General features: G+C 41.8%; 62 protein-coding genes and 1 riboswitch (2 of these 63 cut by a window edge). Of the genes, 13 read left to right on the top strand and 49 right to left on the bottom strand.

The window, feature by feature from the left end:
- The 21 genes from C6Y07_RS11275 to C6Y07_RS11180 all read right to left on the bottom strand — a co-directional run.
- Nucleotides 1–898, bottom strand: partial view of a type I restriction endonuclease subunit R gene (locus tag C6Y07_RS11275; protein ID WP_106156687.1) — the beginning only. It extends 2,159 nt beyond the left edge of the window; only the first 898 of its 3,057 coding nucleotides appear in the window; the start codon lies at nt 896–898; its stop codon lies beyond the left edge, outside the window.
- A gap of 4 nt (nt 899–902) precedes the next feature.
- On the bottom strand, nt 903–1,481 hold the full coding sequence (locus tag C6Y07_RS11270) for a restriction endonuclease subunit S (RefSeq protein WP_106156686.1): 579 nt from the start codon (nt 1,479–1,481) through the stop codon (nt 903–905).
- Nucleotides 1,482–1,912: 431 nt separating this feature from the next.
- Nucleotides 1,913–3,310, bottom strand: coding sequence for a Fe-S cluster assembly protein SufB (gene sufB / locus C6Y07_RS11265; protein ID WP_034659904.1), 1,398 nt, complete (start codon nt 3,308–3,310; stop codon nt 1,913–1,915).
- Between the two features lie 17 nt (nt 3,311–3,327).
- On the bottom strand, nt 3,328–3,774 hold the full coding sequence (gene sufU, locus C6Y07_RS11260) for a Fe-S cluster assembly sulfur transfer protein SufU (protein ID WP_008347017.1): 447 nt from the start codon (nt 3,772–3,774) through the stop codon (nt 3,328–3,330).
- A complete protein-coding gene (locus C6Y07_RS11255; RefSeq protein ID WP_034659905.1) occupies nt 3,764–4,984 on the bottom strand; it encodes a cysteine desulfurase in 1,221 nt (406 codons plus the stop codon). Before C6Y07_RS11255 ends, sufU begins: the two co-directional genes overlap by 11 nt.
- The gene (gene sufD / locus C6Y07_RS11250) at nt 4,984–6,297 is read right to left on the bottom strand and encodes a Fe-S cluster assembly protein SufD (protein WP_106156684.1); all 1,314 of its coding nucleotides are present in this window, start codon (nt 6,295–6,297) and stop codon (nt 4,984–4,986) included. Before sufD ends, C6Y07_RS11255 begins: the two co-directional genes overlap by 1 nt.
- Before the next feature lie 18 nt (nt 6,298–6,315).
- Complete coding sequence (gene sufC / locus C6Y07_RS11245) at nt 6,316–7,101, bottom strand: Fe-S cluster assembly ATPase SufC (protein ID WP_003213654.1); 786 nt, start codon at nt 7,099–7,101, stop codon at nt 6,316–6,318.
- Between the two features lie 211 nt (nt 7,102–7,312).
- Nucleotides 7,313–7,450 carry a YuzK family famiily protein gene (locus tag C6Y07_RS18940; RefSeq protein ID WP_162839378.1) on the bottom strand — a complete coding sequence of 46 codons (138 nt, stop codon included), beginning with the start codon at nt 7,448–7,450 and terminating at the stop codon, nt 7,313–7,315.
- A gap of 215 nt (nt 7,451–7,665) precedes the next feature.
- The gene (locus C6Y07_RS11240; protein ID WP_003212803.1) at nt 7,666–8,034 is read right to left on the bottom strand and encodes a carboxymuconolactone decarboxylase family protein; all 369 of its coding nucleotides are present in this window, start codon (nt 8,032–8,034) and stop codon (nt 7,666–7,668) included.
- A 103-nt stretch (nt 8,035–8,137) separates the two neighbouring features.
- Complete coding sequence (metQ, locus tag C6Y07_RS11235; RefSeq protein ID WP_066030430.1) at nt 8,138–8,959, bottom strand: methionine ABC transporter substrate-binding lipoprotein MetQ; 822 nt, start codon at nt 8,957–8,959, stop codon at nt 8,138–8,140.
- Between the two features lie 14 nt (nt 8,960–8,973).
- A complete protein-coding gene (locus C6Y07_RS11230) occupies nt 8,974–9,642 on the bottom strand; it encodes a methionine ABC transporter permease (RefSeq protein WP_003213651.1) in 669 nt (222 codons plus the stop codon).
- On the bottom strand, nt 9,635–10,660 hold the full coding sequence (locus C6Y07_RS11225; protein WP_003213439.1) for a methionine ABC transporter ATP-binding protein: 1,026 nt from the start codon (nt 10,658–10,660) through the stop codon (nt 9,635–9,637). The genes C6Y07_RS11230 and C6Y07_RS11225 overlap by 8 nt, the downstream gene beginning before the upstream one ends.
- Before the next feature lie 155 nt (nt 10,661–10,815).
- Nucleotides 10,816–10,924, bottom strand: a riboswitch (SAM riboswitch).
- A gap of 102 nt (nt 10,925–11,026) precedes the next feature.
- A complete protein-coding gene (locus C6Y07_RS11220) occupies nt 11,027–11,368 on the bottom strand; it encodes an SCP2 sterol-binding domain-containing protein (RefSeq protein WP_003212918.1) in 342 nt (113 codons plus the stop codon).
- A 120-nt stretch (nt 11,369–11,488) separates the two neighbouring features.
- Entirely contained in the window at nt 11,489–11,791 is a 303-nt protein-coding gene (locus tag C6Y07_RS11215; RefSeq protein ID WP_003213095.1) for a thioredoxin family protein, read from the bottom strand.
- Nucleotides 11,792–11,803: 12 nt separating this feature from the next.
- A complete protein-coding gene (locus C6Y07_RS11210) occupies nt 11,804–12,148 on the bottom strand; it encodes a toprim domain-containing protein (protein ID WP_003213068.1) in 345 nt (114 codons plus the stop codon).
- 128 nt (nt 12,149–12,276) lie between these two features.
- On the bottom strand, nt 12,277–12,513 hold the full coding sequence (locus tag C6Y07_RS11205; protein ID WP_003212882.1) for a YusG family protein: 237 nt from the start codon (nt 12,511–12,513) through the stop codon (nt 12,277–12,279).
- Nucleotides 12,514–12,558: 45 nt separating this feature from the next.
- Entirely contained in the window at nt 12,559–12,942 is a 384-nt protein-coding gene (gene gcvH, locus C6Y07_RS11200) for a glycine cleavage system protein GcvH (RefSeq protein WP_003213614.1), read from the bottom strand.
- Between the two features lie 66 nt (nt 12,943–13,008).
- Nucleotides 13,009–13,365 carry an arsenate reductase family protein gene (locus tag C6Y07_RS11195; protein WP_003213086.1) on the bottom strand — a complete coding sequence of 119 codons (357 nt, stop codon included), beginning with the start codon at nt 13,363–13,365 and terminating at the stop codon, nt 13,009–13,011.
- Nucleotides 13,366–13,475: 110 nt separating this feature from the next.
- Nucleotides 13,476–15,257 (bottom strand): acyl-CoA dehydrogenase family protein, encoded by a 1,782-nt coding sequence (locus C6Y07_RS11190; protein ID WP_106156682.1) that lies wholly within the window; start codon nt 15,255–15,257, stop codon nt 13,476–13,478.
- A 14-nt stretch (nt 15,258–15,271) separates the two neighbouring features.
- Nucleotides 15,272–16,447 (bottom strand): acetyl-CoA C-acetyltransferase, encoded by a 1,176-nt coding sequence (locus C6Y07_RS11185; RefSeq protein WP_003213349.1) that lies wholly within the window; start codon nt 16,445–16,447, stop codon nt 15,272–15,274.
- A 12-nt stretch (nt 16,448–16,459) separates the two neighbouring features.
- On the bottom strand, nt 16,460–18,847 hold the full coding sequence (locus tag C6Y07_RS11180; protein ID WP_106156681.1) for a 3-hydroxyacyl-CoA dehydrogenase/enoyl-CoA hydratase family protein: 2,388 nt from the start codon (nt 18,845–18,847) through the stop codon (nt 16,460–16,462).
- 199 nt (nt 18,848–19,046) lie between these two features.
- Between C6Y07_RS11180 and C6Y07_RS11175 the strand changes: the two genes are divergently transcribed.
- From C6Y07_RS11175 to C6Y07_RS11160, 4 genes are all read left to right on the top strand, one after another.
- Nucleotides 19,047–19,184 (top strand): YuzL family protein, encoded by a 138-nt coding sequence (locus C6Y07_RS11175; protein ID WP_003212904.1) that lies wholly within the window; start codon nt 19,047–19,049, stop codon nt 19,182–19,184.
- Nucleotides 19,185–19,228: 44 nt separating this feature from the next.
- Nucleotides 19,229–19,462 carry a hypothetical protein gene (locus C6Y07_RS11170; RefSeq protein WP_223250686.1) on the top strand — a complete coding sequence of 78 codons (234 nt, stop codon included), beginning with the start codon at nt 19,229–19,231 and terminating at the stop codon, nt 19,460–19,462.
- Between the two features lie 12 nt (nt 19,463–19,474).
- Nucleotides 19,475–19,822, top strand: coding sequence for a spore coat protein (locus C6Y07_RS11165; RefSeq protein ID WP_060597266.1), 348 nt, complete (start codon nt 19,475–19,477; stop codon nt 19,820–19,822).
- A gap of 206 nt (nt 19,823–20,028) precedes the next feature.
- A complete protein-coding gene (locus C6Y07_RS11160) occupies nt 20,029–20,892 on the top strand; it encodes a DUF6973 domain-containing protein (protein ID WP_106036530.1) in 864 nt (287 codons plus the stop codon).
- Nucleotides 20,893–21,218: 326 nt separating this feature from the next.
- Here the strand turns inward: C6Y07_RS11160 and C6Y07_RS11150 are convergent, their stop codons facing one another.
- The 3 genes from C6Y07_RS11150 to C6Y07_RS11140 form a co-directional block, all read right to left on the bottom strand.
- Nucleotides 21,219–21,473: a YusU family protein gene (locus C6Y07_RS11150; RefSeq protein WP_106036529.1), complete on the bottom strand. Its 255-nt coding sequence runs from the start codon at nt 21,471–21,473 to the stop codon at nt 21,219–21,221.
- A gap of 71 nt (nt 21,474–21,544) precedes the next feature.
- Entirely contained in the window at nt 21,545–22,375 is an 831-nt protein-coding gene (locus C6Y07_RS11145; RefSeq protein ID WP_008347057.1) for an ABC transporter ATP-binding protein, read from the bottom strand.
- 147 nt (nt 22,376–22,522) lie between these two features.
- The gene (locus C6Y07_RS11140) at nt 22,523–22,969 is read right to left on the bottom strand and encodes a YusW family protein (RefSeq protein ID WP_189282639.1); all 447 of its coding nucleotides are present in this window, start codon (nt 22,967–22,969) and stop codon (nt 22,523–22,525) included.
- Nucleotides 22,970–23,080: 111 nt separating this feature from the next.
- Between C6Y07_RS11140 and C6Y07_RS11135 the strand changes: the two genes are divergently transcribed.
- Complete coding sequence (locus C6Y07_RS11135) at nt 23,081–23,926, top strand: oxidoreductase (RefSeq protein WP_223254143.1); 846 nt, start codon at nt 23,081–23,083, stop codon at nt 23,924–23,926.
- 45 nt (nt 23,927–23,971) lie between these two features.
- On the opposite strand, the gene C6Y07_RS11130 is transcribed toward C6Y07_RS11135, so the two are convergent.
- A complete protein-coding gene (locus C6Y07_RS11130) occupies nt 23,972–25,342 on the bottom strand; it encodes a S1C family serine protease (RefSeq protein ID WP_003213179.1) in 1,371 nt (456 codons plus the stop codon).
- Between the two features lie 336 nt (nt 25,343–25,678).
- Between C6Y07_RS11130 and C6Y07_RS11125 the strand changes: the two genes are divergently transcribed.
- Together C6Y07_RS11125 and C6Y07_RS11120 are read left to right on the top strand one after the other, a co-directional pair.
- Complete coding sequence (locus C6Y07_RS11125) at nt 25,679–26,356, top strand: response regulator transcription factor (protein ID WP_003212732.1); 678 nt, start codon at nt 25,679–25,681, stop codon at nt 26,354–26,356.
- Nucleotides 26,353–27,684: a sensor histidine kinase gene (locus C6Y07_RS11120; protein WP_106032222.1), complete on the top strand. Its 1,332-nt coding sequence runs from the start codon at nt 26,353–26,355 to the stop codon at nt 27,682–27,684. The genes C6Y07_RS11125 and C6Y07_RS11120 overlap by 4 nt, the downstream gene beginning before the upstream one ends.
- A gap of 20 nt (nt 27,685–27,704) precedes the next feature.
- Here C6Y07_RS11120 and spxO read toward each other — a convergent pair whose 3' ends face one another.
- Entirely contained in the window at nt 27,705–27,869 is a 165-nt protein-coding gene (gene spxO, locus C6Y07_RS18935) for an anti-adapter protein SpxO (RefSeq protein WP_003212782.1), read from the bottom strand.
- Between the two features lie 192 nt (nt 27,870–28,061).
- On the opposite strand from spxO, the gene C6Y07_RS11115 reads away from it, so the two are divergent.
- The gene (locus C6Y07_RS11115) at nt 28,062–28,940 is read left to right on the top strand and encodes a TetR/AcrR family transcriptional regulator (RefSeq protein WP_050944099.1); all 879 of its coding nucleotides are present in this window, start codon (nt 28,062–28,064) and stop codon (nt 28,938–28,940) included.
- Nucleotides 28,941–29,019: 79 nt separating this feature from the next.
- On the opposite strand, the gene fumC is transcribed toward C6Y07_RS11115, so the two are convergent.
- Both fumC and C6Y07_RS11105 read right to left on the bottom strand, forming a co-directional pair.
- On the bottom strand, nt 29,020–30,414 hold the full coding sequence (gene fumC, locus C6Y07_RS11110; protein WP_034659931.1) for a class II fumarate hydratase: 1,395 nt from the start codon (nt 30,412–30,414) through the stop codon (nt 29,020–29,022).
- An 89-nt stretch (nt 30,415–30,503) separates the two neighbouring features.
- Nucleotides 30,504–30,671, bottom strand: coding sequence for a YvzF family protein (locus tag C6Y07_RS11105; protein ID WP_003213147.1), 168 nt, complete (start codon nt 30,669–30,671; stop codon nt 30,504–30,506).
- Between the two features lie 113 nt (nt 30,672–30,784).
- Here C6Y07_RS11105 and C6Y07_RS11100 point away from each other — a divergent pair, with 113 nt between their 5' ends.
- The 4 genes from C6Y07_RS11100 to C6Y07_RS11085 are packed head-to-tail and all read left to right on the top strand — an operon-like array spanning nt 30,785 to nt 34,814.
- Complete coding sequence (locus C6Y07_RS11100) at nt 30,785–32,209, top strand: spore germination protein (protein ID WP_060597274.1); 1,425 nt, start codon at nt 30,785–30,787, stop codon at nt 32,207–32,209.
- Nucleotides 32,196–33,290 carry a GerAB/ArcD/ProY family transporter gene (locus tag C6Y07_RS11095; RefSeq protein WP_106156679.1) on the top strand — a complete coding sequence of 365 codons (1,095 nt, stop codon included), beginning with the start codon at nt 32,196–32,198 and terminating at the stop codon, nt 33,288–33,290. The genes C6Y07_RS11100 and C6Y07_RS11095 overlap by 14 nt, the downstream gene beginning before the upstream one ends.
- Nucleotides 33,287–34,405 (top strand): Ger(x)C family spore germination protein, encoded by a 1,119-nt coding sequence (locus C6Y07_RS11090; protein ID WP_060597276.1) that lies wholly within the window; start codon nt 33,287–33,289, stop codon nt 34,403–34,405. The genes C6Y07_RS11095 and C6Y07_RS11090 overlap by 4 nt, the downstream gene beginning before the upstream one ends.
- A gap of 40 nt (nt 34,406–34,445) precedes the next feature.
- Nucleotides 34,446–34,814: a hypothetical protein gene (locus C6Y07_RS11085; RefSeq protein WP_034659936.1), complete on the top strand. Its 369-nt coding sequence runs from the start codon at nt 34,446–34,448 to the stop codon at nt 34,812–34,814.
- Nucleotides 34,815–34,861: 47 nt separating this feature from the next.
- On the opposite strand, the gene liaR is transcribed toward C6Y07_RS11085, so the two are convergent.
- From liaR to C6Y07_RS10985, 20 genes are all read right to left on the bottom strand, one after another.
- A complete protein-coding gene (gene liaR, locus C6Y07_RS11080) occupies nt 34,862–35,497 on the bottom strand; it encodes a two-component system response regulator LiaR (protein WP_034659937.1) in 636 nt (211 codons plus the stop codon).
- On the bottom strand, nt 35,494–36,558 hold the full coding sequence (gene liaS / locus C6Y07_RS11075) for a two-component system sensor histidine kinase LiaS (protein ID WP_034659938.1): 1,065 nt from the start codon (nt 36,556–36,558) through the stop codon (nt 35,494–35,496). Before liaS ends, liaR begins: the two co-directional genes overlap by 4 nt.
- Nucleotides 36,555–37,346 carry a cell wall-active antibiotics response protein LiaF gene (gene liaF, locus C6Y07_RS11070; RefSeq protein ID WP_181185435.1) on the bottom strand — a complete coding sequence of 264 codons (792 nt, stop codon included), beginning with the start codon at nt 37,344–37,346 and terminating at the stop codon, nt 36,555–36,557. The genes liaS and liaF overlap by 4 nt, the downstream gene beginning before the upstream one ends.
- A 3-nt stretch (nt 37,347–37,349) precedes the next feature.
- Nucleotides 37,350–38,219 carry a LiaG family protein gene (gene liaG, locus C6Y07_RS11065; RefSeq protein ID WP_060597277.1) on the bottom strand — a complete coding sequence of 290 codons (870 nt, stop codon included), beginning with the start codon at nt 38,217–38,219 and terminating at the stop codon, nt 37,350–37,352.
- A 111-nt stretch (nt 38,220–38,330) separates the two neighbouring features.
- Nucleotides 38,331–38,993: a stress responsive protein LiaH gene (gene liaH / locus C6Y07_RS11060; protein WP_060597278.1), complete on the bottom strand. Its 663-nt coding sequence runs from the start codon at nt 38,991–38,993 to the stop codon at nt 38,331–38,333.
- A 15-nt stretch (nt 38,994–39,008) separates the two neighbouring features.
- Nucleotides 39,009–39,401: a membrane protein gene (locus C6Y07_RS11055; RefSeq protein ID WP_034659942.1), complete on the bottom strand. Its 393-nt coding sequence runs from the start codon at nt 39,399–39,401 to the stop codon at nt 39,009–39,011.
- A gap of 216 nt (nt 39,402–39,617) precedes the next feature.
- The gene (locus C6Y07_RS11050; protein ID WP_060597279.1) at nt 39,618–40,190 is read right to left on the bottom strand and encodes a cob(I)yrinic acid a,c-diamide adenosyltransferase; all 573 of its coding nucleotides are present in this window, start codon (nt 40,188–40,190) and stop codon (nt 39,618–39,620) included.
- Between the two features lie 123 nt (nt 40,191–40,313).
- Nucleotides 40,314–41,600 carry a heme ABC transporter ATP-binding protein gene (locus C6Y07_RS11045; protein WP_106036527.1) on the bottom strand — a complete coding sequence of 429 codons (1,287 nt, stop codon included), beginning with the start codon at nt 41,598–41,600 and terminating at the stop codon, nt 40,314–40,316.
- Entirely contained in the window at nt 41,597–42,655 is a 1,059-nt protein-coding gene (locus tag C6Y07_RS11040; protein WP_060597281.1) for a FecCD family ABC transporter permease, read from the bottom strand. Before C6Y07_RS11040 ends, C6Y07_RS11045 begins: the two co-directional genes overlap by 4 nt.
- Entirely contained in the window at nt 42,621–43,571 is a 951-nt protein-coding gene (locus tag C6Y07_RS11035) for an ABC transporter substrate-binding protein (RefSeq protein ID WP_060597282.1), read from the bottom strand. The genes C6Y07_RS11040 and C6Y07_RS11035 overlap by 35 nt, the downstream gene beginning before the upstream one ends.
- 176 nt (nt 43,572–43,747) lie before the next feature.
- Complete coding sequence (locus C6Y07_RS11030; RefSeq protein ID WP_060597283.1) at nt 43,748–45,136, bottom strand: glycoside hydrolase family 28 protein; 1,389 nt, start codon at nt 45,134–45,136, stop codon at nt 43,748–43,750.
- A 20-nt stretch (nt 45,137–45,156) separates the two neighbouring features.
- The gene (locus C6Y07_RS11025; RefSeq protein WP_060597284.1) at nt 45,157–46,650 is read right to left on the bottom strand and encodes a UxaA family hydrolase; all 1,494 of its coding nucleotides are present in this window, start codon (nt 46,648–46,650) and stop codon (nt 45,157–45,159) included.
- Nucleotides 46,647–48,104 (bottom strand): tagaturonate reductase, encoded by a 1,458-nt coding sequence (locus C6Y07_RS11020; protein ID WP_060597285.1) that lies wholly within the window; start codon nt 48,102–48,104, stop codon nt 46,647–46,649. Before C6Y07_RS11020 ends, C6Y07_RS11025 begins: the two co-directional genes overlap by 4 nt.
- 59 nt (nt 48,105–48,163) lie before the next feature.
- A complete protein-coding gene (locus C6Y07_RS11015) occupies nt 48,164–49,174 on the bottom strand; it encodes a LacI family DNA-binding transcriptional regulator (protein WP_060597286.1) in 1,011 nt (336 codons plus the stop codon).
- A 68-nt stretch (nt 49,175–49,242) separates the two neighbouring features.
- Entirely contained in the window at nt 49,243–50,679 is a 1,437-nt protein-coding gene (gene uxaC / locus C6Y07_RS11010; RefSeq protein ID WP_060597287.1) for a glucuronate isomerase, read from the bottom strand.
- Between the two features lie 137 nt (nt 50,680–50,816).
- Nucleotides 50,817–52,571 carry a HAMP domain-containing sensor histidine kinase gene (locus C6Y07_RS11005; protein ID WP_066030418.1) on the bottom strand — a complete coding sequence of 585 codons (1,755 nt, stop codon included), beginning with the start codon at nt 52,569–52,571 and terminating at the stop codon, nt 50,817–50,819.
- Between the two features lie 3 nt (nt 52,572–52,574).
- Nucleotides 52,575–53,297 carry a response regulator transcription factor gene (locus tag C6Y07_RS11000; RefSeq protein ID WP_034659958.1) on the bottom strand — a complete coding sequence of 241 codons (723 nt, stop codon included), beginning with the start codon at nt 53,295–53,297 and terminating at the stop codon, nt 52,575–52,577.
- 176 nt (nt 53,298–53,473) lie between these two features.
- The gene (locus C6Y07_RS10995; protein WP_060597288.1) at nt 53,474–54,289 is read right to left on the bottom strand and encodes an ABC transporter ATP-binding protein; all 816 of its coding nucleotides are present in this window, start codon (nt 54,287–54,289) and stop codon (nt 53,474–53,476) included.
- A gap of 19 nt (nt 54,290–54,308) precedes the next feature.
- Nucleotides 54,309–55,331, bottom strand: a complete 1,023-nt coding sequence (locus C6Y07_RS10990; protein ID WP_034659961.1) for a FecCD family ABC transporter permease — start codon at nt 55,329–55,331, stop codon at nt 54,309–54,311.
- Nucleotides 55,332–56,384 carry a FecCD family ABC transporter permease gene (locus C6Y07_RS10985; protein ID WP_060597289.1) on the bottom strand — a complete coding sequence of 351 codons (1,053 nt, stop codon included), beginning with the start codon at nt 56,382–56,384 and terminating at the stop codon, nt 55,332–55,334. It lies immediately after the preceding gene.
- A 259-nt stretch (nt 56,385–56,643) separates the two neighbouring features.
- On the opposite strand from C6Y07_RS10985, the gene C6Y07_RS10980 reads away from it, so the two are divergent.
- A complete protein-coding gene (locus C6Y07_RS10980) occupies nt 56,644–57,582 on the top strand; it encodes an iron-hydroxamate ABC transporter substrate-binding protein (RefSeq protein ID WP_060597290.1) in 939 nt (312 codons plus the stop codon).
- Nucleotides 57,583–57,618: 36 nt separating this feature from the next.
- Here the strand turns inward: C6Y07_RS10980 and C6Y07_RS10975 are convergent, their stop codons facing one another.
- Nucleotides 57,619–57,671 carry the end of an amino acid permease gene (locus tag C6Y07_RS10975; protein ID WP_060597291.1) on the bottom strand. 1,354 nt of this gene lie beyond the right edge of the window, so only the last 53 of its 1,407 coding nucleotides appear in the window; the start codon falls outside the window, past its right edge — the gene reads right to left on this strand; the stop codon is at nt 57,619–57,621.

The following is a 57,671-nucleotide window of genomic DNA, read 5'->3' as shown; positions in this document are numbered from 1 at the left end:
TACCTGAGCCTGTTGTGTGCCAAATGTATCCTAATTTACCACCATCATATTTAAAGTCAAACTTTCTAACTTTATCAAGTACACGCTTTGTGGCATAGACTTGATACGGACGCATGACTTTGATACTTTCTTTGTTTTTTGTACCATCTAGTACCATGTAACGTGTTGCCAAATCATGAGCCATTGGAATGGACAACACTTTATCCGCAAACGTCTTCCATGATCGAATAGGGCGAGCATCATCTTCGTTTTGCCAGTTGAAAGCAAAAGCTCGGTTAAAGTTTTCGAGTGGGGTATTTGCCATATAACGAATATCAAACGGTGTCATCGCGATTAAAATCTGCAAAGTTGAAAAGATACCGCTGAATTGTTTTTCAGCTATATACTGTTCCATCTGATTTAAAGATTCCGTAGCGCTATGAAGTGCTTTCTTTAATTCAATTTGAATAATCGGCAAACCATTAATGAGCAAGGTCACATCAAACCTACGAGTCGTTTTACCATCAACAACTTTTGGCCGTTTAATTTGATTCACTACTTGATAAACGGTATTCCCGCCACCGACTTGGGCTTGGTCGAATACTGTCAAGAACACATGCCTACCATTATCAAGATCAACTTCAATTTCAGAAACACCATTAACACCATACAAAAACTGTCCTGCCTGGTAAGGTGATTCAATACTCGTGATGATTTTCTTTACCTGATTAAATTCAGTAACAGACAAGGGTTCATCTAATCGAGCGCTATTGTTTTGTTCTAAGATTATTTTAAAGTTATCCCAAAGTTGTTCAGTTGTTTTAATGTTTTTTTTGTATTCCCATTGTTTTACTCCACCGATTTTGGTCAAATAATCGATAACTTCATTTTCAAATGCTAATTCCGATTGACTCTTCATTTCATTACTCCCCCTTTAATGTTTCTTCTATTACCGAGCTCGTAAACTGCCCTATCAAGTCTGCGTATTGGCTTAACTTATTTTGTAGCTTCATTGTTTCTACGTATATAGTGCCTATTTTCTTCTGTTCCTCGATCGGAACAACTGGAACGATCATTTCCCCAAGGGCACGAAGCGGAATTCTTAGAATAGGGCCACTCCCCTGTGACCCCCTTTCTTTTTGCTGCCTCACATCTTTATGAGCATTAAACAAGTAAAGAAAATACCTCTTATCAAGTTGTTCGCTATCAAACTCTATTTTCGTAAAGTTGAGGGACAACACTTTACCAACATTATTTTCACCGACAATTGTGGCTAGCTGCAATGAGTTACTGATAACAACATCACCTTCATTTAACGATAGGTTACTCTGAAATAAAGGTTTAGCCTTCTCTTCAACAGCTACGGCCTCACGATGATAATCAGCTTCAAAAGACGCTTGGTCATAATACTTTATTTCTTGAGTTTCAAATTGCTTTTGTGTTCTTGTTGGATTAATACCGGGAACGAACGTTACGAATTTATTTAATTTACTTTTCTCCAATTAAATCGCCCCTAATCACATATATGATTTTTTGAAATATCACCATATTACAAATTAAAACACATCCAGATTGTTTCGTCAACGATAATATGAAATATTTCTATATTACATATTATCGTTTTTGAAAAAACATCTTGAAAGCAGACCATAAGCAATTTTAACATTTCTATAATTTTCTATTTTTATCATATGTTTGTGACTGGTGTGCTTAAGGAATCACCTCCAGACAGAGTAATATATACAAATATAAAGTCACACATGATTTAACCTACACATGCGCAATACTGCTTCTTTAATGAGGTTGTGGGGCATAAATCGATTAAAACAACAGAGGACATTTATCTAGATATTACTGAAAAATAAAAGAAGACGAACTTCAAAAGTTCGCCTTCTACACTATTCAAACCCTTGTAAATAAAGGTTTTTAAATTTTAACCAATCGAACCTTCCATTTCAAACTTAATCAAACGGTTCATTTCAACGGCGTATTCCATTGGCAGTTCTTTTGTGAATGGTTCGATGAAGCCCATGACGATCATTTCCGTTGCTTCTTCTTCAGAAATTCCGCGGCTCATCAAGTAGAATAGCTGTTCTTCTGATACTTTTGATACCTTCGCTTCGTGCTCTAATGAAATGTTGTCGTTTAAGATTTCATTGTAAGGGATTGTATCAGATGTTGATTTGTTATCCATGATGAGTGTGTCACACTCGATGTTTGAGCGTGCACCCTCTGCTTTGCGTCCGAAGTGAACGATTCCGCGGTATGTGACTTTACCGCCTTGTTTCGAAATCGATTTCGATACGATCGTTGAAGATGTGTTTGGTGCAAGGTGAATCATTTTTGCACCTGCATCTTGGTGCTGACCTTTACCTGCTAGGGCAATACTTAATGTCATACCACGAGCGCCTTCACCTTTTAGGATGACTGCTGGGTATTTCATTGTCAGCTTAGAACCGATGTTTCCATCAATCCATTCCATAGTTGCATTTTCTTCACATACTGTACGTTTCGTCACAAGGTTGAAAACGTTGTTTGCCCAGTTTTGAATCGTTGTATAACGGCAGTAGCCGCCTTTTTTGACGACGATTTCAACAACCGCACTATGAAGTGAGTTTGTTGTGTAAACTGGTGCTGTACAGCCTTCTACGTAATGCACATGTGCGCCTTCATCAACGATGATGAGTGTACGCTCGAACTGACCCATGTTCTCAGAGTTGATACGGAAGTATGCTTGAAGTGGTGTATCTACTTTGACGCCCTTTGGTACGTAGATAAATGAACCACCAGACCATACAGCCGAGTTAAGCGCAGCAAATTTGTTGTCAGTCGGAGGAATGACTTTTGCCCAGTGCTCACGGAAGATGTCTTCGTTCTCTTTTAATGCGCTGTCTGTATCTTTAAACACAATGCCTAGATCTTCAAGGTCTTGCTTCATGTTGTGATACACAACCTCAGATTCATACTGAGCAGATACACCTGCTAAGTACTTTTGCTCTGCTTCTGGGATACCAAGCTTATCAAAGGTTTGTTTGATTTCTTCTGGTACTTCATCCCAAGAACGCTCAGAGCGCTCAGATGGCTTTACGTAGTACGTAATTTCATCAAAGTTTAATGCATTTAAATCTCCGCCCCATTGTGGCATCGGCATGTTGTAAAAGTGCTCAAGAGATTTCAAACGGAAGTCGAGCATCCACTGAGGCTCTTCTTTCATACGAGAAATTTCTTCAACGATCTCTTTTGTCAGTCCGCGCTCTGAACGGAAAATGGAAACGTCTTTATCAGAAAAGCCGTATTTATATTCACCAACATCTGGCATTTTTTTAGCCATCCATTTTCACTCCAATCTTATGATTTGCCGTTATCTTCGGCAGATGCGCCTTTTTCAAGCGCCTTCCAGGATAATGTTGCACATTTGATGCGGGCTGGGAATTTTGCCACTCCCTGCAGCGCCTCAATGTCACCAAGATCAATGGAATCGTCGTATTCTTTTCCTAGCATCATATCGGAGAAAATCTGAGACATTTTCAAAGCTGTTTCAATATCTTTCCCTTTAATCGCCTGCGTCATCATAGAGGCAGATGCCATCGAAATAGAGCATCCTTCTCCTTCAAATTTCGCATCAATGACTTTTTCGTCTTCGATTTTCATCGTGAGACGAATGCGGTCACCACACGTTGGGTTGTTCATATCGACGACAATGCTGTCGTTTAACACACCTTTGTTTCTCGGATTTTTATAATGATCCATAATCACTTGTCTGTACAGTGTGTCTAAGTTTACATTAAAAGACATTCGTAAAATACTCCTTTGTCTTACGGAGCGCTGCGATGAGCTCGTCAATCTCTTCTTCTGTATTGTACAGATAGAAGCTTGCTCTTGCAGTTGCTGATACACCAAGCCATTTCATGAGCGGCTGTGCACAGTGGTGTCCAGCACGAATGGCGACACCTTCCGTATCCAGAACAGTTGACGCATCATGTGGATGGACGTCGTCTAAGTTAAACGTCACAAGTCCAGCTCGGTGCTGCGGTCCATAAACTGTCGCACCGTCAAGCTCCTTAAAGCGCTCAAGCGCATAAGTGGCAAGCTGATGCTCGTAACGGCTGACTTCTTCCATACCAATGTCATTTAAGAAATCAATCGCTTTTCCTAGTCCAACTGCTCCGGCAATAATCGGTGTTCCCGCTTCAAATTTCCACGGCAGCTCTTTCCAAGTAGAATCATACAGATCCACAAAGTCGATCATTTCACCGCCAAACTCAGCAGGCTCCATATTATTCAAAAGGTCCTTCTTCCCGTAAAGTACACCGATGCCAGTCGGTCCACACATTTTATGCCCAGAGAATGCGAAAAAGTCACAATCTAGATCCTGAACATCAATTTGCATGTGCGGCGTGCTTTGCGCACCATCGACGACAATGATTGCCCCATGATCATGGGCAATTTTAGCGATCTCTTTAATCGGGTTGATGGTTCCTAATACGTTTGAGACATGTGTGACAGCGACGATTTTCGTTTGATGTGTGACCGTTTGCTTCACATCTTCAAGCGATAGCGTGCCGTCTTCCTGTAACGGAATGTATTTCAATGTGGCGCCAGTTGCTTTTGCTGCTTGCTGCCAAGGGATGATATTCGCATGATGCTCCATGTGCGTAATGACAATCTCATCGCCTTCTTTGAGGTTTGCTCTTGCATAGCTGATCGCCACTGTGTTTAGTGCAGTTGTTGTGCCTCTAGTAAAAATAATCTCCTGGACAGATGAAGCACGGATGAATGCACGAACTTTCTCTCTCGCACCCTCGTATGCGTCCGTTGCTTTTGTGCCAAGGGTATGAACACCCCTGTGGACGTTCGAGTTGTAAGACCGGTAATACTCATTCATTGCATCAATGACCACTCTTGGTTTTTGAGAAGTCGCTGCACTGTCCAAATACACCAAATCATGTCCGTTCACTTGCTGATGAAGGATTGGAAACTGCTCACGAACGTCTTTGATATTCATTATTTTACTTTCCTTTCAATCACAGAAACGAGCTGCTTTTTAACTCCTTCAATCGGCAGTTCTTTGACGACTGGATTTAAGAAGCCATAAATCACAAGTCTTTCTGCATCTTCTTTGGATATCCCGCGGCTCATGAGGTAATACAATTGAATTGGATCGACACGTCCAACAGAAGCAGCATGCCCTGCTGTGACATCATCTTCATCAATTAATAGAATTGGGTTTGCGTCACCGCGTGCTTTCTCACTCAGCATGAGAACTCGTGATTCCTGCTCTGCATTTGACTTCGTTGCGCCATGCTCGATTTTACCAATTCCGTTAAAGATAGAGGATGCTTGATCCTTCATCACACCATGCTTCAAGATATACCCTTCAGAGTTTTTACCGAAGTGGATGATGCTTGTTGTAAAGTTTTCTGTTTGATTGCCCCGGCCGACAACAACTGATTTTGTATCACCGAATGTACCGTCGCCCATGAGCTTTGTGATGTTTTCAGACACGACGTCTCCATCATTCATCAGGCCAAGCGCCCATTCGATTTTACTGTCACGGCCATTTGCCATACCGCGTCTGTTCACATAGACTGTGACACCTTCTGCAAGGTTATCTACTGCACCGTAAGTGACGCGGGCATTAGCTCCTGTAAACACTTCAGACACGATATTGAAGATCGCTTCTTCCGGCTTTGCCGTACTGATGTAGTTTTCTACATATGTCAAAGCACTATGGTCGTCTGCTACGACGATGACATGGTTGAACAAAGTCGTGTCGTCATTTTCATGCAGGTAGACGGCTTGAATTGGTGCTTCAAGTTCTACATTTTTCGGTACATAGAGGAAAGCTCCACCATTGACTAAAGCAGCATGTAAAGCTGTTAGTTTATGCTCATCTACTTTTACTGCATCAGTCATGAAGTATTTCTGCACTAGATCTCCATGTTCGCGGATCGCTGTATGAAGGTCAGTGAAGATCACGCCTTTGTCTTTCGCTTCCGTTGAAAGAGACAAGTATGCTGGCGTTTGATCACGCTGAATGTAGACTGTCTTATCCGTGTCCTCTAAATCAATGAGAGATTTCACTTCTTCAGGAAGCTCTTCTAATGATCCAAATGGCGCACTTTCGACTGTATGCTGTTTGAAATTGGTTAAATTCCATTTAGAAATATTCGTTTTGTCAGGCTTTGGCATTGGAAGGTCTTCTGCTTTTTCAAGAGCCTGTAAGCGAAGGGAGCTCATCCATGCCGGTTCCTGATGCTTCTCGGAGAAGCTTTTGACATAATCTTGATCTACTGATAATTTCGTTTCTAATGTCATCAATAATCCTCCTAACGCTTACGCTTCTTGACCAACAGTTTCGTCTTCAATTCCTAACTCTTTTTTAATCCAGTCATAGCCTTCTGCTTCTAAACGCTGCGCGAGCTCTGGTCCGCCAGATTTCACGATACGTCCTTGCATCATGACATGAACATGATCTGGTGTGATGTAGTTCAGTAGACGCTGATAGTGAGTGATCATTAAGCAGCCGAAGCTTTCGCCGCGCATTCTGTTAATTCCTTTAGAAACCACTTTCAAAGCATCGATATCAAGTCCAGAATCGATTTCGTCAAGAATCGCAATCTTTGGTTCAATCATCATTAATTGAAGAATTTCATTGCGTTTTTTCTCCCCGCCTGAGAAACCTTCGTTTAGGTAGCGCTGCGCCATGTCTGGGTCCATTTCAAGGAACTCCATGTTTTCGTCCATTTTGCGGATGAATTTCATCAGAGAGATTTCATCGCCTTCTTCTCTGCGAGCGTTAATAGCAGAACGAAGGAAGTCCGCATTTGTGACACCACTAATTTCAGATGGGTATTGCATCGCAAGGAAAAGACCTGCTTGAGCGCGCTCATCTACTTCCATTTCAAGTACATCTTCGCCATCTAGCAAAATGCTGCCTTTTGTTACTTCATATTTAGGGTGTCCCATAATTGCAGCAGATAAAGTTGATTTACCTGTACCGTTTGGTCCCATTACTGCGTGGAATTCTCCACCTTTTATCTCGAGGTTTACACCCTTTAAGATTTCTTTCCCTTCAATCTCAACGTGCAAGTCCTTAATTGTTAATGTCGAAGCAGTCATATATCGATACCTCCAAAATAATCATTATTCTCAATTTATTCTCATTCTAATTTTATAACAAATTAAAAGTGAATACAACACATTCACGATATACGTGAGAGGATGCTCTCAAAATTCTAACAAAAAAAGCCGGTAGATAAAAGGATTTATGTCGAAAAGACTGTTTTCATAAAGAAAGGACGGGAAACTGTTCTCCCCGTCCCTGAGCTATTTAATAGCCTCGTATATTCATTTTTGCGAGCTGTCTTTTCTCATCTCGATAGGACTGCTCTCGTTTATATTCCACTTTCATCCGTAAGTCATGGTCTCTTTCGTACTCTGCATAGCTCATGCCATGAGCTTTATGCATGGCCTTTTCCATCTCGGCGGTATAATCCAATCCCAGTGTACTATGGTCCGAACAAATAATAAACCATTCCCTTCTTTGAGTGTAGCTTTATTATATCAAAGACATGCGGCTTCACTCAAAAGGGATATGACGTTCTATGCTGGCATATTTTCTCACACAATCGGCTGAGAACGACTCAACTCCCTGATATGGAAAAATACCGTCTTATCCTTCCCTTAATGCGTCTGTCCTCCAAATTCATCAATACATTGCTGAACGACAGTAATCCCTTGACTCAGTGCTGCCCCGCCGCCAAATGCTGCCGCCACGCTGACAACCTCCAGCAAATTCTCTTCTGTCGCGCCTTGATCGAGCGCTCCCTTTGTATGATAAATCATGCAGTATTCATCCTGTGCATGAATACTGATGCCAAGGGCAATCATTTGCTTTTCCTTTTGCGTTAATGAATCGCTTTGAAAGCATTGCTCCGTAAATTCATTGAATTTCTTCCCAAACACCGGCATCTTCTTCTGAAATTCACCCATTGCCGTTTTATAATCCGTCAGTGATTGCTGCATAGATCCGCTCATATGCTGTTCATTCATCTTTATTCCATCCCTTCAGGTCATTTGTTCGTTTTTATTATGAGCGAGATTTGAAAAAATACACAAAAAACCTCGCTTTGATGAAAGCGAGGTTGAATCGTTGTTATTCAGATACCGGTAGAACTGCACCGTCGTATTTTTTGTCGATGAATTCTTTAATTTTATCAGAGTGAAGAACTTCCATTAATGTCTTGATCTTCTCTGATTTTTCTTCACCTTTGCGAACAGCCACGATGTTTGCATACGGGTTGTTCTTTGTTTGCTCAAGTTCGATTGAATCGTTTTTCGGATTCAATTTATTTTGGATCGCATAGTTGACGTTGATAAACACAGCATCGCCTTCACTGTTTTCATAAGCTTTCGCTGTTAGTTCAGGAGCGATTTTTTTGAACTTTAGGTTCTTTGGGTTTTCTTTGATGTTCTTTACCGTTGAGTTGATTGTATCAACCTTTGGATCAAGCTTAATGACACCGGCATTTTGTAATAGAGCAAGCATACGTCCTTGCTCAGCTACGTTGTTTGTCATGATGATGGTGCCGCCATTTGGAATATCTTTTACTGATTTGTATTTCTTAGAGTAGATACCGAAAGGCTCAAGGTGAACCGCACCAGCACTTACTAGGTTATAATCTTTGTTTGATTTGTTCTCTTCGTTCAAGTAAGGGATATGTTGGAAAAAGTTTGCATCCACTTCTTTTTCAGCTAACGCTTTGTTGTACATTTTATAATCACTAAGTACTTTCACTTTGAGATCGTAGCCTTTTTCTTTTAGAAGTGGTTTTGCTTCTTCAAGAATCTCGGCATGTGGTGTTTTTGAAGCCGCAACCGTAATGGTTTTGCTATCACTTGCGTTATTAGATGAACCGCATGCAGCTAAGATGCCTGCTAATGCTAGAAATAGTGCACTTAAAATCAATTTCTTCATGAATAAATCCTCCCTTAACGTTTATCAATTTTATTTGTAATCAAATCACCGATTATTTGAATAATAAAGACGATGATGAGAATAAACACAGTAGCTACAAGTGTGACATCTGTATTACCAGATTGGTATCCTTCCACATAAGCAAGGTCACCAAGTCCGCCTGCTCCAATTGCACCTGCAATCGCAGTTGAGCCAATTAAAGCAATCGCTGTTACGGTAATACCTGAAATGAGGGCTGGCAATGATTCTGGCAGCAATACTTTGAAAATGATGGTCGACGTTTTCGCTCCCATTGACCGTGCTGCTTCAATGACTCCTTTGTCTACCTCACGCAGTGCAATTTCGACAAGACGTGCATAGAATGGAGCTGACCCAATGACAAGGGCAGGGAGTGCTGCATTTGGACCTAGAATTGTATGCATTAAGAATTTCGTGAACCCTAATAAAAGAATAATTAAGATGATAAAAGGAATCGATCTGAAAATGTTGACGACTGCACCGATGACAGCATTGATCGGTTTATTTTCCCAAAGACCGCCTTTTCCTGTAAGGAAGAGCAGGAGTCCTAGGATAATCCCGATTGCAAAAGCAAATGCCAATGAAATGAGTGTCATGTACACCGTTTCACCCGTTGCATTCCAAATCACATCTAGGTCAACGTTCGGAAACCATTTCTCAAACATGTGTCATCACCTCAATTTCAACCTGTTTACTTTGGATATAGGCGATGGCTTTTTCAACCTCGGTCTCTTCTCCATTAATATGGATAAAGAGTGTTCCAAACGCGCCTTCCTGCGTTTGAGAAATCTTTCCTTGAAGGATGTTTACATCGACCTTGAAGGATCGAATGATTTCAGTGATGAGCGGTTGCTCGGCAGAATCGCCAATAAAGGACAACCGTACGACCTGACCTTCTTTTACTCGCTCTAAGACGTGTTCGATTGTTTCTTTCGCTTCCTCTGGTTCAGCAAGCTGCTGTACAAATCGCTTCGTCATCTCTTCCTTCGGCTGTCTGAAGACGCGTAATACTTCGCCTTCTTCGACAATGCGTCCATTTTCCATGACCGCGACGCGATGACAAATTTTGCGAATGACGTGCATTTCGTGTGTGATGAGCACAATTGTCAGCCCTAAACGTTTATTGATATCCGCTAAAAGATCAAGGATAGAATCCGTTGTTTGCGGATCAAGCGCTGATGTTGCTTCGTCACAAAGAAGAACCTTTGGATCATTTGCTAATGCTCTCGCAATCCCCACACGCTGCTTTTGTCCGCCGCTAAGCTGAGACGGATACGCATTTTCTTTTCCTTCTAAACCGACTAATTTAATCAGTTCATTCGCACGCTCTCTCCGTTTCGATGTAGGTACACCTGCGATCTCAAGCGGGAACATAATATTTTGTCTCACTGTTCTTGACCAAAGTAGGTTAAAGTGCTGGAAAATCATGCTGATTTCTTGTCTTGCTTTCCGAAGTTTCGCATTCGATACTTCATTGATCCGGTTGCCTGCCACTTCAACAATTCCTTCTGTTGGCAGCTCCAGACCGTTTAATAGGCGAATAAGCGAGCTTTTTCCGGCACCGCTATACCCGATAATTCCGAATATTTCACCTTTATCAATATCTAAGTTGACGTCTTTTACTGCGTCAACATTTCCACTTTTTGAGTAGTACGTTTTTGATACATTCTGTAAATGGATCACAGTCTGCTCACCTGCTTTCTTGCTGAATCTATAGGTTGCCATCACATACGTTCATTTATTCTTCGTGCTGTCATGACTCTAGCCTGTTGCCAGATCAGTAAAAAAGACCTAACTGCAACGCAAGCAGAAAGGCCTTTTATTTCAAATACGCCTTTCTCTCATCTTTCAAAGCGTTGCGACTTTGAGTGAATTGGCACCAATTTCAGCTATGCTGACGGTTGCCGGGTTTCATAGGGCACGTCCCTCCACCTCTCTTAATAAGAGAAAATATGTTGTTTTATGTGATGTTCATGTTTTTACTAACGTAGAATATCATGCCACCCGAGATATGTCAACGCTGTAAATCGCTAATTTCCAAGTAAACGACTAAGTTATCATTTTTCGAAAAAAACCGTTCGTCAGCCAAAGTACCGCCTCTAGTCTTAGGAGCGCACGGAATGACCCTTTTACTTTCACTTGTCCCCTGCTAATTAACTGCTGTAAGGACATATCTCCATCTAATAATTGAAGTATTTCTTTTCTCTCACCATAAAAGATGAGATCCGATAACTCAATTGCAGGTAGTTTCTTCACTTCACCACGCTCATCCACAATCAATGTACAAGAGTCAGTTTCCGCCTCAAATGTAATCTTCAAGGATGATGATGAGAGCAGCGGTTTTAGCAATAATCGCTGCCCTGTGTTTCCATGGGTTTTCACTTTTTCCACATGTATAACCTCCCTGTCATTTGGTTATACATAACATTTCTCTACAAACATTCGCTTGTCCTTTATAAATAACTCGACAAATTTTCAGATGAATTGCTTGAAATATGACAAAAAACCGCTTTATTTAGCGGTTTCAATCATTTCATGAAGATATGGTACGGAGTGAAAGGCATAGCCTTTTTGCACCAGCTCACCTTTTTTAAACAGTAGAAAGCAAGGAACGCTTTCGATCTCAAAAGCCTTCGCAAAGCCTGGTGAGTAGTTTAAGTTATTTTCATAAAAAGGTACATCCGGCTGCATGGTGTCTACGACAGCCAGCATTTTCTTTGCCAGCTGACATGTTCCGCAAAACGGTGTATATAAGTATAAAAGAAATAAATCGTCCTTTATCTCCTTGAATTCGTGTTCTTCAATCTCTTTCATATACGTCCACCCTCATAAATATTTCGAATGAACATCAATGTTTGCAGCTAATAGGATAGATGCAATGTGGGCTGACGGTGAAGCGGCCACTTCGCGGTACGTTCTGTCGACAAAAAGATGAAATGCTTCAGGGAATTCTTTTCGAAATTGCTTCCGCAGTTTGTCGCCTGCATCGTCACTGTCTGCTAATATGTAAACGTCTTTCCCCAATAATTCGTCTACGAGCTGATCCAGCTTCGATGTACTGATCGTGCCATTGGTGCAAATGATGGTAACAGGTTCACTTATGACTTCTTTTAGCTTTTGTTTGTCTGTTTTACCTTCTACAATGATGACCTTTTCTACCTCTACATTCATCACGATCACCCGGCCCTTTTGACGTTGTTCACTTCTCCCTTAGATTACAATTTTTCATTCAGGTTGTAAAGATTGGGCGCTTGCACTAAAAAGACTGCAGCTTATGCTCACTGCAGCCTCATCTGTGATTAGCACCAGCCATTTTCATCATCACAGTCTACATATTTTTCTGTTCCGTGGGTCAATGTATCCGTCAGACGATAAAAACGATTTTGCTCATAGGAATAACCTGATTTTAACTCATATTGGTTTTCACTAATCATCGTGCCAATCTCTTCATTTTGATGATACAGCACCATGCCGCTTTCTTTGAATCGTCCAGTGACATGATCTGTTATATCCACATGTTCTTTTTGAAAAGACAAATTGGACACCCCCCCATAAAGGTAGAGTGTCCAATTTCACGTGAATTAGTCTTCTTTTGTCATTTCTTCATATTGCTCAGCAGTCATCAAGTTCTCAATTTCAGATGTATCAGCTGGCTCTACCACGATCATCCATGCTTTTTCGTATGGAGAGTCGTTGACGAATTCAGGGCTGTCATCCAGCTCATCGTTCACTTCGACGATTGTACCGTTGATCGGTGCGTAAAGCTCAGAAACTGTTTTCACTGATTCTACACTTCCGAAAGGCTCGTCCGCTGTAATTTTGTCTCCTACTTCAGGAAGCTCAACGAACACGATATCGCCTAGCTCAGATTGAGCAAAATGCGTAATACCGATACGCACCTTATCTCCTTCTACTTTGACCCATTCATGTTCTTCTGAATAACGTAAATCTTTTGGTGTGCTCATTCAATACCCCTCCAGTCTTTTCTTTCAATCTATATTGAAGATACCACAATCTGAATGAAAGTTACATCATTTCCAGACGCTTTTAAATGTATCTTCATTAAATCCAACTGTGACTCGTTTACCGTCTGTTGTAATCGGGCGCTTGATCAGCATTCCGTTAGATGCGAGTAATTCTAGCTGCTCGCCTTCTGACATTGCAGGAAGTTGATCTTTCAGCTGTAGCTCTCGGTATTTCTGTCCGCTTGTATTAAAGAACTTCTTCAGCTCTAAGCCACTTTTTTCGTAAAGCGCTTTTAATGTTTCTTTATCAGGCGTCTCTTCGACGATATGTATGCTGTTGATATCTTTATTGTGTTCTTCCAGCCATTTTTTTGCTTTTCGGCATGTACCGCAAGATGGGTATTCATAAAAATCTAAAGCCACTATTTTCACCTCCTGCAAGTAGTGAGAACATTTTATCACAAAATATTTTAAAAACCTAAATGTATGCTTACAAAAAGGTGCGGAGTGATACCCGCACCTTTTCAGCCGTCTTATACGATATATTTCTCTGCTTCAAAGATTCGTTTCGCCACTTCGCGCTTTTTGGCGATGACATTGATCGGGGTGAATCTTGTCAGTTTGCGAAGAGCTGACAGACTCATGCGGAGTGCATCTCCTTCTTCCATCGCGATCAAGGATTCTTTTGCATGAGCTTCAATTTTTAAGAAGGCTTCCTGCGTGAAAATTTGTGTGTAAGCAAGCTTTTGAGTATTCTTATCTAGCCCTGATGCAGCGATTGCCTTTTCAGTACGCAGAATCGCCGATTCAGCAGCAAAAATTTCATTGAAGATATCCGCTATGTTCACAAGAATCTCTTGCTCTTTGTCTAATGCTTTTCCATACTTCATCGCCGCCATTCCAGATACCATTAAGGCGATCTTTTTCGCATGGGCGAGCAAGTATTTTTCTTGATCGAGCGGCTGATCACCTGGCTCTTCCGGCATCATCATCATGAGCTCTTCCTGTAAGGTTTGCGCCTTTTGAAGCAGCGGAAGCTCTCCCTTCATCGCTTTCTTCAAGAATGTGCCTGGTACAAGCAGACGGTTGATTTCGTTAGTCCCTTCAAAAATACGGTTAATCCGCGAGTCACGATAGGCTCTTTCGACCTCGTATTCTTGCATGAATCCATATCCGCCGTGAATCTGCACGCCCTCATCCGCTATATAGTCTAAAGTTTCAGAGCCAAGTACTTTACAAAGAGAGCATTCAATCGCATATTCTGCAATGGACTGGGCAATTTGTTTGCCATCCTTTTGCTCTTCTTCACTTAATAGACCCATGCGCTGTTCAAATAATCCGACTGTGCGGTAAACAGCACTTTCCATCGCATAGAGCTTTGCCGACATGTTGGCTACTTTTTCACCAATTAAGCTAAATCGAGAAATTGGCGTTTGGAATTGCTTACGTTGGTTTGCATATTCTGCCGATAATTGAATGACACGTTTTGACGCACCAACTGTTCCGACAGCCAGCTTGTAGCGTCCGATATTCAAAATGTTAAAGGCAATGACATGACCTCTGCCAGCCTCACCTAGTAAATTCTCCTTCGGCACTTGAGCATCTTCGAGAATTAACGTTCTTGTCGATGAACCTTTAATGCCCATCTTTTTCTCTTCAGGTCCCGTTTTGACACCTGGAAAATCCTTTTCTACGATAAAAGCAGAGAAGTGTTCACCATCAATTTTCGCATATACGACAAAGACGTCGGCAAATGCGGAGTTTGTGATCCACTGTTTTTCCCCATTCAGCACATAATGAGTTCCGGCTTCATTTAAGACCGCAGTTGTCTTTGCTCCAAGGGCGTCAGAGCCTGATCCTGGCTCAGTGAGGGCGTACGCTGCAATTGTTTCTCCAGAAGCGAGTCCAGGAAGATATGTTTCCTTTTGCGCTTGATTTCCAAACAGCACGATTGGCAGAGACCCAATGCCGACATGGGCGCCATAGGAAAGCGAGAAGCTCCCTGCTCTGGAAAATTTCTCGGTAATAATGGCTGAACTGATTTTATCTAATCCGAGCCCGCCGAATTCTTCAGGCACGTCAGCTCCTAGCAGCCCAAGCTCTCCAGCCTTTTTGAGAAGCCTGACAGAATGCTCAAATTCATGGTTTTCAATTTGATCTATATATGGAACAACGTCTTGTAAAATATAATCCTCTGTTGTCTTTCCAATCATTTGATGCTCATCAGAGAAATCCTCTGGTGTAAAGATATGCTCATAATTCGTCTCATCAATTAAGAAGCTTCCACCCTTTTTTACCTCTTCCATTGCTTTCATTCTGTTTTCCCCCTTTAGATCAATTCAAAAATTCCTGCTGCTCCCATGCCCCCGCCGATACACATTGTGACGATGCCAAATTGCTCGTTTCGCCGCTTCATTTCATGAATGAGTGACAGTGTCAGTTTTGTTCCTGTACAGCCGAGCGGATGTCCTAGCGCGATTGCCCCGCCATTGACATTCACTTTCTCTTCATCAATCCCTAAATGACGAATAACTTGAATGGCCTGAGAGGCAAACGCTTCGTTTAATTCAAACAGCCCGATATCCTTCAGCTCAAGTCCAGCGATTTTCAGCGCACGCGGAATGGCTTCAATTGGACCGATTCCCATCACCTCAGGCGGTACACCGCCAACAGCAAACGCCCGAAACTTGGCGAGCGGCTGAAGGGAAAGTGAGGATGCTTTCTCACGATCCATCATCATCACACACGCAGCACCGTCACTTGTTTGTGAAGAGTTTCCTGCGGTCACCGTGCCTTTTGTCGAGAAAGCCGGACGCAAAGTAGAAAGAATCTCTTCCGTTGTCCCTGCTCTCACGCCTTCATCCTGTGAAAACTTAAATTGATGTTCTTCTAATTGATATTGCTCCCCTACCCGCCGCTCTGTTACATCAACGGAGACAATTTCATCTGAAAATTTTCCTTCCTGTAATGCTTTGGCTGCCTTTTGATGACTTCTTACCGCAAAGGCGTCCTGATCTTGACGTGTGACCTGATACTTTTGCGCCACCTGCTCTGCCGTGTGCCCCATGCTCATATAGTATTCAGGCGCTTGTTCTGCCAATTGAGCATTCGGACGAATGGAATGACCCATCATCGGCACCTGTGACATCGATTCGACTCCTCCAGCTAAGATCGTTTCTGCCTGACCGAGCATAATCCGCTCACCTGCATAAGCGATTGACTGAAGACCAGATGAGCAGTAGCGGTTGATGGTGATGGCAGGTACTGTATACGGAAGTCCTGCTAACGCCCCAATATTCCGAGCCACATTTAACCCCTGCTCTGCTTCTGGTGTTGCACATCCGATGATCAAATCATCTATCTGTCCGTCGTAATCACCAGCACGCTTTAATGTTTCTTTTACACACAACGCGCCCATATCATCAGGTCGAACATGTTTTAACGATCCTTTTTTCGCCTTCCCTACTGGTGTTCTCGCGCCAGCGACAATGACTGCTTCTCTCATTTTGACTCCCCCTTAGTTACGTAAAGGTTTTCCTTTGACGAGCATGTGCTGCATGCGTGCTTGTGATTTCACTTCTCCTACAAGACTTAAAAAGGCTTCCCTTTCAAGCTCTAATAAGTATTGCTCCTCTACCTCTGTTCCAAATGGCAGTTTCCCGCCGGAAATAACATGAGCTAATTTTTTAACTATGGTCATGTCATGCTCTGAAATGTATCCAGACAGTCTCATATTTTCAGCAGCCAATATCATCGCTGCATAGCCTGTTTCTCCCATGACGGGCACCTTTTGCGTAAGCGGCGCACGATAACCCGATTCATCAAGAGAGAGCACGAGTTGTTTCGCATCATAGATCAGGTGGTCTCCGTTCATGCTGATTCGGTCACTCGCGCGCAGCATGTTCATATCCCGCGCTTCCTCTGCCGAAGTGGATACTTTCGCCATTGCAATTGTTTCAAATGTTTTCATCGTGGCGTCTTGTATAGCGGTCTGCGATGGCTTCGCTGATCCTTGCAGATGGCGAAGGTATAATTCTTTGTTTCCACCGCCGCCTGGAATCAGTCCAACTCCCGCTTCGACAAGACCCATGTATGCTTCACTCGACGCCTGAATAGCTGCTGCCGGCAGACAAACCTCTGTTCCGCCTCCAAGTGTCATACCAAACGGAGCAGCAACGACTGGACGGTCGCTATATTTCACCTTCATCATTGCCTGCTGGAAGCGGCGGATCACAAAGTCAATTTCAAAGAAATTATCGTCCTGAGCCTCCATTAAAATGAGAGCAAGGTTGGCACCAACACAGAAGTTCTTCCCTTGGTTTCCGATGACAAGCCCTCTATAATTCTGTTCCACCTCATCGACAGCGCGATTGATCATGTCAATGACATCTAGTCCAATGGCATTGCTTTTGGAGTGAAATTCGAGCAAGGCGACATCATCACCGATATCAATCAAGCTCGCACCAGCATTTTTGAAAATCACGCCGTTCTTCTTTTTCAATTTCGCTAAGGAAATATTCTTGTCGTTTCCTTTTTCCTGTTCGTAAGCCCCATTGTGATAAAACGCACGCTCTCCATCAGCATTTTCTTGATAGAATGTGTCGTGTCCTTCTGACAGCATGTCTTGCACCCACTGCGGGATGCTGTGACCTTCTGCTTCCATGCGCTCGACTGCTTTTTTCACACCGATTGCATCCCAGAGCTCAAATGGACCGTGCTGCCAGCCAAATCCCCATTTCATTGCGTTATCGACGGACTGAATATCATCCGCAATTTCGCCTTTTAACTGAGCTGAGTAAAGGAGCACAGGTGCCGTCATGTTCCAGAGCAATTGTCCTGCACGACCATCTTGATAAATAAGCGCTTTCAATTTCGCTTTCGTTCCCTTTTGCTGCTTCGCCATCTCAATGCCTGGATCTTTCAGCTTCGTTCGTTCTCCATACGTGAGCGTCACAGGATCAAGTTCTAAAATGGCCTTTCCATTTTTTTGATAAAACCCTTGCCCTGCCTTGCTTCCAATCCATCCTTTTTCAAGCATTCTTTCAATAAACTCAGGCAGCTGGAAAATATCTTTTTCCTTACCTTCGACTTGGTCATATACGTTGCGGGCTACATGGAAAAACGTGTCGAGTCCTACGACATCAAGTGTACGGAACGTCGCACTTTTCGGTCTTCCAATGAGAGGTCCTGTGACCGAATCCACCTCTCCAATGGTGTATTTGTTTTCAAGCATTTCACGCACTGTCACAAGGAGTCCATAAGTACCAATACGATTGGCAATAAAGTTCGGCGTATCTTTCGCTTCAACGACGCCTTTCCCAAGTACATCCTCGCCAAACGTTTTCATAAATTGAAGTACTTCTGGATCTGTTTCTTGAATAGGAATAATTTCTAAAAGCTTTAAATAACGAGCTGGGTTAAAAAAATGTGTGCCTAAGAAGTGGCGTTTAAAATCCTCTGATCGGCCTTCTGCCATTTTTTCAACCGAAATTCCGGATGTATTACTTGATACGATACTGCCTTCTTTGCGGTGTTCGTCGATGAGAGAGAATACGTGTTGTTTGATGCTGAGTTTTTCAGTGACGACTTCAATGATCCAGTCAGCATCATGTAATAAGGAAAGGTGATCTGTGAGATTTCCCGGTGTGATGTATGATAGGTTTTTTGCTGATGTAAGAGGTGCTGGCTTTTGCTTTAATAATTTTTTCATCGCTTCTTGACTTAATCTATTCCGAACACTAGGGTGATCAAGCGTTCGCTTTTTTGCCGTTTCTTCCTTTGTCAGTTCGTTTGGCACAATATCTAGCAATGTGACTGGTATCCCGATATTGGCTAGATGCGCAGCAATGCCTGAGCCCATGACACCTGAACCAATGACAGCTGCCTTGCGAATATGTTTGCCCATAAATATCCCCCTAAACATTTTGAATGAACAGTCATTCATTTTTTGTGCAAAAAAAAGCAATGCCTCTTTCTTTATCTTAAAAGATTTTCCGAAACAGTTCAAGAGCGGATTTCAAAATTTTACACATTCTCATGTGCCTTATTTTACGGCGTATGAATTAAAGAGGAGAGGGCATTGTAAGAATGGAGGTGATGTCCACATGTCTCGTTTGAAGAAAAATCCATCGAAAGCAGGCGTAAGTGCTGCAAGTGTAAAAGGAAACGCAGGTCCATCACAGGAAGCAGACCTAGGCGGAAAAAAGACCAGTCAAAATCAGCAATATAAAAAGAATCAGTAAGGAAACAAAATTGTAAGGAGGAACACACCTTGAACAATCAGCAAATGAATATGCCCCCGCAAGTCATTTCAGTAAAGGATTCCTTGTACTTAGAGGATATGCTGAATTGGAACTTGATCGCTATGAAAAAGGCTCACTTTATGGCCGAGCATTGCCAGGACCAAACATTGAAACAAGAATTAAACCAAGTGGGCCAAATGCACCATCAGCATTACACACAAATTCTTCAGCATTTAGGCAGCTCAGGGCAAGGCCAGTCTACTGGCTTTATGCAATAGGAGGAAAAAAACATGGAACAACAAAACCAACAAAAAATCGGGAATCCTCAAACTCCGGTTCCCACGACAACAAACATGAATGATCGTGATTTTATCACAGATCTGCTGTCGACTGAGAAATATATGACAAGTGGATATAACACAGCGCTCAATGAATTCAGTCATGAATCTCTTTACCAAGATATTCAGCGAATTGCGCTTGAAACACAGAAAACACAAAGACATTTATATGATGTCATGTTCAGATATGGCTGGTATTCTGTTGAAGCGGCTGACCAGCAAAAACTCCAGCAGGCACACCAGAAATTCCAGCAAACACTGACAGATCAATCTCCATACGGTTCATCACCAATGTCATAAGAAAAAACTTCCAGTAAATGAAGATGGATATTCATAAAATAATGGATCCGATTTTATCCGGATCCATTATTTTGAAATGACAATTTATACATAATAAGATTAAATATTCCTGAATTTTTATATAATACTAGAAATTAAACTATCTATTCCACCTAATATATTCTATAATATAGAACATATTATAGAAAAAAGGAGTTTAGGAATAAATGTACAAAAAAAGCTTGTTAATAATATTTTTTTCTTTGGTTTTATCAACATTATTTATTAAGGAAAATATTGCAGTTGCAGAAGTAAATTCTTTAGATAATAAAAAAGTAATTTCTTCACTAAACAAAACTGCACAATCAAGGGCATCTACAAAATTTTTCTATGAAAGTATTAGAAATAACATAATGACATATTTTGATATGTTCGAAAACAGAGAGATCAACGAAAAAGAATTAGAAAAATTAATTAAAGAAAACATTTCCCCAGCCTTAAAAAATTCTGACGATCAAGTTGCTCTTGAATTAAGTGAAGAAAAATCAAAAATAAATACAATATCTATAAAAAGCTCCTATGTTGAATATTCATTAGGTAAATTAGGTGCTAATGCTAAAGAAATTAATCTTTTTGCAAAACACCCTCATAATGCTGCCAAAACTAAAAACATTGCAGATGTCGCTTCAAGAGAAGCTGCAAAACGATATTCTAAGTATACGCTATGGCAAGGGAATGGGGACGCTTATAGACACGCTTTATGGAATGCCATAATGACTAAAAATATCAGTAGGAATTGGGCTTACCAAGTAGGTTATGCACACGAAAATTTAAAACCCGGTGAAAAGGCTCCTGATTTGGATACAAAAATGGATATCACGAACAATTATAGAGGTAGACTTGATGGAACTACATATAAAGACTATAATGATGTTCAGTTAACTCAAATTGTTGCTGATACAGTATCTAAAGGAAAAAAAGTTCGCATACGAACTTACACTTCAGGTAAAGCAGATAGAATTTTAGATGGTGTTAAAACAAAGTATGTAAATAAATTTGTTGAAACAACTTCAGGTGGAAGAAAAAGATAGTGAAAAGATGTGACCTATATGAAGAAAATCCTTATAGCTATCACTTTATTACTAGGTAGTTTAATTTATTTAATATTTAGAATAACAAAACCCAAATTATACTTAAATGATTTTTCATACGAAGTAGATAATCCGATTAGCATCAAATGGAATTACATCCTCATAGACACTGGGTTTGTAAAAGATAATCCAAACTCAGTTTATGAAATTTGGATTACACCTATTTACATTATAATTATATTATCTCTTCTCCTTTTGTTTTTTGGCATTAAAAAAAAGTAATTTCACCAAACTACCTCTTCGTGTGGGGTAGTTTTTTATTTATCTTAAAATTTACCTTTATTGGCGCGGTGAGCTTCGTTCAACTGTTTGATTCGTTGAATCGTGTGTTTGATTTCTTCTTTTGCTTCTGGATACGTTTCATTAAAGTGCTTTGCTAGAGGCGGCATGCTTTTTGCGATATGAGAGTAGATCACCCATTGTTTCACATCTTGTTTCAGTGCGTCTGTTGATTCGCCAAGGAGTAGCTCAGTATATTTCTCAAGCAAGCCTTCCAGCTTTTCATCTAGTTCATTTCCCATTGATCTTCCGCTCCTTTTTCAGAAAAAAGCCTGACTCTGTACGTAACAGATGTCAGGCTTTTGACATACGATTATCTTGCAGCAAGAAATGTCTCGGCTTGTGCCTGCTGTACAATACAACGTCCTCTGCCGTGCGGAATACATAATGGTGTTCCGAATAAAGGATCTGTTGTCACTTGGCAGTTCATATCAAAGACATTTTTCACGAGATCACAGTTAATGACGGTTTCCGGTCTTCCTTCTGCATAAATCGACTTGTCTTTAATGGCAACAAGGTGATGCGCATATCTGCATGCGAGATTCAGGTCATGAAGAACCATGACAATCGTGCGCTGCTCTTTTTCATTTAAGTCAAACAGAAGGTCGAGAATTTCAATTTGATGCGTCATGTCTAAATACGTCGTCGGCTCATCTAACAAAATGATATCCGTCTCCTGCGCTAACGTCATCGCAATCCATGCACGCTGCCTTTGTCCACCTGATAATGAATCGACCGTTCGATCAGCGAGGTCTTCCATCTTTGTTGACTTCAGTGCACGATTCACTGCTTCTTCGTCTTGCTTCGACCACTGCTTCAGCCAATTTTGATAAGGATATCTACCTTGCTTCACTAGCTGATGCACGGTTAATCCTTCTGGCGCTTCTGGTCCTTGTGGAAGAATGGCGAGCTGTTTCGCTACTTCCTTTGTTGGTAATTTGGCAATGGAATGACCTTCAAGCAGGACAGAACCACCCATTGGCTTCATAAGACGGGCCAAAGAGCGAAGTAGCGTGGATTTACCGCATCCATTGCTGCCAATAAATACTGTGATTTCACCCTTAGGGATTGATACATTTAGTTCATCTATGATCATTGTTTCTCCGTAGCCTAAGCTTAAACCTTCAGTAGAAATGGCACTCATTCCGCTCAAACGCTCCTTTTCTCATCCAAATTTTTATATTGAATATCGTCTATATATAGACGCAAAAGATCACTTATCTCAATTTAGTGTATCAGATTTAAGTGATTTTGAAAATCATTTTCAATTAAAAAATGAGAAAGTTCCGTTTTACTTCTTCTTTTGGAATGTACGTTTGGTCCCATCTTCAAGCTTCATATCGACCTGAATTCGCTGATAATCATCGTCTAAATTAAAAGCAGCTAATAGCTCATTGACATACGTTTCATTGATCTTCGCACTAGGAATCGACATATCATTTAGCTTCATCTTCATCTCGCGTAAAGCTTCTTCACCTTCATAGCGGACACCGTTCATATGATCACGAATCAGTGCTTCTTCTTTTCCTTTCGCCTGACGATAGGTGGCTTCGTATAATTCGCTTTTCTGCCCGTATTGAACATGCAGGTGGAGATGCTCAAATGGAAGTTCCTTCATTTGAATCGCTGAGAGACTCTCTGCTTCTGCTTCCTTTGTTTGCTGGAGCGGCTCAATCGATTGGCAGCCAGACAGCATAAAAAGCAGCACTCCTATTTGTCCCGCCTTCTTCCAACACATCATGCGCTTCCTCCTATTTCTTATCATCGCTTTTTATTCTTCTCCATCCTTCTTTTCGTTATTCAATAAAAGAGCGGTCTATGGTAAATTGAAACAAAAAGGAGGTACGAGATGATGAAAAGGACAGCCATTGTAACTGGTGCCAATAGCGGCTTTGGCAAGCTCATCACGACTGGTCTCGCCAAGCAAGGCTATACAGTGATTGCAGGTGTCAGGCAGGAAGCCAATGCGAAAAAGCTTGCTGAAGAAATCGAGCAAGCCTCGTTAGCCGAAGCGATACATATTGAAGCATTAGATGTGACAGACACGCAGTCAATTCAAGCATTTCAGAAAAAGTTGCATACTTACGCCCCCATTACCTTGCTTGTCAACAATGCTGGAACAGCCTATGCGGGTTTTGCTGAAGAGGTTCCTGTTGACACGTACCGCCAGCAATTTGATGTCAATGTTTTCGGAGTCATGGAAGTGACACAAGCCGTCCTTCCGCTGATGACAAATGGTGCAAAGATATTCAATATGAGCAGCATCAGCGGATTAATGGGAATGCCCGCACTTTCTCCTTATGTATCCTCCAAGTTTGCTTTAGAGGGCTACACAGAGAGCTTGCGCATTGAACTGGCATCGTTCGGTATACAGGCAGCCTTGATCGAGCCAGGCTCTTTCCAAACGAATATTTGGAACACGTCTATGAACGAGCACATGTTGCAGCCAGGGGAAGGATCGAAATACACAAGCATCTATCAAAAGATGATGGTTTATATCAATGCCCAGAAAACCAACTACGGTGACCCGCGTGAAGTCGCAGAGCTTGTGATTCGGTTAGCCGAGAAGAAACGGCTGAAAAAGTTGAGATATCCGATTGGGAAAGGGGTGCGACTTTCATTCACAGCAAAGCAGCTCTTGCCTTGGAGCATGTGGGAAAAGATCATATTACGTACACTCTCTTCAAAAAAATAAGCATAAAAAAACAGGTAGACCTTTAACGTCCACCTGTTTTTTCATTTATTCAGTTTCAGACTGTCCTAGGGTAATGTCTAGGTTCTTGTTTTTCCCTTCACGAATAACAGTCATTGTCGTTTTATCGCCGACTTTTGTTTCTTTGTACAAAATTTCTTTCAGCTGAGAGCTATTCGCTACGTTTTTTCCTTTAAACTTGATGATGACATCTCCAGACTTCAAGCCTGCTTTTTGTGCAGGTGATCCTTTTGATACATCCTTTACGTAAATCCCTTTGCCGATTTGTTTATCAAATAGGCCGAGCGTATTTTCTTGATACGTTTCAGGCACTTGCTCAAGGTCAATCATTTGTACGCCAAGATAAGGACGTTCAACCTTTCCGTTTTTCAACAGCTCATCTACAATCGGTTTGACATCGTTACTTGGAATCGCAAAGCCGAGTGATTCCACACCGCTTTCGCTAATTTTTAAGCTGTTGATACCAATGACTTGACCATCTGTATTGATAAGCGGTCCCCCGCTGTTTCCTGGATTGATCGCTGCATCTGTTTGCAGTACATTCATTTCCACCGTACCAGATGATGTGTTCGCTTCAACTGTACGATCAAGACCACTAATAATCCCTTCTGTCACAGTACCAGAGAACTGGGCACCAAGAGGGTTCCCAATTGCGATCACTTTGTCTCCAGCACGGAGCTTAGAAGAATCACCAAAGCTCGCCACTTTATCAATGCCGTCTGCATTGATTTCGACAACAGCTAAATCTGTCATCACGTCACTGCCGACAAGCTTCGCGTCTTTTGTTTTTCCGTCATAAAGTGTGACCTTCAATTTATTGGCACCCTCGACTACGTGGTTATTTGTAATAATGTACGCTTTTTTGCCATCTTTTTTAAAGATGACACCAGAACCCGTGCCAGCTTCAGCTTCTGTTGAATCACCGCTAAGGCCAAACGAATTTTGGGTAGATTGATAGTTTGAGACTCCCACAATGGTTGGCTCTAAATCTTCTACCATATCAGAGACATTCGTGGCATTGGTGATTTGTTTTGTTGAGAAATTTTCAGAGGCTGCCGGTTCACTTGACGCTGTTTGCGTTTGAGTGTTTGCTGCTGTGTTCTGTGACTGCGGCAAAAGCGGTGTAATGCCAAGCACAAGGCCTCCGCCAATAATTCCTCCAAGGATCGGACTGAGCCATGCTGCTTTCCGCTTTTTCTCCTTTTTCGACACACGGTCATCCTCCATTTGAGGAGAATGGTTTGTCACACTCTCCTGAGTGGCAGAAGCTTCGTTTTCATGAGGTTGAAAAACGAGTTCCTTTTCTTTTTCAGGTTCGTCTATTTGTTTCTCATTCTCTTGATGTACATCTTCTTGTTGATTCAACTTCTTCTCTTCATCTTCTCTTCGGAAATCCATCGCTTACACTCCTTTACATCATGTTCATGACTTGCTTGATTCATATGTGTAGATCGGACTCATGTCCTCTTAATGGCAACATCATTGAAAATACTACATGACAATATGTCAAATTATATAATACTTATTCATAGAAAAAAAGCAAGGTGCGCACATTCGTGAAAAGCACCTATTGATCTGCCTTTTGTCTATGCCCTTTTTTCCCTTGAGCTTATCATAAACAAACATTATGGGATAATAATGAGAAGAATATGTGAAATTGTGAAAAAAGCATGTGATTGTTGACATGCCGCCTTTGTATCCCGTTATAATGACGTTGAGAGGATGTGGAAGACTTTGTCGTACACCATTTATTTAGTGGAAGATGAACAAAACTTAAACGAACTTTTAACCAAATATTTAGAAAGTGAAAATTGGAATGTCTCCTCTTTTTTAACCGGAGAAGCGGCACGCGAAGCAATGAATAAACCGCCGCATCTATGGATTTTAGATATCATGCTGCCTGATACAGATGGCTACACACTGATTAAAGAAATCAAAGCCGCATCACCTGACGTACCGGTCATTTTCATTTCAGCACGCGACGCTGATATTGATCGTGTCCTCGGTTTAGAGCTGGGAAGCAGTGATTATATTGCGAAACCATTTCTTCCGCGCGAGCTGATCATTCGGGTGCAAAAGCTGCTTGAGCTTGTGTATAAAAACAGCGATACTCCGCAGCAGCAAAGTGTTACACCCGTTTCCTCTTATGTCATTCATGAGGATGTAAGAGAGGTGTATGAAGGAGATCAGCTGATTAACTTAACTTCTAAGGAATTTGACTTGCTGCTTTTATTTACACATCATCAAGGACATGCTTTTTCTCGTGAAGATATTCTCGTCAAAATTTGGGGACACGATTACTTTGGGACAGATCGTGTGGTGGATGACCTTGTCAGACGATTGCGCAAAAAAATGCCCGACTTAAAGGTCGAGACCATCTATGGATTTGGCTATAGGATGCTAAAAGGATGAAGAACAAACCACTCGCTTTTCAAATTTGGATCGTCATCTCTGGTATTTTACTCACCATCTCGATTGTTCTGATCATCCTATTTTCCAATACATTACGAAATTTTTTCACGAATGAGATTTATAAAAATATCGAAAATGAACAGCAGGTGCTCACAGAATATCCGTTGAACCGAGACGGCTCGCCAAAGTCGACACCGGAAAACCGCTCGGTGCAGCACATTCTGATTCCGTCAGATGAATTAAACCAAATGGGGCAGTTTTTCCCACACGCCTTTATTGAGAAAATCCAAGCCTTTGTGAAAAAACAAAAAAGCGCAACGAAACGCTATTCTGAAGAGGTGAATGGCCAGCACATCTTTTTTGTCATCAAAAAAGTATCAACAGGCAATACACAATATATTCTTTTGTCTTATGCGCCAGACTCTTATCGAGATGACCTGTCCTTTACGCTGTTTAAACAGCTGATCTTTATCTTGGGCACCGTTATTTTATTAAGCTGGATTCCATCGATTTGGCTTGCCCGCTACTTATCCCGTCCAATCGTTGCGTTTGAAAAACACGTGAAGCGGATTGCACAAGAGGACTGGGACGATCCTGTCATCGTTGACCGGCAAGATGAAATTGGAAAGCTTGGTCATACCATTGAAGAAATGAGACAAAAACTCATTCAAAAGGATGAAACAGAACGGACTCTTTTGCAAAATATATCACATGACTTAAAGACACCTGTCATGGTCATCCGCGGCTATACGCAGTCGATTAAAGATGGTATTTTTCCTAAGGGAGATCTTGAACAAACAGTGGAAGTCATTGAAGGTGAAGCGGAAAAGCTTGAGAAGAAAATCAAGGATTTGCTGTACTTAACAAAGCTTGATTATTTATCAAATCAACACCCTGCACATGCTTCCTTCCTACTCAGTAATACGATGCTGGAAGTGGTCGACCGAATACGCTGGTCGAAAAATGAATTACAGTGGAACGTGGACTTAGATGATGAGGCTGCTCTTGAAGGCGATCCAGAACAATGGAGCAAATTATTTGAAAATGTCCTAGAAAATCAACTTCGCTACGCAAAAAGGAAAATTGATATTCAAATGAAACAGGAAGAGGATCAAATACGCATTGTCATTCGTAATGACGGTCCTCCAATTGAAGAACATATGCTATCCAGCCTATACGAACCTTTTAGTAAGGGAAAAAAGGGCGAATTCGGTATTGGATTAAGCATTGTCAAAAAAATTCTCTCCATGCATCAAGCGTCTATATCAATTGAAAATGATGATCTAGGTGTACGTTATACGATCACGGTACCAAAGAAGAGACTGTAGGTTTTTGACCGCAGTCTTTTTTAGATGAATGAATACCCATTGAAATCACGGTATGTGGCTTTGATTTTCTTGCCAGCTTGATACATCCATTTCTTTTCAATGGTTGTCTCTTTCGGCATTTTGACTTTTTCTACTTGAATTCCTTTTGTTCGCAAGCGTCTTATCATATCATCGATTTCTCTCATGGAACATCATCCTTTCACATTTTTTGACCAGTTGGTCACCTTACTTTATAATATAAAGAATTACACTGTAAAAAACAAGTTACAATCTGATTAATTTTTGAAAACTTTCGTCGTTTATGACCGATAAGTCACATCTCTTTGCGCACGTTTCCTAAGACATTTGTCTCTCGGTAAGAAAGGATGACATTCATATTGAAAAAGAAAGAGAAAATGATCATTGAGGCTGGCATGAAATTGTTTGCCAGTAAAGGCTACAATACAACGTCTGTTCAGGAAATTGCGGATGAATGCCACATGTCAAAGGGTGCTTTTTATCTTTATTTTAAATCAAAGGAAGCACTGCTCATTTCAATCTTACATTACTATTACGATAAGGTATTTACCCGGATCCACGAGGTTCAAACAGAGGGCGGCACACCAAAGGAAGCCTACCGCAAGCAGCTTACTGTCTACTACGATAATATTTTGCAGCAAAAGGATTTTATTAAAATGCAGCTGAGCGATCGAGCACTGCCAATGAATGAAGAAACGCAGCAGCTCGCAAAACAAATCAGACTTGCCACCATTCAGCTTCACATTGATAACATTAAGCAGGTATATGGAGATGCAGCGATTCCTTATATGGCTGATCTTTGTTTGACAATTGAGGGCATGAGCCACGTTTATTTCGAGCTTGCGATTTTATATGATTTTCAGCTGGAGGCTGAGGAGCTAGCCGCAACGATGATTCACCGTATCGATGATTTGATGGGCGGTATGATGGCGCGACATGATCTTCCGCTCATCTCTGTAGATCAAGCGAGCGATTGGTTTGGTCCTATTTATGAACGGTCATTCGACCCGCTGACAGAATCTCTTTTAAAAGAATTAAGAGAGCAAGCTGAAGCACACTATGAAGTGAAAGACGAGCCTGATTTATTTGAAGCACTCGGCATTCTAGAAAATGAATTAAACAAACAAAAACCTAGACAAGTCATCGTGAAAGGTATGCTGCATCAACTGAAATTGTTCGCACCGCTCCAATCCGTATCTGAGTCACTTTTGCGTATTTTGAAAGAGGATCATTTGTAGAACCCAAGGCAGAACCTGGGTTTCATTTTTGTCCACATCACGTTCAATGAAAAAAACCAAGGGCAGCCGCCCCTGGTTTTTATTTTGCTTTCGGTGTCACCATTTCTTCTGGTTTCACAAACTCTTCAAACTGCTCTTCTGTTAACAGCTCTAATTGAAGTGCTGCTTCTTTTAACGTTAATCCTTCTTTGTGAGCAAGCTTTGCAATTTTCGCTGCATTTTCATATCCGATGTGCGGGTTGAGTGCCGTCACAAGCATCAATGAATTGTTCAAGTTTTTCTCGATTGTTTCTAGGTTTGGTTCAATTCCAACTGCACACTTGTCATGGAATGAGTTCATGCCGTCAGCAAGTAATTCAACTGATTGTAAGAAGTTATAAATGATGACCGGCTTAAATACGTTCAGCTCAAAGTTTCCTTGGCTAGCGGCAAAACCGATTGTTGCATCATTCCCCATGATTTGTGCTGCAATCATTGTTAAAGCTTCACTTTGAGTTGGGTTGACTTTACCTGGCATAATTGAGCTTCCTGGTTCATTTTCAGGAATGATCAATTCACCAATTCCGCAGCGCGGACCACTTGCCAGCCATCTCACATCATTGGCAATTTTCATTAAATCAGCTGCAAGTGCTTTTAGGGCACCGTGTGCATACGTAATTTCATCATGGCTTGTCAGCGCATGGAATTTGTTTGGTGAAGAATTGAATGTTTGACCTGTCAGTTGGCTGATTTCCTCAGCGACATATTGTCCGAACTCAGGATGTGCGTTAATCCCTGTACCAACAGCTGTTCCGCCAATCGCAAGCTCTCTCATTTTTTCAGTTGATTCTAGGATCATTTCTTTTGAACGATCCAGCATGTACACCCAGCCGCTAATCTCTTGACCTACTGTCAGTGGTGTTGCGTCTTGCAAGTGCGTACGACCGATTTTAACAATCTCTTGATACGCTTTTGCTTTCTCATCAAGAGTGGCTCTTAATTGATCAATCGCCGGCAATAATTTTTTATACACAGCTAAAACAGCTGCCACGTGCATAGCAGTTGGGAATGTGTCGTTTGAGCTTTGGCTGCGGTTGACATCATCATTCGGATGAATGCTGAACTCACTATTTTTATCTTTCAAGTAAGCAGTTGCTCTATTTGCAACAACTTCGTTCATATTCATGTTACTTTGTGTTCCACTGCCTGTCTGCCATACAACAAGCGGGAAATGCTCGTCATACTTTCCGCTGATGATGTCATCACATACAGCAGCAATTGCTTCTGCTTTTTCGCTCTCAAGGTTGCCAAGACGTTCGTTGGCAATCGCTGTGCTACGTTTCAAAATTGCAAACGCATTCACAACTTCCTTTGGCATTTTCTCAGAACCGATTTTGAAATTTTCTTTGCTTCGTTGTGTTTGTGCACCCCAGAACTTGTCCTTTGGCACCTTGATTTCGCCCATTGTATCTTTTTCGATTCTAAATTCCGTCATTATGTATCCCTCCATAGCTTCTCATCACTCAACTCTATTCTATACAAAAAACCAAAATCCTTTAAGCGTTTTCAATTAAAATTTTATCTTTATTTTAATTTTAGTTCAATATAAACGCGGACATCTTTCGAATATTTGTATTTTGGGTTCGTTTTTCCGTAATCCTTTGATGTATATGTCACTTCATAATGCTTGTCAAACGACTGTAGAATACGGTCAATCTCCTCTTTTGTTCCTGCTAAACGAATTTGTGCCATCTTGTTTCCTCCAAAACCCTCATTCTTTCTTTTACCACAAAATAATGTAACACAGAATATTGTTTTTTCAAGCAGGTAATGCTAAGAAAAAGTTATTGAGGCGGGTGATCCTTTTGAATCAGACTCCATTGAAAGAGCACTTATACGATAATCTCTCCGTCATTCTCCCGCAATTAAAGGAAATGGACGATTTGGTTCATGAGAAAAAAACGCTGCCTCACGGGCAAGTTGTTTACTATTTATACATAAAAGAAATGAACGAAAAGATGGAGATTCAAACCTTTTTGAAGCTGCTTCTCCAAGATCATACGTCTCTCACAAAAGAGAAGCTGGAATCCAATTTATCGATGATGACTACACGTTCGGTGAAGACCTCTGAACAATTGGTCGATGCGATTTTTGAAGGGCATTGCGTGGTGCTCATTAATGGATTTCAGCATGCGTATATTTTAGAAACGCATGGAACGAAGAAACGCAGTTTAGGGGATGCTACCTCTGAAACAGTCGTGAGAGGACCAAAAATTGGCTTTATTGAAGATTTAAATACGAATTTAGCGCTTGTAAGACAGCGCTTGAAAAATCCTGATCTCAAAACCGTCGATATGAAGATTGGTCTACAGAAATACACTCAGGTGACCATCATGTACATCGACGGTATCGTTCAAGTGCCTGTTTTAAAGGAAGTCAAAAAACGGCTCAAGCAAGTCACCATTGATGATATACAGGACTCTGGTGTTCTTGAGGAGCTCATTGAAGACAATGTGTATTCTCCTTTCCCGCAAATTCAAAACACAGAACGGCCGGATAAAGTGGCATCTGCTTTAAATAATGGCCGGGTCGCCATCTTTGTCGATCATTCACCTTTTGTGTTAATTGTACCTGCATCCCTTGCGACGATTATGCAATCACCCGATGATTATTATGAAAGATGGATCGCCGCCTCTCTTATTCGTTTGCTGAGATTTACCTCGATCTTTCTGACGTTATTTTTATCAGCCATTTATATTGCGCTTGTGTCGTTCCATCAAGGTCTTTTGCCAACCACTTTGGCTATTACAATCTCGAGCACAAGGGAAAATGTCCCGTTTTCACCCATTGTCGAGGCACTCATCATGGAGATAACCATTGAGCTGCTGCGGGAAGCTGGCTTAAGGCTGCCAAACCCGCTCGGTCAAACGATCGGACTTGTTGGCGGGGTTGTCATTGGACAGGCTGCCGTTCAGGCACATATTGTCAGCTCAATCATGGTGATTATCGTTAGTGTCATTGCACTTGCATCCTTTACTGTTCCTCAATATGGGATGGGCATGTCCTTTCGCGTGCTCCGCTTTGTGTCCATGTTTACTGCGGCTACCTTTGGTTTATATGGGATTGTGCTGTTTATGCTTGTACTCCTTACTCATCTCACGCGACAAAAAAGTTTTGGCACGCCTTATTTCTCACCAGATTTTGTGTTCAGCTATAAAAACGAAGACAATTCCATTATTCGATTGCCTTTAAAAAATCAACAGAAAGGAGAACGACATGGTCAATCATAAAGAGTCGATTACCAGCTATCAGGCAAGTGCCATTATTGCCAATACAACACTAGGCGCAAGTATGATGATTCTGCCAAGATCAATGGCTCAGGCTGCGGCTACACCTGACGGCTGGATTGCACTCTTACTCATGAGTGTCATTTACATTGTGTTTATTTTTGCAAATGTCCTCATGATGAAAAAAGTCCCCTTCTCCTCTTATTATGATTATACGAACGAGGGGCTTGGAAAATGGATTGGCGCTCTTGCCAACCTCTTGATTATTATTTATTTTCTTGGCGTCGCCAGCTATGAAGTACGAGCGATGTCGGAAATGGTGAAATTCTTTTTGCTTCAAAACACGCCTGTAGCGGTGACAATGATCAGCTTTATTATAGTTGGTTTTTATCTTGTGATTGGCGGGATTGGTGATTTAGCCAGGCTTTTTCCTTTTATTTTGATTGTGACGCTCATCATCTTATTTGTCGCTTACGGACTTAGCTTGCAAGAATTTAAGTTAGATAACCTCCGGCCCGTTTTAGGAGAGGGGTTCTCCCCTGTCTTCAATTCCTTTAATGCATCAGCCATATCGTTTGTCGGCATTGAAATGATGCTGTTTATGCCTGCTTATATGAACACGCAAAAACACACTTTTGCTTATGGAACAGTCGGCTTTTTGATTCCTGCGATTATTTATATTTTCACTTATATTCTTGTGATAGGTGCGCTGACGGTCAAAGAAACGGCGACTTTGACTTGGCCGACCATTGCCTTATTCCAATCGTTTGATATTCAGGGGATTTTTATTGAACGAATTGAATCATTTTTGCTTATCGTTTGGCTGGTTCAGCTGTATACAAGCTTTGTCGGATATACATTTTTTGCCGCAATCGGGGTATCCAGACTGACCAATTTTCCTAAAAAGGTAGTCGTCGCTCTAATGGGAATTGTCATTTACTTTGCAGCGATTTTCCCAAAGGATGTCGATACAGTGCGAGATTATTTAACCTATGTGAACAACCTCTTTTTCCTGCTGTTCGGCATTCTCCCGTTTCTCTTATTTATAATCGTTTTTTTCAAAAGGAGGCGGAAAACAGCATGAAAAAGAAGGCAGCTTGTGCTCTTTTGATGCTGGTTCTATTAAGTGGTTGCTGGGATAGTACAAATATTGAGGAGCTCAACATGGCGATTGGGTTTGCAGTAGATAAAGGGGACCAAGGACATAAATTAAAGCTGTCTATGCAAGTCCTCGTTCCTCAAAAGATCGATCAGGAAGCAAGCATCAAAGACCCTACGAAAATCATTGAAACAAGCGGGGATTCTATGCATCAAATTTTCCGCACAACGGCGCTGAAAAGCCACCGCATTTTTGCGCAGCAGCTAAGGGTGTATTTATTTTCTGAGGAGCTCATCAATGAGAATAATTTTGACCTCGTCATTAATCAATTCATTCGAGACAATGAAACGCGGAGAGGCAGCCTCGTCTTTATGACCTCTGAGAAACCTGGGGACATGCTGAAAATCAATGACGACGGACAGCCAGCCTCTTCGACCTTATACGATCTTTCAGAAAACAGAAAAACGACCATTTCCATGTTCAAGACGGTCTCATTAGGAGATATTTCTTCTGCCATGCAAAACAATGTATCCTTTGCTCTTCCGAAAGTCAGCGTCGATCAAGGAAAATTAATGATCGACGGTGCCTCTATTATTAAGAATAGACGATTTCTCACCAATATCTCTCCGTCAGCAGTGGAGTCATACAATTTGTTAACTGGGGACGGAGAAGGCGGAGTCATACAATTTGAATATGATCACAGCCTCTACTCTTTTGAGATTTTCAAAATCAAGCACCATATCAAAACCCATAAATCAGCCAGTGGAAAATATCAATTTGATGTGTCAGTGGATCTTGATGGGCGATTGTCTGAGGATTGGAATGAACGCGAAAACGCTTTTAATGAAAAGTATCTCAGAGAAATTGAAGGCGTTGTCAAGCGTCGATTAGAGAAAAACGTAAAGGATTTCATCGGAGAATTACAGCATGAGATTAAAGCAGATATTTGCGGGTTTTATCAAAAGGCGAGTATTGCCTACCCAAAGGACTTTCGAAAAGAAGCAAAACATTGGGATGAGATTTTTAGTGAATCAGATATTCGTTACAAAGCAAATGTGAAAATCCGTGACTTCGGGACTAAGGGCGCAACACAATCCTGATAGAGTATGTTAAAATGGTAAGAAAAAAAGGGTGTCAATCATGAAACGAGCTTTACTTTCGGCCGGCATTCTATTTTTGATTCTAGGAATACTCCTGTTAGTCGTTGTATTCATGCAATCAAAAGAAGATTTCTTCATTGAAGCCGACAGCTTTTCGAGCACATTTTTGATCGTGATTTATTATGGACAAACCCCTGCGCTCCTTCTTATTGGAGGCGGTTTATTCGTCGGACTTTCACAGATCATTGGTTTGCAGGAGAAAAAAGCAGCAGTGGCAAAGGAGAGCGTACAGCTATTATCCGAGATGAAGAAAGCCCTAGAAGACAAATCGGCCGAGGAGCAGGAGGCTTTTCCAGTTCCTGAGCTCCATCAACTATCCGAACGTCCGATCACAGGACAGAAGGACTAATTTTACGCATGTTCTAGCAGCTTTCATTTGAAAGCTGTTTTTTTATTTTATTGAATCAGCTTATGACGATGCGCATACACAGCCGCTTGCGTCCGGTCTTCTACATCGAGTTTGGAAAGAATGTTGGTAATGTGTGTCTTCACTGTTTTAATTGTAATAAATAGTTCCTCAGCAATGACCTTATTCGATTTTCCATCCGCAATCAGCTTCAAGATTTCCATTTCTCTTGCTGTTAATGCATCATGAAGGATCGATCCATTTGAGGAATGACGGAGTTTATTCATGACCTTTCCAGCCACTTTTGATTCAAGTCTTGGTTCGCCGATACTTGCAGACCGAATGGCATCCGCAATTTCTCCTGCCTTGGATGTTTTTAATAAATAGCTTAAAGCACCTGCCTCAATCACTGGATAGACTTTATCATCGTCAATAAAGCTCGTCAGAACGATAATTCGAGCATCTTCAATTTCCTGACAAATTCTTTTCGTTGCTTCAATGCCATCCATTCCTTCCATGACAAGATCCATTAAAATCACATCTGGCTTTAATTCAACCGCAAGCTCTACACCTTTTTGTCCATCTGACGCTTCACCAATGACTTCAATATCAGCCTGCGCCTCTAAAAAGGCAGCAAGCCCCATTCTCACCATTTCGTGATCGTCGATTAAAAGTACTCGAATCATCGAACGTTCTCTCCTTTTCCTTCATCAAAAATGGGGACCTTCACATCGATTTGTGTTCCTTTTCCCTCAAATGACATAATCTCTGCGACACCGCCTACTTCACTTGTTCTTTCGCGAATCGATTCAAGTCCGTAGGAAGCTGTCTTCACATGATCTGTTTGAAAACCGATCCCATTGTCGATAATCTTCAGCTGCACCTGCCGATTTCGAATGAGCAGACGTACCGTCACCTTTGTCGCCTTTGCATGCCTGAACACATTTGATAGGGCTTCCTGTACAATTCGGAAGAGGTGATCCTCTACTCCTTTAGACAGCGGAACATCATCTTCTATTTCCCAATCAATATCAATCGGCTGCTTTGCTTGAAATTCATTTAGGAGTTCAATCAAGCCTTTTTTCAAGTCTTTTCCTTCAAGGGTGATCGGTCTTAGATGAAGCAAAAGCGCACGCATTTCATTTTGTGCATCGCCAGCCATTCGTTCGACTAGGCGCATTTGCTTTAAAATCTTTTCATCCTTTTCCTTCATGCCTTCAAGAATCGCAGAGGTCATCATCGAAATCGCAAACAACTGCTGGCTAACCGCATCATGCAGTTCTCGTGCTAGACGCTGACGTTCTTCTGAAACGACGGATTTCTTCATTTGCACCTGCCATTCAGCCCGTTCATTCGAGAGCTTTTGCAAAGAAGCTACTTGCCCTTCAACTCGTTTCGCCATTTCATTTAATTGATCTGCCGCTAAGCCAATTTCATCGTCGCCAAGAGACGGCAGCCTGTATGCAAAGTTCCCATTTTCAAACTTTAAAATCGACTCTACAAGCTGATCGAGACGCTTCTTATGCTGATAGCCAAATACATGCGAGGCAGAAACCCCAATGACAAGACTAATGATCAGTAAAATACAAAAAAACGGAATGCCGAACCAGCGGGTAGAGAGGAGAATCATCGGATCAAGCTGATAATAAAAAAACATGGGCAGCATCGTCATGATGACAACACCAAGCGAGATCCCTACTCCAAGACGAATAGATTGCCACTGGATACCTAGATGGAGTTTCCTCATAAGTATCTCACATCCACATCTCCAATCAGTAAAGAGATGGAGATTTTCACTTTTCGTTTGCTCTCATCGTAATTGTTGGTCATCACATACACTTTACTGCCGAATCCGCTTCTTTTTTCATCAATAATTTTCATATCACCAATTGCAGCTGAAGCACTCACACATACTTCAATATCCTGCGGTACGTAAATATCCACATCTCCGATGAGCCCGCTAATCACGATCGTGCTCTCTTCTTCTGCGATAATGGCCTTTGATAAGTCGATTTTGACATCCCCGATAAACCCTGAAATCGTCAAATCACTTAATTGAAACGGCTTTTTCATCAGCCTGACCTCACCGATAAAAAAGTCATGCTCTTTGCGCGGCTTTGTCTGGCTCTTTGTTTTCTTTTGGTCGCCCTCTTTTTCAAGATTGACTTTCAGTGAAGGCTTTCCATCGTCCGATGCTTCCTTTTTATCGACATCAAAAACGGGTTTGTTTTTCAATAAACGATAGCCGGCATATATCAAAAAGGCCGCAAATAAATATCCTGTGAGACTAAATGTAATATTGAGCAGAAATTTTAAAAAGAGAAAGCCGGCAAAAATATAGGAAACTGAACCGAGCCAACGTTTGGATCTTGAGTGCAGCCAATAGCCAGCCAGCGCAAAAAACACAGGCCAAAACAAATCGGCTCCGATCCCAATAATTTTGAGAAATAGATTAATACCAAAAATCACGACAATGATGCCTAAAATTTGATTCCTTGAAAAACGCAGTTGACTCGCCTCCTTCCTTTCTTCCATTCATTACCGCAGCTTTAAGTTTCCACTTGTCATTTCAATATCGACTAAGTGTGTTCCTTTTCCCCGCGTGCCTGTAAAGCCTCGTCCTTCACTATCCGCTTGATCAAAGTGATAGGAGTGATCGACACTTCCACTTGTTTTTTTCACCCGGACATTGAAATCTCCTTCATCCGGTAAATTAAATTTGGCACTGCCTGATGTCATATGAAAGGAGACAGGTGACGCAATGGTATCAAAACTTGCCGTTAATCTACCGCTTGTCATGCCTAGTTGCAGCTCCCCTTTGACATCTTTAATATCGGCACGTCCCGAGGTTGCCCCAATATCACTATTTTTCGCATCGATGTGAGACACGGAGAGTCTGCCCGATGTCGCTTTGATTTCTACATTTTTTGCTGAGAAATTCTCGGCTTTGAGGTTTCCGCTTGTTGATTTGAGCGTCACATCTTGAAGAGACAGCTTCCCTTCGCCATCCATCTCGCTGACCCCGCTTCCACCCGTAATCTTCACATTTTTATGATAATCTGTTGGAATTTTGACTAAGAGTTCTCCTTTTTCAAATGAGGAGAAAAACAAGAATCCTTTATTTTCAGCACGGACGTTGAATGTACTGCCTGTTTGGTCCGCATACATTTTCCCTTTCCCATTAACGACAATCACGGAAATATCGGAACGATTTTCAGGCTTTACCTTCACGCGAAACCCAGAAAGAGAGATATCTAATTGATCAATTTCATCTTTTTTCGCTGAAGCTGTTGTGACTGCTTTTTCACGGGAGAAACTCAAATGAAAGAGATCTTCATTTTTGAAAAGCATCCCAATCATTAAAAAGACACCTACAAGTATACAAATTAGACCGATTAACCGCTTCATTCGTACCATCCTTTTATCTTCTGACCTTTTCATTATAAGTAAAAGCGAAACAGAAAGAAATCAAATATCGGAAGAAAAATCCTGCTTTTCTTCCGATCTGACATCGATTCCTTAGTTTGCTTGCTGCTCAGGCTTCTTCTCCAGCTTGAGCTTCTGCCATTCTTTTTCAACCTCATCCGCATAGTCTAGATGAGCATATGCTCCTTGATCGGCAAATTGTGCATAGCTGCCCGCTTTTGTCTCCATTTCTTCGATACGGTTCTCCATTCGAAGAAATTCCTTATATGCACTTTCACTGTCTACTTTGTTCATGGATTCGTTCATATGCTGCTTTGCCTGTGCAGCATTTGCTCTTGCAATCAGAGCCTGCTTCTTGTCTTTAATATCACGCAGCTTCGTTTCTAACTGCTGCAATTGCTCTTTCAGCTCTTTCAATTGTTTCACAGAGTGCTGATAAGCTTCCTGATATTCCTGGTGCTTTTCTTCAAAATACTTCATTTCTGTGAGCGCTTTTCGTGCAAGTTCCTCTTCTCCCGCATGATATGCCAGCTCAGCCTGCTTCTTTCTTTTATCAGCAAATGCTTCTGTCTCTTCTGCTTTGTGCAGGAAGCCTTGTTGAATCGTTTGCTGTTTGATGATCGCATGTTTCGCTTTGGCAATATCGTCCTCCATATCACGAACGTACTGATTCAGCATGACACGCGGATTCTCCAATTTATCTAAGCCTTCATTGACCGTTGCAACAAACATATCTCTTACTCTTCTGAATACCATTTGATATTCCTCCTCTTATTTTTTCTTTAAAAAGTCTTCCCATTCTTGATCAAATGACGTGTGAATAGGTTCTTCCATTTTCGGTGCCGTGTTTGGCTCCATATATGATCTGCTTGATGATTCTTTTGCCTGTTCACCATTGATCATCGTCCAGCCGAAGTAGAGAAGCCCCCCAGCCAATGCGATTCCAAGGATAAATGGCAGAGATTGCACAACAATCAGTACACCAATGACCGCTAGAATGACACCGAAGGTTTGACTGCCTTTCTCATATTTCTTTACACCTACATAGATGAGCCATGCCCCAATCAGAATCGGGATCAGCCCTCCTAGTGAACCACCGAAGAAGATGGATAGACCGACAAACATTAAAATCGAACCGATGATGGTTTTACTTGTTATTTTCATCTTCATGCCTCCTTTCTTGCTCCTTGCTTTTACTTTAGTCAAAAAAGAGAGCTGGCAAAACGTGTCGCAGATTGATCTTTCATTGCGACCAGAGTCGTAACTTCGCTCAGACTAAGCGATAGAACCTAATAAAAAAGCACTCTTCTCATTCGAAGAGTGCTTCAGATTGTTGACAAAGGGCTAAAATGATCTTTATTTTAGCCCTTTGTCTTCTTTTCAGCGTGTAGACCGAAACACGTCTGCGCTTCGTTCATATTCAACATCAGCTTCACCGAGCCGATGATTCACGACTCGTGCGGCTGCAAATAAATAGTCGGATAGACGGTTCACATAGGTGAGTGTAACCGCTGGAATCTCCTCCTGCTTCGCAAGCGTCACAATATGCCTCTCTGCTCTTCTGACGACTGTCCGCGCCACATGTAAGAGAGCTGCTCCTGCCTGGCCGCCCGGTAAAATAAACTTTGTGAGAGGCGTGGCTTCTTCTACATAGATATCCATTCTTTGTTCAAGGACTGCCACTGATGCTTCAGTTAATTTGCCTTCTTTACGTGGTTTGACTGCTGCCAAATCACCGCCGCAGTCAAAGAGCTCGTGCTGTATCACAATCAGCTCTGACAAAATGTCTTGAAACAATTCTCCATGCTGACGTAAATGTGCATGTGCGAGTCCAATGAAGCTATTCGCCTCATCTAACGTGCCGTACGCCTCGACTCTTACATCATCTTTATCGGCTCTCCCGCCGATCAAGCCTGTTTGGCCTTGATCCCCTGTTTTTGTATAAAGTTTCATCGGTGTTCCTCCTTGTCTATTGCTTTGTCCTTTTAGTATAACCTGAAGTGAAAAGGATGTATTTGTTTAACTAAAGCACTGTGATTTTCATCGCATCATAAACAAAAAAGCGAACCCTTTGGTTCACTTTTGAATGGCATTCAATGTATAAAGAAGACGGTGCACTTTCTGTTTTAATCTATCATGTAAATGCTCATCATCTTCTGTTTCCTGCATACCCGCAGCAGCGATACAAAGATGATGAATGGACATGCTCGTCTCCTGTTTAATCATGTGGACAAGCTGCCCCATGAGCTGAACAGACGATCCGTCTGATAAAGATTCTTTCAGTACAAGCCAAATGGTCAGCTCTTCTTGATGACGCATGCCGTAAAGCACCATGTCGTTTTCTGTGTCTTCAGCAGCAAATTGGTTTGGTCTACTCGTTTGGTCGTAAAACAATATTCCTTCACGATCATCCAGCTCGTCACGAAGTATCTCAGTTCCTGTTCCGAGAGATCTTTTCCAAAAGAAGCCGCCCCTTTTCTGATGTGAGGAAAGGACGCGGAGCGGCTGTTTGAGGGAAAACGTCATTCCTTCTGAGCCATACGTTTTCCAGCCATCCGCTAACTTTGCATTTGATGCTATAGAAGCCCCCGCAGGCTCAATGATCAGCTGAGGGTTTGCTCTTCGCGGGTGTTGGAGCGGTGTTACCTCTGTTTCATACACACGGTTGATTCGCTCAGGCGTCAAGACGTGATGCGGCAGTCCTATCATTTCCGTCTTTCCTTCATCAAGCAGCAGCAGCCGGTCACAATATAAACTGGCGATGTTCACATCATGAAACACGCCGATCACCGTTAGCCTAGAGGAAGTGGTCTCTTCTTTAATTAAATCAAGCAAGTCTTTTTGATAGGCCAAATCAAGAAAACTGGTTGGTTCATCCAGCAATAAATATTCAGGCTGCTGGGCTAATGCCTGTGCCAAGTACACACGCTGCTGTTCTCCCCCGCTCAACTCATGAATGGATTGATCCTTAAATTGTGCAACATCCGTTTGTTCCATTACTTTGTTTACGACCTGCATATCTTCTCGAGTAACAGATTGCAGCCATCCTTTTTGATATGGGTAACGACCGAATTGAACCGTTTCTTCCACTGTAAATGAGAAGGCTTGGTCCGTTTTCTGCGGTAGAACAGCCATTTTTTGCGCAAACGCCTTTGGACGGTAGGATTGAACCAATTGACCGCTCAGGCGTACCTCGCCACTCTCAGGTGCCAGCATCCCAGAAATCATTTTAAGCAAGGTCGACTTCCCGCTTCCATTTGGGCCAAGTATACCGAGAAATTCTCCTTGCTTTACCTCAAGACTGATGCCACGTATGACCTCTTTCTCTCCATATCCACCTCTGATTTCCTTCACTTGAATCATAGATGTGTCCCTCCTCTATATTTACGGATGAGGATGATGCCGAATACAGGGGCACCAATTAACGCAGTAATGATGCCAATCGGTAATTCAGTCGGTTCAATGATCGTACGGGATAACACATCTGCTAAGACGAGAAAGGAAGCGCCGTTCAGCATAGACAAAGGCAGGAGGTGCCGGTGGTCTGTGATGGCTAAGAGGCGAATAAAATGCGGAATCACAAGTCCCACAAATCCGATCGTCCCTGACACCGCTACCGCACTACCAGTCAGAATTGAGCCAGCAAGCAGCACTATATATTTGCTCCTTTTCACATGTACACCTAATAGCTGTGCCTTCTCCTCGCCATACGTCATGACATTCAAATCTCGTCCCATCAGCATTAATGCAAAGGTCCCCACAAGAAAGAAAGGAAGGAAAAGCGCAATATAGCGCCAGCCCCTCATGGACACACTGCCGAGAAGCCAATGAATAATCTCTTTTAGATCATCACCTGTTAAAGCAATCATCAATGATATAAGCGCACTCAAAAAAGAGCTAAAAATCACCCCTGTTAAAATTAAAGAAGAGATGCTCATCCCCCGATGAACAAGACGCGCAAAAAAGAGGACGAGACATAGGGTCACAAGCGCTGTTGTCATACTGAAAAAAGGCAGTGTGAAACTGCCGAGCAAAGGGAGCTGCAAGCTGAAAAATAGTGTCGCGACGGCTCCAACTGATGCCCCTTGAGATACACCTAGCGTATATGGGTCAGCGAGAGGATTTTTTAATAAACCTTGAAAGGCTGCACCTGATAACGCCAGCGCTGCTCCGACTAGTGCCGCTAATATCACTCTCGGCAGCCGGATATTCATCATAATATTGCGATCAATTGAATCTATTGTGCCAATCTGCACCCCGAATAGTTCATGAACAAATATACGGAGAATAGAAGGAATGGGAATCCCTAAGCTTCCAAAGGAGATTCCCATTCCAATGCTCACCACAAGAAGTAAAACACTTAGTGTGTATGCGATGATGAATTTATTTGAACGTGTCAGGATAGATGCTTTTCGCAAGAGCCTCGACTCCTTCAACCAATCGCGGTCCCGGTCTTGATGCGAGATCCGTATTCAATTGAAAGACTTGTTTTTCCTTCACTGCTTTGATCGCATTCCAGCCGTCTCTCTTTTTCAGATCAGCTAAGCTGGAACCATCAATTGTGACGATCACATCAGGATTTCGTTTGATAATCGCTTCTTCTGTCATTTGCACCCAGCCAGTTTGATCGCCAGCAGCATTTTTCGCATGGATAACAGAAAGCATTTCGTCCATAAATGTATTTGTACCTGTTGTATAGATTTCAGGCGCACCTGATACTTCGACAAAGACTGTTTTTTGTTCGTCTTTGGAGATCGCCTCTGCTTGTTTCTTGATGTCATTCAATTTTGTTTTCATCTCATCTACAAGCTTTGTTGATGCTTCTTTTACACCTGTTGCTTCACCGATCAAATTGATCGATTTGTACACATCCTTAAAGGAGGTGGCATCATTTACAGTCAGTACTTGAATTCCTGCATCTTCAAGCTGTTTAAATCCATCTTTTGATCCCATCTGCGATGCATGAGCTAATACTAGATCAGGCTTTAAGGAAATGACCTTCTCGACATTGAATTCAAGTCCGCCAATCTTCTCTACCTTTTCAACTTCCTTTGGATAATTGTCAAAATCTGATCGTCCAACCATTTTATCGCCAAGACCAAGCGCATAGGCAACCTCTGTATTACTTGGAATTAATGAAACAATACGCTTAGGCTGCTCTTTGATTTCGACTGTTTTACCAGCTGCATCTTTAATCGAGACAGGAAATGCCGCAGCCGCTGTTTCGTTATTTTGTGAACTCTTTGCTTTATGGTCTGTCTCAGCACCTGCACATCCTGCTAAAACACCCATCACAAGCAATAGCGATAGCCAAATGGCCGTTAACTTTTTCATGAATGAACCCCCTGGTTTATGTACTGCTTGACGTCATCTCTTCCGTCAATTCTTTTCTAATTTCGGGAATATTATACTACAGTGCAGATAGGTTGTATATGTGATTTCTAAAAGCGTCTTTTTCGTTCTTACTAAAAGAAAAACAGCCTCCGAAAAGACTGTTTTTCACTCATCTATCAATTGATTTGTTCCCCATTGATGACGACTTTCTGAAAAGAAGGAGATACTGCATGCTCCAAAGAAAGTGGATACGTCACATGATCTATGACACAATTTTTCATGTTGAAGTGTGTAACGGGGGAATGTGAGTAGGCGGCTATTTTCACACCATATCGTCCGCCGCTGCTTTTCAGTCCTTCTACTTCAATATGACGCACAACAGGACGATGTGGACCCGCATCCCCTTCCTCATACATCATGTCGATACAGACCACTTCATGCTTTAAGCTTTTGACTGTGTTGTTTTTAAAGTAAATATGTTCAATGGTACCGCCTCTGACAGAGTTGGTTTTAATACGCAGTGCCCGGTCAAGGTTCGGACTATCCATTACATTATTCTCTGCATATACATACCTGACCCCGCCAGAGATTTCACTCCCGATCGTCACTCCGCCGTGTCCATCACGCATCTCATTTCTACGAATGACAATGTTTTCAGATGAAACCCCTATTCTCCGCCCGTCCTCGTTTCTGCCAGATTTGATGGCAATACAATCGTCTCCATTATCAAAATAACAATCTTCAATGAGCACATTCCGGCAAGACTCCGGATTAACACCATCTGTATTTGGTCCATGCCCGATGATATGGACTCCACGGACGATGACATTTTCACTTAGCACAGGATGAATTTGCCACATCGGTGAATCCTTCACTGTCACTCCTTCAATGAGAACTTGCTGGCATTGGTAGGGCTGGATAAAGCTTGACCTTAAATAATGGCCTTCTCCAAACACTCTTTCTTCTACTGGTATCCTCTTTTCAGCCATTTCAAATAGAAGCTGCCGATCCCGGTCCTGAGACGGCTGGCCATTCGTGCCATACTTCCAAGGCCACCAATGATGTTCATCCCCTCTGCCATCAAGCGTTCCAGCTCCTGTGATGGCGATATTTTCTGCATGGTGTGCATAAATGAGAGGTGAATAATTATAAAGCTCAATCCCTTCATATCTTGTCAGTACAATCGGCAGATAATCCTTTGGATCTTGGCTGAATGCCACATAGGCTTTCTCATGCAAATGCAGCTCTACATGACTCTTCAATTCTAGAGCACCTGTCACAAACGTCCCTTCTGGAATAAGCACACGTCCCCCTTTCAAACGGTGCGCATCATCAATCGCAGACTGGATAGCATCTGTTGAAAGCTCTATCCCTTTCCCATCTGCACCATAATGAACCACATTAAATTCACGATCAGGGAACAGCGGCGCTTTTATCTGCTTTAACACTTGATCGATTCCGTTTGCTTTTTTGTCTTTCTTCTCTTGCCTTGCTAAACGCGTGAGTCCGATTCCTGTGAGTATCGTTCCTGCTGTGATATACATCAAATCCCGCATTTTAAACACGTTCTCATCCCCCAGTCGCCTTAAAGTGTGACACCTGTTTTGAAAATAGCCAGCTCTCTAAAATTGTTTTTTTCATGATTTAATAGCTTTCCGCTCGCCACATCAATGACAGTTGAAATGAATTTTTCTAATACAACATCTTCTGGTACATCTTCAAGCAGTTCTCCCGCATTAAAGTCAATCCAGTGCTTTTTTGTTTCATATAAGGCTGTATTCGTCGAGACTTTCATTGTAGGGACAAACGTACCAAATGGTGTCCCTCTGCCTGTTGTAAAAAGGACCAACTGACAGCCGGAAGCAGCAAGTGCGGATGAAGCAACCAAATCATTACCTGGCGCACTTAATAAATTCAGGCCCTTTCGCTTCAGCAATTCCCCGTATCTCAATACATCTTGAATGTCAGAAGTCCCTGCTTTTTGTGTACAGCCGAGAGATTTATCCTCTAATGTCGAAATTCCACCAGCTTTATTTCCCGGGGAAGGATTTTCATATACTGGCTGTCGATGATCCATGAAGTATTGTTTAAAGTCATTGATCATTTGCACAATATTGTCGAAAGTCGCTTCTGATTCCGCTCTCTCCATTAAAATCGTTTCAGCTCCAAACATTTCGGGCACTTCTGTTAACACTGTCGTGCCGCCTTGAGCAACAATAAAATCGGACAGCCTTCCTAAAAGCGGATTTGCGGTAATGCCGGAGAATCCATCTGATCCTCCGCACTTCAAGCCGATTTTCAGCTCAGATAACGGGATCTCTTCACGGTGATCTTCTTTCGCCGCATCATAAATTTCCTTGAGTAAAGCGACTCCCGTCTCAATCTCATCTCCTACTTCTTGGCTTCTTAAAAATTTCACTCTCTCATGGTCATATTCACCTAATGTGGACTGAAAATCTTCAATATCATTATTTTCACAACCAAGTCCAAGGACGAGCACCCCTCCAGCGTTAGGATGCTTCACGGCATTTTGTAAAATGGTTTTTGTATTTTCATGATCGTCCCCAAGCTGGGAGCATCCATAATTGTGCTTTAATACGAGAGCTGTTTCAAACGGATGGATGTTTCCGCCCATTTCAGCGGTGAATATTTGGATGATATGATCGGCAATGCCATTCACGCATCCAACGGTTGGGACAATCCAAAGCTCATTGCGAATCCCGCTTTCCCCATTTTTTCGTTTATATCCTTTAAATGTAAGATTCGTTTTTTCATAGGGGTTGTCTGTGAATGAAGGCTCGTATTCGTAATCGAGCTTTCCTGATAGATTGGTTTTGATATTATGCGTATGCACCCATTCTCCAGCAGAAATGGCAGTCGTTGCATGCCCAATGGGGTAGCCATATTTCATGATATTCTCTCTTTGCTTGATATCAGCCAAAGCAAACTTATGACCTTTGGGAACGTTCTCTTTTAAGACAACAGAGTGTCCTTGATGGTGCAGCTCATCCCCTTGCTCAAGCACTTTTAAAGCAATACCGACATTATCTGAAGGGTGAATCACAATAAAATCTTTCATGCCTTCTCCCCCTGACTTTCATATTGATGATGCAGCATTCGTTGAACAGCCGCTCTCATCCCTTGCTCCTGTATGAAGGTAAGCTGATCAGCTACAGCGTGACTCAAATCATCTACATCCGTTAAATTTTTCCCCCATAATGGCTCGCATGATAGAATCCTGGCTGCGATCGCTTCATTGGATTGGTTCTCCCCTTCCCAGGCTTCCTTCATAAATGCCATTACAGTCTCATCATCCTTTATCCTTTCTGCATATGCTCTGTAAAAATAAATGAGACTGCTGAGTGAAAACACGAGTTTCATTGGCAGCTGTTTCTTTTGCTCAACATAATCAAGCAATGACGGAAGAACTCGGGTTCGGAACTTGGATATACCATTGAGCGCAATATCGAGCAATTGATGCTTCACAAATGGATTGCAAAAACGATCCCAAACCGATTGTGTATAAAGAAGAAGCTCATCTTGAGAGAGCTCAAGCCCTGGCAGTACTTCCTCCTCCAGCATACGCCGGATGAACGGACCAACATGCTTGTCATCCACAGCTTCTTTTACAGTGTCTATACCACATGAGTAAGCGATTGGCACCATTGCTGTATGTGCACCATTTAAAATTCGTACCTTGCTCATGCGATAAGGCGCAATATCTTCTACAAAAAGGACATTTAATCCTGCTTTTTGAAAGGGAAGCTCTTTTTGTACGAAGGCAGGTGCTTCAATAACAAAGAGGTGATAATATTCTGCCGTGACAAGCAACTCGTCGATATACCCATCTTCCTTTTGGACAATTTCAGCTGCTTCCTTAGAAAACCCAGGAACAATCCGATCCACAAGCGTATTACAAAACGTGTTGGCTTCTTTGATCCATGTGATAAACGCAGGCGGCAGGTCCCACTCAGCTGCCATGTCTATCACATATTCCTTCAAACGGTCACCGTTATGTTCGACCAGTTCACATGGAAGGATGATCAGCCCTTTTTGTTCATCTCCAGTAAATGCTTTAAACCGGTGATATAAGAACGCTGTCAGCTTTCCTGGAAAACTGGCTTGCGGTCGATCCTCCAAGCGATCCTCCTTTCTGAACATAAGTCCTGCCTCTGTCGTGTTTGAGAAGACAAAGCGGAGATCGGGGTTTTCAGCTACGTATAAAAAACCATCGTAATCCGTATACGTACTGATTCCTCTGCTGATCGATTGAATGATCATGCGCTCATTCATTTCTTGCTGGTCATGATAGCCCTGTATACATAAAGTATATAAGCCATCTTGTTCATTTAAAGCCGCAACGGATCCTTTTCGCGGAGGAACAACAACAGCTCTTCCTTTAAAATCTGTGCAGTCGTTCAGCTTCTGGATGTGCCAATTAATAAATCCTCGCATAAAATTCCCTTCACCGATCTGTAAAATCGTTTCCGGATACTCAGGCGCCGGGTACATGGCTTTTGATAAACGTTTCAAATGGATTCCCCTCTCTTCGTGATATGCACACGTGAACATTTATCTTTAAAAGGTGCTGATTACTGCACCTTTTTGACTGAATCTCTGATCATCAGCTCTGTGTGGACATAGATTTTTCCCATTTGATCTTCTTCCTGCTCTTCACCGTTTATGACTGATAGGATGGCTTCTGCTCCAAGTGCACACATTTTTTCGATAGGCTTTTTTACCGTTGTCAGTGCAGGCGTGGTGTAGGATGAGAATGCTATGTCATCAAAACCGATAATAGAGATATCACCTGGACATGTCTTGCCTTTTGCATATAAAGCATTCATCGCACCAATGGCCATGTCATCGTTAGAGCAAAAAAGCGCTGTTGGCGGATGATCAAGGGTCAGGAGGGATTCCATTGATTCATAGCCGCTTTTCATGTGGTAGTCACCTGTGATCATATATTCTTTCTTCATAGGAATATGGTGATCAATTAACGCTTGAAGAAAGCCGGCTTTTCTCTCCTGAGTCGATTTAAAGCCTTCTTTTCCTTCAATGATGGCGATTTGATGATGGCCTTGCTGAATGAAATAGTGCGCTGCCTGATATGCTCCTTGACTATCATCTGCTAATATATTCATCACTTCATTACTTTCTACACGGCGATTCAGCACAATGATTGGAATGCCCTGTTTCTTGACATGATGGATAAACGCTTCATCGTGCTCGCTTTGACTCATAAGCAAAATGCCATCGTAGCGCTGTTTATGAATGGTTGTGTAATCGTGAAAGTCGTCAATTCCCCTTACAAACAGATTATAATGCTCAGTCATCACGCTATTGACGCCCTTTAACGCATCTACAAAGAAGCTTGAAGATGTGCCTTCTGTTAAACTCGTAAAAAACAGACCGATTGTAAACGATTTTTGTGATACAAGGCCTCTGGCATGGACATTCGGTGAATAATTCAGCTGTTTTGCAATCGACAAAATCTTTTGTTTTGTCTTCTCTTTAATAAAAGGACTGTTATTCAAAGCCCTTGATACCGTAGTATGAGAGACGTTTGCCAATTTTGCTATGTCTTTAATTGTGACTGTCATGCTATTCCGCCTTTTATGATTTTTTTCCATCTTATCATAAAACCGCTTTCATTTTCTCACCTTTTTCTTCATGTGATTTTACTTTGGTGATGGAGCTGCTTTGCCCGGTCAAATTGAAAATATTGCTTGGCATTTTCATAGCTGATTCCTTTCACGATCCCCCCTAACAGCTCAAGGTCATAGGGGACTTCTCCTTTTTCTACCCAATCTCCGATGATATCACAAAGCAGTCTTCGGAAATATTCATGCCTTGTATACGACAAAAAGCTTCGTGAATCAGTCAGCATCCCGATGAAACGGCTGATCAGTCCAATACTGGAAAGAGCCATCATCTGCTCTGTCATTCCTTGCTTCGTATCATTAAACCACCAGGCTGTGCCGTGCTGCATCTTCCCCGGTGTCTTCCCGTCTTGAAAGCTTCCAGCCAATGTTGATATCACCACATTGTCCCTAGGATTCAAGGAATAGAGAATGGTGTTTGGCAATGCATCTTCTTGTTCTAAACGATCTAATATTCGGCAAAGCGGCTTTGCAATGTCCTCATCATTCATCGCATCATACCCCGTATCTGGTCCGAGCCGCTCAAACATTTTCGTATTGTTGTTTCTAAGCGCATTGATATGAAGCTGCATCGCCCAGCCACGCTCACAGTATGCCTGACCTAGCATAATGAATGTCTCTGTTTTAAACTTGATCTTCTCTTCTTCCGTCAATGGATGACCAGACATTCTTTTATGAAAGATGGTCTCCACTTCTTCTTCTGACGTTTCTTCATATGTCATTTCATTTATAGCATGATCTGAGATCAAACAGCCGTGTTCATGGAAGAAATCAATTCTTGCACGGAGTGCTTTTAAGAAGTCTTGGTAGGATTGTATTGGAGTAGCTGAAACCTCTGCCAGCTCGTGAACATATTTTGCAAACAGATCATTCGCTATATCGAGTGCTTTATCAGGTCGAAACCCTGGGAGCACTTGTACAGAGAATTCCTCTTCCCGCAGTTTTTGATGATAGTGAAGCGAATCGACCGGATCATCTGTTGTCACAACGGTTTCAACGTTTGATTTCACAATGAAGTCCCTCGCACCAAATCCCTCTCCTTGCAGCTTTTCATTGACTTTCTTCCAAATAATGTCTGCGTTTTTTTCGTTTAATAGGTCTTCGACTTCAAAATATCGTCTTAGCTCTAGATGAGTCCAGTGATAGAGTGGATTTCCAATGGTCATGGGTACGGTCTTCGCCCACGCCAAAAATTTCTCATGATCTGATGCATCCCCCGTAATGTGCGTTTCAGGGATGCCATTTGTTCTCATGGCACGCCATTTGTAATGATCTCCATAAAGCCATGCTTCGGTGATATTTTGGAAGGTTTTATTTTCATAGATGTCTTTAGGACTTAAATGACAATGGTAATCTATAATTGGAAGGTCCTTTGCAAACTCATGGTATAGCTTTTCCGCCGTTGGACTGTTTAGTAAAAACTGCTCATCTAAAAAGGCTCTCATCAAATTCCCCCATCCCTCTTATCGTATGAAAAATAATTTGTTCACGTTAACAATTTAATTGTAATCGTTTACAAAGTTGATTTCAATCCTAAAACAGGAAAAAACGATCTCCTTAAGAAAGGAAAATCGTTTTTTGCCTATTTTACAGAAGGTGATTTTTTTAGGATAATCGCAATAGTTGTTCCAGCACCTAGTTCGCTTTCCACTTGAATATCACCGTCATGCAGCAAGACAAGCTCTTTTGCTATTGCCAGCCCAAGTCCTGTTCCATTCGTTGGGTCATTTGTATTTGTCCCTCTGTAGTAGCGGTTAAATAAGTGATCTACCGTTTCTTGTGCCATTCCGCATCCGTTGTCTTTCATTTCGATCCGAACTTCTTCATTTGTTTCAGATAAAACAGCTGTAATATGAGTGCCTTTTTGGTTATGCTTGACTGCATTCGCCAGCAGGTTCTCAATCACTCGTCTGAACCAGGCTTTGTCGATCTCAAACATGACACCGTTTGTTTGATCTTCAAAAGAGGATGAAAAATCCTCAGAAAAGGAGCTTCTTGAAAACTCGTCCATAATAGAGGCTAAAAATTCACCCAGCTCGACCGGCTTTCGATTAATAGGCAAGGCCCCATTTTTCAATCGGTACGTGAGGTTTAAATCCTCAATCAAGGTCGACATGTATTCTGATTTCTCACGAATCACCTGTCCCATTTCCATGACTTCTTCCTTGGACCATTGATATTGATCAGATTCAAGCATGAGCCCATAGCCGTAAATCGTACTAAGAGGTGTTTTCAAATCATGAGACAATCCTGCAATCCATTCTTCCCTTGTGGTTTGAATTTTTCTTCGGTTTGCTTCATTCTCTTTTAATGTAAGCGTGAGCTGATCCATTGTTTTTAGGATATCCTCAAATAATCGGTATTCCCGCTTAATACGACCTTTTTTATTTTTACTGATTGGAATTCCTTTTCTATTTGTTGGTTCCTGCAATTTATTTCTAGATAAGAAAATCAGCCAGCGGATAATGTGATAGATCGGCAGACCATAGCGATACGAGTACCATAATGTCATGACGATAATAATAGTGAGTGCAAGACCTGCAATCAAGATGGTTCTATATTGATTTAAAGCATCTGTCTCTTTATCATACAATTCGTCTGGGCTATATACTTTGTTTGGTACCGAAACGATCAAATATAGACTTTTATTCACTCTGATATAAGATAGGTCACTTCTAAACTCCCAAGGCTTCGATTGGTACTTAAGCAATTCAACATCTGTTACGTTATGTTTCAAATCGTTTTTGGCTCGAATGCCTTTTAAGTATTTTCCTTCTTCATTAAACAGGTGTACCGATCCATTCATTCTTTTCAAGAATTCTATCGTTTCAAGCGAATATTGAGAAAGTGCAGCCAGATTTTTCTCATGCTGCTTAAGATAATTGGCTACCTTTGTGCTGTTCGTTTTGAACCCATATAACACGATAAAGCTTTCTTGATCAATCTCAATTGGCCAGAAGTACATCTTGTAATCTTTAAATTGTCTTTTTTCAAAGATCTTGATCATTTCATCCTTTTGATAGGATGTTGGAATATTTTTAGGAAGGTGATAGCTATATACGTTATGTTTTTTTGAATCAATCACTTGCAGCCAGCCGTCACGTTTTTTCACTGCTTGCTTGAGTTGATCTTCGGCTTCCATTTTGCCATCCTCGTTAAAATAGAGCCAGCTCATGAGTGTGTCCCCATCAGCCTTTGTTAAACCAGTTTCGGTCATATTCTCATAGTATTTTTTATAATATAGATTCTCAGTAAACGTATTCCCGATCAGCAGAATCGCAATGACGATAAACATCTGTCCGACAAAGTGAAAGAAAAGTTTTGTTCGTAAATTCATGAATTAATTAAGAACCTTCACAGGGTGCGGAATAAATTTATATCCCATACCACGGATGGTCACAATATATTCAGGCTGACTTGGATCTAATTCAATTTTTTCTCTCAGCTTTCGAATATGAACCATGACGGTGTTGTTATCACCATACGACGGGACGCCCCATACTTTCTCATAGATTTGATCTTTTGAAAGAACCACATTCGGATGATCACAAAAGTACTTCAGCAAGGATAGAAGCTGAGCTGAGCATGCCGTCATCTCTCCTCTCACTTTCAGTTCGGCTGAATGAGGATGATATGAGAAATGGGCATATTCATATTGGTTTTGAGCCTCTTCTTGCTCTTCCTGTAAGGAGATATATGTTCGGTTTAAGTGAGCCTTAATTCTAGCCACAAGCTCTAGCGGATTAAATGGCTTTGTAATGTAATCATCTGCCCCCTGCGCAAAGCCGGTCAGTTTATCTACATCAGACGTTCTTGCAGTTAAATAGAAAATGGGTGCTTTCGTATATTTTCTCATTTCAGGAAGAACATCAAAGCCAGACTTACCGGGCATCATCACATCTAGAAGTAAGAGGTGGATGTCCTCGTTTTTGACAACATCTAATGCTTCATCTGCATGGTAGGCTTTATAAATATGCTTGAATCCTTCTTTTTTTAATACGCGTTCAACCATTTTTACAATTGCTTCTTCGTCATCTGCAATCAATATTTTTGCTGTTTCCACGCATCTCTTTCCTTTCTAGCTATGATCTCTAACCGTATATTACCATTGTCTAAAGTAAAAAAGTACCTCTTTTCTGCATAAAAGCGAAAAAATATCAACTGGAGAAAATGGCAGTACTAGGAAGTTTCAGAGACGCAAAAAAACTCGGCTATTCCACCGAGTTCCTTTTACTTTTATTATCCATTCACAGCTTCTAGCTTTCTTTCATGATTCATTAAGTCATATGTTAAACAGATCGGCTTATTTGTTCTAGGATCAAGTACAATTTCTGCATCAATGTGGAATACCTGACCAAGCACCTCTTTGGTCATGACCTCATGAGGCGTCCCATCTTTGATGACTTTTCCTTGATTGAGGGCAATCATGTAATGAGAAAAACGTGCCGCATGATTCAAATCATGAATGACCATCAACACAGTTCGTCCCTGCTCTCTGTTTAACCGTTCTAACAGCTGAAGAATCTCGAGCTGATGCGCAAGATCCAAATACGTCGTTGGCTCATCTAATAGAAGCAGTTCTGTTTCCTGGGCAAGTGCCATCGCAATCCATACACGCTGACGCTGTCCACCGGAAAGTGCTTCAATTGGCCGGTCATGAAAAGCGATCATGCCCGTTTCCTCAAGTGCCCATCTGATGATTCGTTTATCTTCATTTGATAAGCGACCAAATCCATTTTGATGTGGGAAACGTCCATATGACACAAGCTCATACACTGTCAGTCCGCTTGGTGCTTCGGGCGTTTGCGGTAAGATCGCCATTTGTTTTGAAATTTCTTTTGTAGGCGTTTGATGAATAGCCTGACCATTTAAGTAAACAGCTCCTTGATGGGACTTCATGATCCGGGACATTGTTTTTAAAATCGTTGATTTCCCGCATCCATTCGGCCCGATCAGTGTTGTCACCTTGCCTTTTGGGATACTGATATTTAAATCATCTACAATCAAACGGTCCTGATAACCGATACAAAGCTTTTCTGTTTCGAGCGATTTCATATGTTTTTCTCCTTCCTCATTAGTTCGTTTTCATCAATAAGTAAATGAAGTAAGGTGCGCCTAAAGCAGAAACGACAAGGCCAACTGGCACCTCTGATGGTGCAAGTATGACGCGGCCAAGTGTATCTGCCAGTAATAATAACAGTGCGCCAATCAACGCGGAGGCCGGTATCATTCCTTGATGCTTTGGCCCAACAAGCTTTCTCGCCAAGTGCGGTGCGGCTAACCCTAGGAACGAGATACTACCTGCAACAGCGACACTTGCACCTGCTAATGCAACGGCAATCAGCATCAGAAAGCTTCTTTCTTTATGAACCGAGATCCCTAAGCCATAGGACAGCTGGTCACCTAAATTCATGATATTTAGGTAGCGTGCTCTCACAAGCGCTAACACAAGGAAAATGAGCATCCATGGCAGAACAGACAGGACATACGTCCAGCTTGAGCCCCAAATGCTTCCTGATAACCACACGATGGCTTGGTTAAAGTCATTTGGGCTCATTTTTAATTGGATGACCACAATCGCTGCTGAAAACGCAGCATTAACGCCAATTCCCGTTAAAATCAATCGAACAGGTGTGATGCCTTTTTTCCACGCTAACACATAGATGAGAAATGCAGCAAAGCCTGCACCTGCAAATGCGAAAAGCGGCAGTACAAAAATCGTCAAATTACCTAAGTTCGACATCGTGCCTTGGAATGCAAAGATAAAGAGCACAACGGCAAATCCTGCGCCCGCATTCACACCAAGAATACCGGGATCAGCCAAGCCGTTTTGAGAAACACCTTGCCAGATAGCTCCTGATACAGCGATGGAAGCACCAACAAGTAAAGCGATGATCATTCTTGGAAGTCTGAATTCGAACAGCACAAGCTCATCCATTTCACTTCCGAATCCAAAAAATGTTTTCAATGTATCTATCGGAGAAATACGAATTTCTCCGGTATTTAAACTAATCAGAAATACCGCGACGATGGCTAAAAAGATCATCAGCATCGTTCGTTTATATTTCTTTTTCTTTGCCTGCTGCACCATTTCCATTTAAATTCCGCTCCTTTCACGTCTAGCTAAATATAAGAAGAAAGGAACGCCTATAATCGCAGTAATGGCACCGACTGGCGTTTCAAATGGAGCATTGACTAGCCTTGCAGCAATGTCTGCATAAATTAACAAAATGGCACCTAAAATAGCTGAGCAAGGGATAATCCATCGATAGTCCACTCCGACCAAGAATCTAGTGACATGGGGAATGACAAGCCCGATAAAACCAATTGAGCCTGCCACCGACACAGCAGCACCGGTTAAAAGAATTACGACCAATATTCCTAGCACCTTGACCGTTTTCGTATACTGCCCGAGCCCTTTAGCCAATTCATCACCTAAGCTCAGTACAGTGATCGAGCGAGCAAGGATCATCGCAATCAAAAGTCCTGCAATAGCGACTGGAATAATGACCTGAATGTTGCTCCAATTCACACCTGCAACGCCGCCCGCATACCAAAAGCTCATGTCCTGAGCGACATCAAACCGGATGGCAATTGCTGAAGAGATGGAGCTTAAAAGTGCCCCAACCGCCGTACCTGCTAGTGCGAGCTTCACTGGGGTCAGTCCTCCCTTAGACAGAGTACCGACACCAAACACAATAGATGCACCGAGTGCGGCTCCAGCAAATGACCAAAGAATTAATGTGAAAGAAGATTGACCTGGGAAAAATGCAAATGCTATCGCAATCGCAAATGCAGAGCCATTTGTCACACCCATAATTTCAGGAGACGCAAGCGCATTTCTTGTCATCCCTTGCATGATGGCACCAGATACAGCTAAAAAGGCACCGACGAGTGCAGCCCCAACTGTACGCGGCAGCCTCAATTCCCGAATGATTTGATGTGAAGTTTGTTGTGGATCAAATTGAAAAATGGCTTCCCATACCGTGTGAAGATGAATATTTGCTGCTCCTAATGATACCGATAAAAAAAGACCAAATGCTAAAGCGATAATTCCTATGATGACAACAGCTGCTGTTCCAAAGGGTTTCGTGACAATATCCATTGCATCGTCCTTGGCTGGCAGCTGTTTATTCGATTGTGAGCCCAAAACCAGTCTCTTCCTTTCCGTTCATATCTATTCCTCATTAGTGATAATGATTATCAATCTCGAAGTCTAGTATATCATTTTCTTTTCTTTTTGAAATCATTGTTCTGAACATTTTCTTTATTTTCATCAAAAAACCGGGAGAAACTTACCATTTTTCTTTAGGTCCTAAAATAGCCGATGCATTTTTCATCCCATCATGTTACGATATAATTGAAATTGAGAATCATTATCAAAAGAAAGTGAATAGGAGAGAATCTTTGTGAAAAAACGATCGGGATTTCTTTTGATTTTCTTAGCCGTTCTTATGCTTTTTACAGCTGCTTGCGGCAGCACTTCAAATAAAAAATCTGGCGCCAACCAGAATGACACAATCACCTATCAGGATGTCAAAGGTGAGGTCAAACTCCCTAAAGATCCGAAACGAATTGTGCTTCTGGCGGAAAGCTACTATGGAGACCTCGTGACACTTGGCAAGACGCCAATTGCTGCAACTGCACCCATCTTTAAAAACCCTTTCTATAAGGGAAAAACGGATGGTGTCAAAAACCTTGGACCAACCCCTTCTGTCGAAAAGGTAGCGGCTTTGAAGCCAGATATGATTATCGCTTGGGGAGAAGACGAGAAATTTGATCAATACAAAAAAATTGCTCCAACCGTTGCAATTAAATACAATCAATATTCCTTTAAAGATCAGCTAAAAGAATTCGGTAAAATGACAGGTACACCGAAAAAAGCAGCAGAATGGATCACAAAATGGGATACAAAAATAGCTGAGGTAAAGCCTAAAGTAACAAAAGCGGTCGGCAGCAAAACCGTTTCAATCGTGTCGCCTTTTGATAAAGGTATTTATATCTTTGGAAACACCTTTGCGCGCGGAGGCGAAATCATTTATGACGAGCTGAAATTACGTGCGCCAAAGGCAGTTAAAAAAGACGCTATCGACAGCGGTGTCGGCTATGCAAATATTTCCCTTGAAAAGCTGCCAGAATACGCAGGCGACTATATTTTCACTAGTCCATGGAGTGGTTCAAAAAGTAAAGGAGACCAAGTGTATGAAAGCAGCATTTGGACATCACTGCCTGCTGTACAAAATAAACACGTATTTGAAATCGATCCTGTCGGGTACTTCTTTAATGACCCAGTGTCACTAGAAGGACAGCTTGAGTTTATTGTGGACCGATTAACATCCGCATCATAAAAAAAACGTTTCTCCATTTCTGGAGAAACGTTAACCTTATTCTGTTCCTTTGGCGAATCCTTTTGACATGAATGGATAAAGCAAAATAC

It is taken from the genome of Bacillus sp. LNXM12-1, assembly GCF_003004375.1.
Taxonomy (GTDB): Bacteria; Bacillota; Bacilli; order Bacillales; family Bacillaceae; genus Bacillus.
The sequence above is the reverse complement of the archived record's forward strand: the minus strand, read 5'-3'. Positions and strand labels throughout refer to the sequence as shown.

Excerpts from the sequence above, each read along its gene's own strand:
- sufB (WP_034659904.1), bottom strand. The coding sequence starts at position 3,310 with ATGGCTAAAAAAATGCCAGATGTTGGTGAATATAAATACGGCTTTTCT.
- sufU (WP_008347017.1), bottom strand. The coding sequence starts at position 3,774 with ATGTCTTTTAATGTAAACTTAGACACACTGTACAGACAAGTGATTATG.
- C6Y07_RS11255 (WP_034659905.1), bottom strand. The coding sequence starts at position 4,984 with ATGAATATCAAAGACGTTCGTGAGCAGTTTCCAATCCTTCATCAGCAA.
- sufD (WP_106156684.1), bottom strand. The coding sequence starts at position 6,297 with ATGACATTAGAAACGAAATTATCAGTAGATCAAGATTATGTCAAAAGC.
- sufC (WP_003213654.1), bottom strand. The coding sequence starts at position 7,101 with ATGACTGCTTCGACATTAACAATTAAGGACTTGCACGTTGAGATTGAA.
- C6Y07_RS18940 (WP_162839378.1), bottom strand. The coding sequence starts at position 7,450 with ATGCATAAAGCTCATGGCATGAGCTATGCAGAGTACGAAAGAGACCAT.
- C6Y07_RS11240 (WP_003212803.1), bottom strand. The coding sequence starts at position 8,034 with ATGAATGAACAGCATATGAGCGGATCTATGCAGCAATCACTGACGGAT.
- metQ (WP_066030430.1), bottom strand. The coding sequence starts at position 8,959 with ATGAAGAAATTGATTTTAAGTGCACTATTTCTAGCATTAGCAGGCATC.
- C6Y07_RS11230 (WP_003213651.1), bottom strand. The coding sequence starts at position 9,642 with ATGTTTGAGAAATGGTTTCCGAACGTTGACCTAGATGTGATTTGGAAT.
- C6Y07_RS11215 (WP_003213095.1), bottom strand. The coding sequence starts at position 11,791 with ATGAAAGAGATTGAAGAACACGAATTCAAGGAGATAAAGGACGATTTA.
- C6Y07_RS11210 (WP_003213068.1), bottom strand. The coding sequence starts at position 12,148 with ATGAATGTAGAGGTAGAAAAGGTCATCATTGTAGAAGGTAAAACAGAC.
- gcvH (WP_003213614.1), bottom strand. The coding sequence starts at position 12,942 with ATGAGCACACCAAAAGATTTACGTTATTCAGAAGAACATGAATGGGTC.
- C6Y07_RS11190 (WP_106156682.1), bottom strand. The coding sequence starts at position 15,257 with ATGAAAGCAATGGAAGAGGTAAAAAAGGGTGGAAGCTTCTTAATTGAT.
- C6Y07_RS11185 (WP_003213349.1), bottom strand. The coding sequence starts at position 16,447 with ATGAGAGAAGCAGTCATTGTCGCTGGCGCGAGAACACCAGTAGGGAAG.
- C6Y07_RS11180 (WP_106156681.1), bottom strand. The coding sequence starts at position 18,847 with ATGGGCAAACATATTCGCAAGGCAGCTGTCATTGGTTCAGGTGTCATG.
- C6Y07_RS11175 (WP_003212904.1), top strand. The coding sequence starts at position 19,047 with ATGTCTCGTTTGAAGAAAAATCCATCGAAAGCAGGCGTAAGTGCTGCA.
- C6Y07_RS11170 (WP_223250686.1), top strand. The coding sequence starts at position 19,229 with ATGAATATGCCCCCGCAAGTCATTTCAGTAAAGGATTCCTTGTACTTA.
- C6Y07_RS11165 (WP_060597266.1), top strand. The coding sequence starts at position 19,475 with ATGGAACAACAAAACCAACAAAAAATCGGGAATCCTCAAACTCCGGTT.
- C6Y07_RS11160 (WP_106036530.1), top strand. The coding sequence starts at position 20,029 with ATGTACAAAAAAAGCTTGTTAATAATATTTTTTTCTTTGGTTTTATCA.
- C6Y07_RS11150 (WP_106036529.1), bottom strand. The coding sequence starts at position 21,473 with ATGGGAAATGAACTAGATGAAAAGCTGGAAGGCTTGCTTGAGAAATAT.
- C6Y07_RS11145 (WP_008347057.1), bottom strand. The coding sequence starts at position 22,375 with ATGAGTGCCATTTCTACTGAAGGTTTAAGCTTAGGCTACGGAGAAACA.
- C6Y07_RS11140 (WP_189282639.1), bottom strand. The coding sequence starts at position 22,969 with ATGTGTTGGAAGAAGGCGGGACAAATAGGAGTGCTGCTTTTTATGCTG.
- C6Y07_RS11135 (WP_223254143.1), top strand. The coding sequence starts at position 23,081 with ATGATGAAAAGGACAGCCATTGTAACTGGTGCCAATAGCGGCTTTGGC.
- C6Y07_RS11130 (WP_003213179.1), bottom strand. The coding sequence starts at position 25,342 with ATGGATTTCCGAAGAGAAGATGAAGAGAAGAAGTTGAATCAACAAGAA.
- C6Y07_RS11120 (WP_106032222.1), top strand. The coding sequence starts at position 26,353 with ATGAAGAACAAACCACTCGCTTTTCAAATTTGGATCGTCATCTCTGGT.
- spxO (WP_003212782.1), bottom strand. The coding sequence starts at position 27,869 with ATGAGAGAAATCGATGATATGATAAGACGCTTGCGAACAAAAGGAATT.
- fumC (WP_034659931.1), bottom strand. The coding sequence starts at position 30,414 with ATGACGGAATTTAGAATCGAAAAAGATACAATGGGCGAAATCAAGGTG.
- C6Y07_RS11105 (WP_003213147.1), bottom strand. The coding sequence starts at position 30,671 with ATGGCACAAATTCGTTTAGCAGGAACAAAAGAGGAGATTGACCGTATT.
- C6Y07_RS11095 (WP_106156679.1), top strand. The coding sequence starts at position 32,196 with ATGGTCAATCATAAAGAGTCGATTACCAGCTATCAGGCAAGTGCCATT.
- C6Y07_RS11090 (WP_060597276.1), top strand. The coding sequence starts at position 33,287 with ATGAAAAAGAAGGCAGCTTGTGCTCTTTTGATGCTGGTTCTATTAAGT.
- C6Y07_RS11085 (WP_034659936.1), top strand. The coding sequence starts at position 34,446 with ATGAAACGAGCTTTACTTTCGGCCGGCATTCTATTTTTGATTCTAGGA.
- liaR (WP_034659937.1), bottom strand. The coding sequence starts at position 35,497 with ATGATTCGAGTACTTTTAATCGACGATCACGAAATGGTGAGAATGGGG.
- liaS (WP_034659938.1), bottom strand. The coding sequence starts at position 36,558 with ATGAGGAAACTCCATCTAGGTATCCAGTGGCAATCTATTCGTCTTGGA.
- liaF (WP_181185435.1), bottom strand. The coding sequence starts at position 37,346 with ATGGAAGAAAGGAAGGAGGCGAGTCAACTGCGTTTTTCAAGGAATCAA.
- liaG (WP_060597277.1), bottom strand. The coding sequence starts at position 38,219 with ATGAAGCGGTTAATCGGTCTAATTTGTATACTTGTAGGTGTCTTTTTA.
- liaH (WP_060597278.1), bottom strand. The coding sequence starts at position 38,993 with ATGGTATTCAGAAGAGTAAGAGATATGTTTGTTGCAACGGTCAATGAA.
- C6Y07_RS11055 (WP_034659942.1), bottom strand. The coding sequence starts at position 39,401 with ATGAAAATAACAAGTAAAACCATCATCGGTTCGATTTTAATGTTTGTC.
- C6Y07_RS11050 (WP_060597279.1), bottom strand. The coding sequence starts at position 40,190 with ATGAAACTTTATACAAAAACAGGGGATCAAGGCCAAACAGGCTTGATC.
- C6Y07_RS11045 (WP_106036527.1), bottom strand. The coding sequence starts at position 41,600 with ATGATTCAAGTGAAGGAAATCAGAGGTGGATATGGAGAGAAAGAGGTC.
- C6Y07_RS11035 (WP_060597282.1), bottom strand. The coding sequence starts at position 43,571 with ATGAAAAAGTTAACGGCCATTTGGCTATCGCTATTGCTTGTGATGGGT.
- C6Y07_RS11025 (WP_060597284.1), bottom strand. The coding sequence starts at position 46,650 with ATGAAAGATTTTATTGTGATTCACCCTTCAGATAATGTCGGTATTGCT.
- C6Y07_RS11015 (WP_060597286.1), bottom strand. The coding sequence starts at position 49,174 with ATGACAGTCACAATTAAAGACATAGCAAAATTGGCAAACGTCTCTCAT.
- uxaC (WP_060597287.1), bottom strand. The coding sequence starts at position 50,679 with ATGAGAGCCTTTTTAGATGAGCAGTTTTTACTAAACAGTCCAACGGCG.
- C6Y07_RS11005 (WP_066030418.1), bottom strand. The coding sequence starts at position 52,571 with ATGAATTTACGAACAAAACTTTTCTTTCACTTTGTCGGACAGATGTTT.
- C6Y07_RS10995 (WP_060597288.1), bottom strand. The coding sequence starts at position 54,289 with ATGAAATCGCTCGAAACAGAAAAGCTTTGTATCGGTTATCAGGACCGT.
- C6Y07_RS10990 (WP_034659961.1), bottom strand. The coding sequence starts at position 55,331 with ATGGAAATGGTGCAGCAGGCAAAGAAAAAGAAATATAAACGAACGATG.